The 57,671-nt window shown below is 36.1% G+C and carries 53 protein-coding genes and 1 tRNA gene (2 of these 54 running past the window's edge); 28 read left to right on the forward strand and 26 right to left on the reverse strand.

Annotation, left to right across the window (positions count from 1 at the left end):
• The 4 genes from EWU23_RS09260 to EWU23_RS09275 all read right to left on the reverse strand — a co-directional run.
• On the reverse strand, positions 1 to 1,063 hold the 5' portion of the coding sequence (locus tag EWU23_RS09260; RefSeq protein WP_166231316.1) for a S8 family peptidase. 335 nt of this gene lie to the left of the window's left edge; the window shows 1,063 of its 1,398 coding nt (coding positions 1–1,063); it begins with the start codon at positions 1,061 to 1,063; the stop codon falls past the left edge of the window.
• A 534-nt stretch (positions 1,064 to 1,597) separates the two neighbouring features.
• On the reverse strand, positions 1,598 to 2,809 hold the full coding sequence (locus EWU23_RS09265) for a nucleotidyltransferase family protein (protein ID WP_166231319.1): 1,212 nt from the start codon (positions 2,807 to 2,809) through the stop codon (positions 1,598 to 1,600).
• Between the two features lie 86 nt (positions 2,810 to 2,895).
• Positions 2,896 to 4,791, reverse strand: a complete 1,896-nt coding sequence (locus EWU23_RS09270) for an asparagine synthase-related protein (protein WP_166231322.1) — start codon at positions 4,789 to 4,791, stop codon at positions 2,896 to 2,898.
• A 68-nt stretch (positions 4,792 to 4,859) separates the two neighbouring features.
• Complete coding sequence (locus tag EWU23_RS09275) at positions 4,860 to 5,156, reverse strand: lasso peptide biosynthesis PqqD family chaperone (RefSeq protein ID WP_166231325.1); 297 nt, start codon at positions 5,154 to 5,156, stop codon at positions 4,860 to 4,862.
• A gap of 1,215 nt (positions 5,157 to 6,371) precedes the next feature.
• Here EWU23_RS09275 and EWU23_RS09280 point away from each other — a divergent pair.
• The 10 genes from EWU23_RS09280 to EWU23_RS09310 all read left to right on the forward strand — a co-directional run bounded on the left by EWU23_RS09280 (position 6,372) and on the right by EWU23_RS09310 (position 9,983).
• Positions 6,372 to 7,289 carry a hypothetical protein gene (locus EWU23_RS09280; RefSeq protein ID WP_166231328.1) on the forward strand — a complete coding sequence of 306 codons (918 nt, stop codon included), beginning with the start codon at positions 6,372 to 6,374 and terminating at the stop codon, positions 7,287 to 7,289.
• Positions 7,273 to 7,692, forward strand: a complete 420-nt coding sequence (locus EWU23_RS09285) for a lasso peptide biosynthesis B2 protein (RefSeq protein ID WP_166231331.1) — start codon at positions 7,273 to 7,275, stop codon at positions 7,690 to 7,692. Before EWU23_RS09280 ends, EWU23_RS09285 begins: the two co-directional genes overlap by 17 nt.
• A 57-nt stretch (positions 7,693 to 7,749) precedes the next feature.
• Positions 7,750 to 7,896: a hypothetical protein gene (locus tag EWU23_RS09290; RefSeq protein ID WP_166231334.1), complete on the forward strand. Its 147-nt coding sequence runs from the start codon at positions 7,750 to 7,752 to the stop codon at positions 7,894 to 7,896.
• A gap of 16 nt (positions 7,897 to 7,912) precedes the next feature.
• Positions 7,913 to 8,068: a hypothetical protein gene (locus tag EWU23_RS09295; RefSeq protein ID WP_166231337.1), complete on the forward strand. Its 156-nt coding sequence runs from the start codon at positions 7,913 to 7,915 to the stop codon at positions 8,066 to 8,068.
• A gap of 85 nt (positions 8,069 to 8,153) precedes the next feature.
• On the forward strand, positions 8,154 to 8,288 hold the full coding sequence (locus EWU23_RS14145; RefSeq protein ID WP_262886083.1) for a hypothetical protein: 135 nt from the start codon (positions 8,154 to 8,156) through the stop codon (positions 8,286 to 8,288).
• Between the two features lie 210 nt (positions 8,289 to 8,498).
• Positions 8,499 to 8,633 (forward strand): hypothetical protein, encoded by a 135-nt coding sequence (locus EWU23_RS14150; protein WP_262886084.1) that lies wholly within the window; start codon positions 8,499 to 8,501, stop codon positions 8,631 to 8,633.
• Positions 8,634 to 8,852: 219 nt separating this feature from the next.
• A complete protein-coding gene (locus EWU23_RS09300; protein WP_166231340.1) occupies positions 8,853 to 8,990 on the forward strand; it encodes a hypothetical protein in 138 nt (45 codons plus the stop codon).
• 210 nt (positions 8,991 to 9,200) lie between these two features.
• The gene (locus EWU23_RS14155) at positions 9,201 to 9,335 is read left to right on the forward strand and encodes a hypothetical protein (protein WP_262886085.1); all 135 of its coding nucleotides are present in this window, start codon (positions 9,201 to 9,203) and stop codon (positions 9,333 to 9,335) included.
• A gap of 219 nt (positions 9,336 to 9,554) precedes the next feature.
• Complete coding sequence (locus EWU23_RS09305) at positions 9,555 to 9,692, forward strand: hypothetical protein (protein ID WP_166231343.1); 138 nt, start codon at positions 9,555 to 9,557, stop codon at positions 9,690 to 9,692.
• Positions 9,693 to 9,845: 153 nt separating this feature from the next.
• Positions 9,846 to 9,983, forward strand: a complete 138-nt coding sequence (locus EWU23_RS09310; protein WP_166231346.1) for a hypothetical protein — start codon at positions 9,846 to 9,848, stop codon at positions 9,981 to 9,983.
• A gap of 80 nt (positions 9,984 to 10,063) precedes the next feature.
• Here EWU23_RS09310 and EWU23_RS09315 read toward each other — a convergent pair whose 3' ends face one another.
• Positions 10,064 to 11,179 carry an endo-1,4-beta-xylanase gene (locus EWU23_RS09315; RefSeq protein WP_166231349.1) on the reverse strand — a complete coding sequence of 372 codons (1,116 nt, stop codon included), beginning with the start codon at positions 11,177 to 11,179 and terminating at the stop codon, positions 10,064 to 10,066.
• A 101-nt stretch (positions 11,180 to 11,280) separates the two neighbouring features.
• On the opposite strand from EWU23_RS09315, the gene EWU23_RS09320 reads away from it, so the two are divergent.
• Complete coding sequence (locus tag EWU23_RS09320) at positions 11,281 to 12,027, forward strand: DoxX family protein (RefSeq protein WP_166231352.1); 747 nt, start codon at positions 11,281 to 11,283, stop codon at positions 12,025 to 12,027.
• Between the two features lie 164 nt (positions 12,028 to 12,191).
• Entirely contained in the window at positions 12,192 to 12,458 is a 267-nt protein-coding gene (locus EWU23_RS09325; RefSeq protein WP_166231355.1) for a hypothetical protein, read from the forward strand.
• Positions 12,459 to 12,737: 279 nt separating this feature from the next.
• On the opposite strand, the gene EWU23_RS09330 is transcribed toward EWU23_RS09325, so the two are convergent.
• Complete coding sequence (locus EWU23_RS09330) at positions 12,738 to 14,843, reverse strand: glycoside hydrolase family 97 protein (protein WP_166231358.1); 2,106 nt, start codon at positions 14,841 to 14,843, stop codon at positions 12,738 to 12,740.
• A 369-nt stretch (positions 14,844 to 15,212) separates the two neighbouring features.
• Here EWU23_RS09330 and EWU23_RS09335 point away from each other — a divergent pair, with 369 nt between their 5' ends.
• The 4 genes from EWU23_RS09335 (at position 15,213) to EWU23_RS09350 (ending at position 24,783) form a co-directional block, all read left to right on the forward strand.
• A complete protein-coding gene (locus tag EWU23_RS09335; protein ID WP_166231361.1) occupies positions 15,213 to 15,698 on the forward strand; it encodes a cupin domain-containing protein in 486 nt (161 codons plus the stop codon).
• A 563-nt stretch (positions 15,699 to 16,261) separates the two neighbouring features.
• Positions 16,262 to 21,322 (forward strand): sacsin N-terminal ATP-binding-like domain-containing protein, encoded by a 5,061-nt coding sequence (locus EWU23_RS09340; protein WP_166231364.1) that lies wholly within the window; start codon positions 16,262 to 16,264, stop codon positions 21,320 to 21,322.
• Between the two features lie 2 nt (positions 21,323 to 21,324).
• Positions 21,325 to 23,580 (forward strand): PIN domain-containing protein, encoded by a 2,256-nt coding sequence (locus tag EWU23_RS09345; protein WP_166231367.1) that lies wholly within the window; start codon positions 21,325 to 21,327, stop codon positions 23,578 to 23,580.
• Between the two features lie 75 nt (positions 23,581 to 23,655).
• Positions 23,656 to 24,783, forward strand: coding sequence for a hypothetical protein (locus tag EWU23_RS09350; RefSeq protein WP_166231370.1), 1,128 nt, complete (start codon positions 23,656 to 23,658; stop codon positions 24,781 to 24,783).
• A 239-nt stretch (positions 24,784 to 25,022) separates the two neighbouring features.
• On the opposite strand, the gene EWU23_RS09355 is transcribed toward EWU23_RS09350, so the two are convergent.
• The 3 genes from EWU23_RS09355 to EWU23_RS09365 all read right to left on the reverse strand — a co-directional run bounded on the left by EWU23_RS09355 (position 25,023) and on the right by EWU23_RS09365 (position 26,693).
• Positions 25,023 to 25,703: a nucleotidyl transferase AbiEii/AbiGii toxin family protein gene (locus EWU23_RS09355; RefSeq protein ID WP_166231373.1), complete on the reverse strand. Its 681-nt coding sequence runs from the start codon at positions 25,701 to 25,703 to the stop codon at positions 25,023 to 25,025.
• Positions 25,672 to 26,214, reverse strand: a complete 543-nt coding sequence (locus EWU23_RS09360) for a hypothetical protein (RefSeq protein WP_166231376.1) — start codon at positions 26,212 to 26,214, stop codon at positions 25,672 to 25,674. Before EWU23_RS09360 ends, EWU23_RS09355 begins: the two co-directional genes overlap by 32 nt.
• Before the next feature lie 404 nt (positions 26,215 to 26,618).
• Positions 26,619 to 26,693, reverse strand: a tRNA-Val gene (locus EWU23_RS09365).
• 150 nt (positions 26,694 to 26,843) lie between these two features.
• Here EWU23_RS09365 and EWU23_RS09370 point away from each other — a divergent pair.
• The gene (locus EWU23_RS09370) at positions 26,844 to 27,659 is read left to right on the forward strand and encodes a TerC family protein (protein WP_166231379.1); all 816 of its coding nucleotides are present in this window, start codon (positions 26,844 to 26,846) and stop codon (positions 27,657 to 27,659) included.
• 980 nt (positions 27,660 to 28,639) lie between these two features.
• Here EWU23_RS09370 and EWU23_RS09375 read toward each other — a convergent pair.
• The 8 genes from EWU23_RS09375 to EWU23_RS09410 all read right to left on the reverse strand — a co-directional run bounded on the left by EWU23_RS09375 (position 28,640) and on the right by EWU23_RS09410 (position 38,329).
• A complete protein-coding gene (locus EWU23_RS09375; protein WP_166231382.1) occupies positions 28,640 to 29,059 on the reverse strand; it encodes a thioredoxin family protein in 420 nt (139 codons plus the stop codon).
• A gap of 81 nt (positions 29,060 to 29,140) precedes the next feature.
• Positions 29,141 to 30,265: a DNA polymerase III subunit beta gene (gene dnaN, locus EWU23_RS09380; RefSeq protein WP_166231385.1), complete on the reverse strand. Its 1,125-nt coding sequence runs from the start codon at positions 30,263 to 30,265 to the stop codon at positions 29,141 to 29,143.
• 94 nt (positions 30,266 to 30,359) lie between these two features.
• Positions 30,360 to 32,036 (reverse strand): gliding motility-associated ABC transporter substrate-binding protein GldG, encoded by a 1,677-nt coding sequence (gene gldG / locus EWU23_RS09385; RefSeq protein ID WP_166231388.1) that lies wholly within the window; start codon positions 32,034 to 32,036, stop codon positions 30,360 to 30,362.
• A gap of 72 nt (positions 32,037 to 32,108) precedes the next feature.
• Positions 32,109 to 34,226, reverse strand: coding sequence for a peptidylprolyl isomerase (locus tag EWU23_RS09390; RefSeq protein WP_166231391.1), 2,118 nt, complete (start codon positions 34,224 to 34,226; stop codon positions 32,109 to 32,111).
• A 123-nt stretch (positions 34,227 to 34,349) separates the two neighbouring features.
• A complete protein-coding gene (locus EWU23_RS09395; protein ID WP_166231631.1) occupies positions 34,350 to 35,477 on the reverse strand; it encodes an aspartate aminotransferase family protein in 1,128 nt (375 codons plus the stop codon).
• A 38-nt stretch (positions 35,478 to 35,515) separates the two neighbouring features.
• Positions 35,516 to 36,466 carry an N-acetyl-gamma-glutamyl-phosphate reductase gene (gene argC, locus EWU23_RS09400; protein ID WP_166231394.1) on the reverse strand — a complete coding sequence of 317 codons (951 nt, stop codon included), beginning with the start codon at positions 36,464 to 36,466 and terminating at the stop codon, positions 35,516 to 35,518.
• Between the two features lies 1 nt (position 36,467).
• The gene (gene argG, locus EWU23_RS09405; RefSeq protein WP_166231396.1) at positions 36,468 to 37,661 is read right to left on the reverse strand and encodes an argininosuccinate synthase; all 1,194 of its coding nucleotides are present in this window, start codon (positions 37,659 to 37,661) and stop codon (positions 36,468 to 36,470) included.
• Positions 37,662 to 37,663: 2 nt separating this feature from the next.
• The gene (locus EWU23_RS09410; protein WP_166231399.1) at positions 37,664 to 38,329 is read right to left on the reverse strand and encodes a GNAT family N-acetyltransferase; all 666 of its coding nucleotides are present in this window, start codon (positions 38,327 to 38,329) and stop codon (positions 37,664 to 37,666) included.
• A 225-nt stretch (positions 38,330 to 38,554) separates the two neighbouring features.
• On the opposite strand from EWU23_RS09410, the gene aat reads away from it, so the two are divergent.
• Positions 38,555 to 39,166, forward strand: coding sequence for a leucyl/phenylalanyl-tRNA--protein transferase (gene aat / locus EWU23_RS09415; RefSeq protein WP_166231401.1), 612 nt, complete (start codon positions 38,555 to 38,557; stop codon positions 39,164 to 39,166).
• A 14-nt stretch (positions 39,167 to 39,180) separates the two neighbouring features.
• On the opposite strand, the gene EWU23_RS09420 is transcribed toward aat, so the two are convergent.
• On the reverse strand, positions 39,181 to 39,627 hold the full coding sequence (locus EWU23_RS09420; protein WP_166231404.1) for a hydrogenase: 447 nt from the start codon (positions 39,625 to 39,627) through the stop codon (positions 39,181 to 39,183).
• A gap of 530 nt (positions 39,628 to 40,157) precedes the next feature.
• Between EWU23_RS09420 and proB the strand changes: the two genes are divergently transcribed.
• Positions 40,158 to 41,186, forward strand: a complete 1,029-nt coding sequence (gene proB, locus EWU23_RS09425; RefSeq protein WP_166231407.1) for a glutamate 5-kinase — start codon at positions 40,158 to 40,160, stop codon at positions 41,184 to 41,186.
• Positions 41,187 to 41,195: 9 nt separating this feature from the next.
• Here proB and EWU23_RS09430 read toward each other — a convergent pair whose 3' ends face one another.
• The 3 genes from EWU23_RS09430 to EWU23_RS09440 are packed head-to-tail and all read right to left on the reverse strand — an operon-like array spanning position 41,196 to position 42,531.
• The gene (locus tag EWU23_RS09430) at positions 41,196 to 41,813 is read right to left on the reverse strand and encodes an L-2-amino-thiazoline-4-carboxylic acid hydrolase (RefSeq protein WP_166231410.1); all 618 of its coding nucleotides are present in this window, start codon (positions 41,811 to 41,813) and stop codon (positions 41,196 to 41,198) included.
• Positions 41,814 to 41,833: 20 nt separating this feature from the next.
• Complete coding sequence (locus EWU23_RS09435) at positions 41,834 to 42,130, reverse strand: PAAR domain-containing protein (protein ID WP_166231413.1); 297 nt, start codon at positions 42,128 to 42,130, stop codon at positions 41,834 to 41,836.
• Between the two features lie 5 nt (positions 42,131 to 42,135).
• Complete coding sequence (locus EWU23_RS09440) at positions 42,136 to 42,531, reverse strand: hypothetical protein (RefSeq protein ID WP_166231416.1); 396 nt, start codon at positions 42,529 to 42,531, stop codon at positions 42,136 to 42,138.
• 346 nt (positions 42,532 to 42,877) lie between these two features.
• Between EWU23_RS09440 and EWU23_RS09445 the strand changes: the two genes are divergently transcribed.
• From EWU23_RS09445 to EWU23_RS09455, 3 genes are all read left to right on the forward strand, one after another.
• A complete protein-coding gene (locus EWU23_RS09445; RefSeq protein ID WP_166231418.1) occupies positions 42,878 to 43,261 on the forward strand; it encodes a hypothetical protein in 384 nt (127 codons plus the stop codon).
• 155 nt (positions 43,262 to 43,416) lie between these two features.
• Complete coding sequence (locus EWU23_RS09450; RefSeq protein WP_205753140.1) at positions 43,417 to 43,731, forward strand: hypothetical protein; 315 nt, start codon at positions 43,417 to 43,419, stop codon at positions 43,729 to 43,731.
• Between the two features lie 204 nt (positions 43,732 to 43,935).
• Positions 43,936 to 44,340, forward strand: coding sequence for a hypothetical protein (locus EWU23_RS09455; RefSeq protein ID WP_166231422.1), 405 nt, complete (start codon positions 43,936 to 43,938; stop codon positions 44,338 to 44,340).
• Here EWU23_RS09455 and EWU23_RS14445 read toward each other — a convergent pair.
• The 5 genes from EWU23_RS14445 to EWU23_RS09475 form a co-directional block, all read right to left on the reverse strand.
• Entirely contained in the window at positions 44,264 to 44,503 is a 240-nt protein-coding gene (locus EWU23_RS14445; RefSeq protein ID WP_449500861.1) for an HPP family protein, read from the reverse strand. The genes EWU23_RS09455 and EWU23_RS14445 overlap by 77 nt on opposite strands.
• A gap of 91 nt (positions 44,504 to 44,594) precedes the next feature.
• Positions 44,595 to 46,121: a glycosyltransferase family 39 protein gene (locus tag EWU23_RS09460; protein WP_166231424.1), complete on the reverse strand. Its 1,527-nt coding sequence runs from the start codon at positions 46,119 to 46,121 to the stop codon at positions 44,595 to 44,597.
• 241 nt (positions 46,122 to 46,362) lie between these two features.
• Positions 46,363 to 46,920 carry a cupin domain-containing protein gene (locus EWU23_RS09465; protein ID WP_166231426.1) on the reverse strand — a complete coding sequence of 186 codons (558 nt, stop codon included), beginning with the start codon at positions 46,918 to 46,920 and terminating at the stop codon, positions 46,363 to 46,365.
• Positions 46,921 to 47,114: 194 nt separating this feature from the next.
• On the reverse strand, positions 47,115 to 50,477 hold the full coding sequence (secA, locus tag EWU23_RS09470) for a preprotein translocase subunit SecA (protein WP_166231428.1): 3,363 nt from the start codon (positions 50,475 to 50,477) through the stop codon (positions 47,115 to 47,117).
• A 132-nt stretch (positions 50,478 to 50,609) separates the two neighbouring features.
• Complete coding sequence (locus tag EWU23_RS09475) at positions 50,610 to 51,089, reverse strand: hypothetical protein (protein ID WP_166231430.1); 480 nt, start codon at positions 51,087 to 51,089, stop codon at positions 50,610 to 50,612.
• Between the two features lie 269 nt (positions 51,090 to 51,358).
• Between EWU23_RS09475 and EWU23_RS09480 the strand changes: the two genes are divergently transcribed.
• The 6 genes from EWU23_RS09480 to bamA all read left to right on the forward strand — a co-directional run.
• Positions 51,359 to 52,738 (forward strand): DUF1800 domain-containing protein, encoded by a 1,380-nt coding sequence (locus EWU23_RS09480; protein ID WP_235942192.1) that lies wholly within the window; start codon positions 51,359 to 51,361, stop codon positions 52,736 to 52,738.
• A gap of 1 nt (position 52,739) precedes the next feature.
• Positions 52,740 to 54,269: a DUF1501 domain-containing protein gene (locus tag EWU23_RS09485; RefSeq protein WP_166231432.1), complete on the forward strand. Its 1,530-nt coding sequence runs from the start codon at positions 52,740 to 52,742 to the stop codon at positions 54,267 to 54,269.
• 106 nt (positions 54,270 to 54,375) lie between these two features.
• Entirely contained in the window at positions 54,376 to 55,335 is a 960-nt protein-coding gene (locus EWU23_RS09490) for an outer membrane beta-barrel protein (protein ID WP_166231434.1), read from the forward strand.
• Positions 55,314 to 56,066 carry a DUF6089 family protein gene (locus EWU23_RS09495; RefSeq protein WP_166231437.1) on the forward strand — a complete coding sequence of 251 codons (753 nt, stop codon included), beginning with the start codon at positions 55,314 to 55,316 and terminating at the stop codon, positions 56,064 to 56,066. Before EWU23_RS09490 ends, EWU23_RS09495 begins: the two co-directional genes overlap by 22 nt.
• An 80-nt stretch (positions 56,067 to 56,146) precedes the next feature.
• Positions 56,147 to 56,896, forward strand: a complete 750-nt coding sequence (locus EWU23_RS09500; protein WP_166231440.1) for an isoprenyl transferase — start codon at positions 56,147 to 56,149, stop codon at positions 56,894 to 56,896.
• Between the two features lie 8 nt (positions 56,897 to 56,904).
• Positions 56,905 to 57,671 carry the beginning of an outer membrane protein assembly factor BamA gene (bamA, locus tag EWU23_RS09505; RefSeq protein ID WP_235942193.1) on the forward strand. 1,903 nt of this gene lie beyond the right edge of the window, so the window shows 767 of its 2,670 coding nt (coding positions 1–767); it begins with the start codon at positions 56,905 to 56,907; the stop codon falls past the right edge of the window.

Below are 57,671 nucleotides of genomic sequence, written 5' to 3' on the forward strand. Positions count from 1 at the left end.
CGGCAATCACGTTGGCATTGGTATAACTAGCTGGATAAGATGGAGTGGTATCAATATTAGTTCCAGTATTTCCAGCAGCAACGATAAATAAAATCCCAGCTCTTTCTGCGCGTTGAATGGCACTTAATAATAATCTAGAATAGATACCACCACCCCAAGAATTATTACTAGCTACAACATTGATATTTTTGCTTTTTTTCAAATTTGTCAAATAATCTAAGGCCTTGATGGCATTGGTTGTAGAACCTCCAGTAGGCCCCATAAATTTGGCAGGGATAATTTTCACCTTCCAGTTCATACCAACAACCCCAATGGAATTGTTTCCCATTCCACCAATGGTTCCTGAAACATGTGTACCGTGGGCATCTATTTTGTCGCTAGGAGTTCCATCGTATACCGAATTATCATTATTAGCAAAATCCCAACCGCGGATATCATCGATCAATCCGTTTCTGTCATTATCTACCCCATCGGCAATTTCATTCGTGTTAGTCCAGATATTATCTACTAAATCTGGGTGATTATACATCACTCCTTCATCAATGAGTCCAACATATACAGTTGAGCTACCCGTATTGCTATTTGCCCAAGCTACTTGTGCATTAGTTCCATAAGTGCCATTTAAACCCCATAATTGACCAGAACTGTAATAAAAGTCATCAGGAGTGGTGCTAGTTTGTTGGTGTGTATATAGCTGATTTGGCTCGGCAATTTCAATCACGGAATTAGCTGCAGCCCGATTAATGGCTTCAATGGCATTGATATTGGTTTTTACTAAGTAGAATCCTTCATCGCCTTCATCTTTCATTTCTTGGGTGATGATTTGTTCTTGTATGGTTCCTGAAATAGCCTTTAAGGCAGTTAATTTTCCAGATGCTGAAGTCCCGCTTTTAAATTTGATTAATACCTCGTTAGCGATATTTTTTCCTGAATTATTTTGTACTAAACCTAGAGCAGATGAATTGCCATTGTTACCGTTGGGGGATAGGGCTAATTCGTCCAATTGCATCTGGCAGGAAAAGGTCATTGCTGCCAAAAGAACGATTGCAATTTTCGATTTCATTATTCGATTTTTAGTGTTAGTAAGTTACATATTTTGGTTTAGAACACAAATATTAAATTTGAACACGTGGTAAATGTAATAATTACAAGTCATTAATTTAAAATACACATTTATTTTAGCTTAATTTTTTTACAATTTATTTAAGCAATTCAGGGTAAAATTGACATTTATCATTAAAATTATGTATGGATTGGGAAATTTTAACCCATCGGATATAATTGATGAGTTAGATTTATAACTAATTATCTAAGCAGACTTATCTATAATCCACTCATTTTGCTTAGAAGTATTTATGACTCAGGTGCTATCCATAATTCAAGAATTGATTTTAAAAAATCAAGCCTCTCATGTCATGCATAAGAGGCTTAATTAGGAATTTATTAGAGCAAATTATTTTCCTTTTTGCTGTGCTGACATCCATTTCATGATGCATTCTTCGCCTATGAAGTAATGCGCACTCCGCTAAAACAGCTACCAAGAGATGGGGGAGGAAATGGAAAATTGTTTGTCTCCCTTTTAAATAGGATTATATAGCTAGTTGTTTTTTGCAAATAATTCTTTAAACATCCGAACTGGTTTAATCACAAAATAGATAAAGTGAAAACGTTTTGGAAGTGGTAAAAACAAGTAATCCTTTATGCTTGGTTTAATCAGCAGATTCACATGTCGTAATATAAGTCTCAAAGCCCTGAATTTTGAATCCAATAATAAGATTCGCTTATACATGAAATTATAAATATTGGCTAGTTTGGACTTTTTACTAAGCCACTTGTCTGGAGTAAGTAGAGTTTGCAAAAAATAGGCATGGGTTTTAGTTGAGTTATTTACATGTATAAGTTTAGGAATTTGTACGCCAATAATTTGTTTAATTAGCTTACTTGCCATTTCATAGGAATGTAAAAGACCCACTTTTTCGATATCCGCATGAATTTTAGCCCATTGGTTTTCATCCATTTTTTGTGCTGCCTGAGCAAGGTCAATCAAGTTCCTCAGAAAACTAAAAACATCCTTGCCTGCATGGTGAAACAACATAGCTAGAAAATGAGAATCATCCGACAAGCTGAGAATTTTATCATGTATCAAGATTTGTTTTTCAGGTTTAGTATAAAGAAGAGACGTTGCCTCATCTGAAAAGTCTATTTCTGAATTTCCAATACTCCAATGTAGTTCTACATGAAAACGTCTTAGATCATTTTGACAAAGATTCATATTGTATTCATTTTCCTCATTCTTTAAATTAGCATCCCAGCCATGTAATAATTCCATTTCATTTTCAGGTGTATAGCCTTCTTTTTTGAGAATAGCAATGCAGGGTCTCAAATTTTCCCAATCAATCAAAAGGTCAATGTCAGAGGAAAACCGGGAAACTAAATTTCCATAGAACTGTTGAGAATAGGCTGTTCCTTTATAGGGTATGGCTTGAATGTTAGCCTTTTGAAATAGCTGAATGACCCTTTCTGTCTCTTGGGCTAATTGCCAATTCCTTAATGTGTTTTGTTGAAGCTTATTTTTTATTTTTTCTAAATCAGTAAATTTTTCACCACTTAATAGGATGGTCTGGTAAACGATGGGCTGTACTTTATGGTATTCGGAATAAGTTCTGAAAGTAGCCCAATCGATGTTGTGAGTTTGAATGAAAGTTGAAATTTCATCCAATTCCGAAGTCTTAAAATGGCTTCTGATACTCAAAATAAGTAAGGCCATTTCTGCATCAAATTCTTTTTCGATGTCAATTATTGGAATCATTATGATAAGTTTTGCAGATCAATTATTCAGTATGTATAAATAGCCCAACTTGGACTAAATCGGAGAAAGGTTTCTTATTTCACTACCTAGTCAAATTTTTTCAAAAAGTGGGCAAATTGCATCGTTTTTAAGATTTTTTGTTGCTTTTCGAATGCTGATCCTTTTTCCAGTTTGGCATGAAATATGGGTAAATCTTCCATCAATTGTTTTGTGTTGAAATATTGATTGGCCAGGGCATTATTTTTAATAGAGTCCATGATAGGAAACATGTCTTTTTCATGGTGTAAAATCCTAGGAGTTAAGTCTGAACTTTGTAAACCTTTTTTGTTGGCAAATAAGACTTGCTCAGGGAGTTTATTCCGCATCATTTTTTTAATGAGCATCCTAAATTGGTAATGAGAATCCACAAATACATCATTGGGTATTTTAAAGAAGTAATTCATTACATCAATATCGCAAGTAGGGTCTCTTAATTCAATTCCGAAATATTGACCCCAAGCTGCACCTGATAAACTGCGTGGAGTGTATAGTTGATTTAATCTAATCTTGGCCTCGTAGGCAGTGGAGTGAATTATTTGGAAGTTGAACTGATTCTTTTCTATATCTTGAATCATATCAAATGAATCCAATACAGATTGATTCAAATACATACTTTGAATGTATTTAAACAATTCAGGATTTTTCCTAAACCAAAATCGTTTAAAGTAATTGAATACTATGGGTTTAATTACTTGACTTTTAACATATTGAAATGGCTGATTCACCAACCTTTCCATAGAATGAGGTAATAAATAATCTACTCCTGTATAAGATATGGATCCGTTGCCACCTTCTCCAGTTAATACGGTACCAAATCCATCTTGTGCACATGATGTAAAGAGGTCAATTATCCAATATAAATTGCTAGCACCATGAACAGGTCCATCTAAAATTTCGAGTCCCATTTCCATGCCTTTGAAAGGGGAAAAATCAGAGGAGCTTAGGTATTTAGGCTTAATATTTCCCGAATGTTCCACAATGGCCTTTATATTCGAATATTCATCTAATTCCCTTATTCTAGCTAGTGGATTGTTTAAGAGAAATTCTTTATAAAAGGGAATATGGCTGTATGTTGATAATGTTTGACCTTGTTTTTTTAATAATTCAGCTGCAATAACACTAACGCTGCTACTATCCAATCCTCCACTTAGCATGGAGGCTACTGGTTTATAACTGCGTAGTCGTCGTTGAACGGCTACTTGGAATATTTCTAAAAACTCATCAATATAATTTTGCGGGTTTTTATAATGGATTTCATTGACTTGAGTAAGAGGCCAATATTTTTGAATGGTTTTATTGCGGTTTGTCAGACATAAAGAATGGCCGTTCGGTAGGTAATATACGTCTTGGTGAAAAGTTACACCTGTATCTATTTTCTCTTCAAATCGCCAAATGGTCAAATAAGAAATATAATATTCCTCATTTAATCCTATCCTTTGGCCAGGCAAGTTGAGAATGGACTTGATTGAAGAACTGAATGCAAAATATTCCTCAGTTTGGTAATAGAACAAGGAGGTGTACCCCATGGTATCACGCGTAATAAACAGTTTTTTTGTGTCGTAATGGTAAGCGACTAAACTCCAATCACCTTTTAAATGGAATTGAACCTGATCACCATATTTTAAATATGCCTGTAGCATGATAAATGAATCAGACATTTCATCCTGCTTACTCAAGGATAAATCGGGAATCAATTCGTCTCTATTATCTATTCTGCCTATGGATACAAACAGCATGTTGCTTTCACTCAAAAACAGGGGAAGTATATCATACACGTCTTCAACTGTCCCATACGTTAGCACTTTAGCGAAAACAGCTTCTTTATTTTGGGTAATTTTTATGTTTTCATTGGGAAATTTTCTCAATGGTTCAAGCATTTTTTCCATGCATGAATCATCCACATTTTTTTCATCCAAATAAATTAATCCCAATAATAGACTCATATCAATAATAATAACGTGATAAAAATATTTTATCTAAAGGTTTTACCCTATGAATAAATGGGTGGAGATTAAAGCTGGATTACCAATAAGTCATGTTGCTCTAGGGTGTTTAAGAATTCAAATACATGAGTGTGACACTCATGCGCTTCTACCTGATATTTGGCAAGTAACATTTGTATTAAATCATGGACAGAGATAGGCTTTTCTATTAAATTCCAAATACTACTCCCAATCCTATTTAAATTAAGATAATTGCCATTTTTTAAATCCATGATAACAATTTCATCATGTAATACATTGCTAACGATGTGGGAACTATTTCTAGAAATAACACTTTCTAGAGTAAGATAAATAGGTGATTGCATAATAGAAATAAAATGGTATTATTTTAAGCTTATCTCCATGATATATTACCATTGAGGTAGGCTTAAAATACAGATACAAGGATATTACACTAAAATAAAGGTATAAATTTAAAAACTTTGTCTTGTCCTGAAATAGGTTGAATTGTGGTTTATTAATAAATATTGTAATTAAGCTGCATCAAAACCTCCTTGGTATTTCTTTTTTTTGATAAAAAAAGAAACAAAAAAAACGTAGAAGTAAGGTTAATCCTAAGACGAATTCTGCTTTGCAGAACCGATTGTCTCTCCGCTTACGGCTTTAATCTTTGACGTTTACGCACATGGCCTATGCGCAAGGTCAAATATCCGCCTGCCGCTTCGCTCAAGCTTTGATCCAATCTTTCGTTGGGATTAACCTTTTGAGCTATTAGGTATTATTGTTTAGAATGTAGAATACCACATCCATTTATAATTTACAATTCTCGTCTAGCTACAGCGAAAGGTGATGAACGCAGCGATAGACGAGGTTTTGACCTCAGCATAGGCGATGTACTTCGGCGTCAAAAATATAGGCGATAGCAGAGTGAATCACGGTTTCGCAAGGCGAAATTCGTCTTTGCTGGACGACAAAAAAAAGAAGTTTTTTGTTTCTTTTTTTTAAAAAAAGAAATGCCTTGATGAGTGAAATTCCTTAAAATGTATGGTTAAAAAAAGATTGTCTTGTCCTAAAATAGGTTGAATTAGGGTTTATTAATAAACACTGTAAATGTGATCCATTGGCTGTATAAATCCCTAGCGAAAGTTCGTCTAAAACTTGTTGTCTGAAACTCTCACTGTAACGATAAATCCTCTTAATTTTAAGCATAAGTATTCAGTTTATAAAGTCTACTTTTTTCAGGACGGTACACTTTTTTCAAGTCCTCAGGCAATTTCAGCAGAGATTATGATGGACAATCCAAGCAAGAATATAGATATAAGGGCCAAATCAATGGTATTGATGAAAGTTGAATAGTGGATTGAAAATCATACATCAAGCATTTTACCATATCTGACCAATCGTATATTTTCTTTAGGGAATTAACCTGTTTTAGGACTTTTTGAAACGATATTACGCGTAATTTTAATGGAATTATCTTTTTCTTTGTTTTTTATTGCAGGCTTGGGTACAATTGAAAATGGATAGTTTCAAGGAAATCAAAGATGCATTGGTTACCATTAGGAATAAGTATATAATATATGTCTTACCAATATTCATCATTTGGCTTATTGATACAATCTGATTTAGAGTTTCCTGAATTTGTAGATTGTCATTTCGAATACCCTGATTTGATTATTTCAATCGGAAAAGTCCCTTCCAAACTAAAGTTTAGCCCCTTGATAGAGGAGCCTCATGAATGCATCAATGATCGAGAATATTATTTGGAAGTAGAAAACGTGGCCAAGTACTATGCTTTTGATGGGAGAGAGCTTATTGTAGAATATAACTCAGAGGCTGATAAACGCACGATCAGGATTTATTTGTTGGCTACCGTCATGGCCGCTATTTTACATCAGAGAAACAGTATTCCGCTGCATGCCTCTTCTATTAAATGGAAGGATGGACTAGTGGTCATTTCAGGAGAATCGGGAGCGGGGAAATCAACGACTGTTTCGGGATTACTTAAATCAGGCTACTCCATATTTAGTGATGATGTGCTAGTTTTAAAGCAAGATGAAGATCAGGAAGTCGCTGCCTTAGCTTCTTATCCTCTGATCAAATTATGGGACGATGCCATTCAAAAATTACAAAGTGAATTATTTGAAAGTCGAGATTTCGTAGTCAAACCAGGCTACGAAAAATTCGGATTCTTTTTTCATGAGCATTTTGATGTAAATCCTTACTACATCAAATTAATTTTAGTTTTGAAAATCAAAGAAGTTAATCACATTGAATACAAGGAATTGCAGGGAGGAGAAGCGTTTAAAGAATTTATGGCTCAATCATATAGGCCTAATTTATTACACAGCAATGCATTGAGAGCATTAAACTATGCTATGTTGGTATCTATTTTAAAAAATGCCAAATTGGTAGTTGTTCATAGACCCCCAGTGTGCAACCCTGAAGAATTATTATCCCATATTGAAACCATCATTCAGCATGAGTATCCCGTATAAATGGAAGGAGATTGGACTATTTATAGAAGCTTGGATATATATAGCTTTAGCTAGAATGAGTATTCTCGTTCTTTCATTTGAATACTTAATGAAACTGATTGGAAAACCCATTTCTTCTCAGAATTGGGAAGAGTCCAATAAACTACTTACCACATACATTCCCATTAACCAGGCGATTGAACGAGCATCCCGATACGCTTTTTGGAGGACTAAGTGTTTTGAGCAAGCCCTGACGGCCAAATGGATGTTGGAACGGAGAGGCCAAACTACCTATTTGTATTTTGGTGTTAGAAAAGAGCAAAGTGGGAGTCTTACTGCTCATGCCTGGTTGGTATGCGATGGAGAAATAGTTACGGGTGGGAATGTAGCTTCAGAATTTCAAGTAATTAGTTGTTTTTATTGATTGATACTCAAATAGTTTGAACTATTTTTTAGATTGCATCTTTAAAACCTATCAAATATGAAAGAAAACAAAGAAATTACCTCATCTGAGAAAGGTAAAGAGACTTGGGCTAAGCCAGAGTTGGAGACAGTATCGGTTAAAGAAATCACTTTAGCTAGTTTCATCAATGTTGGTGTGGATAATTTTTTTTTAGTTAAATTCTAAGAAACGAATTAATGAATTGACCTCATCTGAGGAAGGTAAAGAGACTTGGACTAAACCTGAATTAGAAATTGTATCGTTGAAAGAGAATACCTTGGCGGCAGCTGCAGTTGGAGCAGATTTGGGTTTGTTTAGCTTAGTATTTCAAAGATCAGATACAATTAATCTATTTTGATATCATTTTATCTGTATTTTGTTCGAATGTGTAATGAAAGCATAAAATTAAATGAGCGTCATAGCTAACGTTAAAATAACAAATCATGAAAAAAATTGAATTAACTCCTCAGGTTGAAGCAAAAGAAACGTGGACTAAACCTGAATTAGAAATGGTATCAGTGAAAGAAAATACTTTAGCGGGAGCTGGGGTAGGGGTTGATATTGGCATTTTTAGCTAGTATTTCCAGTTAATAGGAATTAATTTCAATCAACTTGATCTGGGTATTACAAATTCATTTATGAATTTGTTGATTCAAGTATCAAAGGTATTTCAAAGATCAGATACAATTAATCTATTTTGATATCATTTTATCTGTATTTCTTTTGAATGTGTAATGAAATAGCATAAAATTAAATGAGCGTCATAGCTAATGTTAAAATAACAAATCATGAAAAAAAATGAATTAACTCCTCAGGTTGAAGCAAAAGAAACGTGGACTAAACCTGAATTAGAAATTGTATCGTTGAAAGAGAATACCTTAGCCGGTGGGCCGGGTCTTTTCGATTTAGCTGTTTTTAGTTAGTCTTACTTGATAGGAAGGATAGATTTCAATCTTTTTTATCCAGGCATTGCAAATTTATTTTAGTAGTATTTCACAGATCAGATACCATCTATTTTGATATAATTTTATCTGTTCTTATTTTCGAATGCGAAATGAAATGCTTAATTCCAAGCTATTGGTATGTGATAAAATAGCATAACGTTAAATGAGTTTCATTGCTAAATTTTAATATATAAAATCATGAAAGAAAAAAAGGAATTGGCTCTTCAGGTTGAAGCAAAAGAAACGTGGACTAAACCTGAATTAGAAATGGTATCTGTGAAAGAAAATACTTTAGCGGGAGCTGGGGTAGGGGTTGATATTGGCATTTTTAGCTAGTATTTCCAGTTAATAGGAATTAATTTCAATCAACTTGATCTGGGTATTACAAATTCATTTATGAATTTGTTGATTCAAGTATCAAAGGTATTTCAAAGATTAGATACAATTAATCTATTTTGATATCATTTTATCTGTATTTCTTTTGAATGTGTAATGAAATAGCATAAAATTAAATGAGCGTCATAGCTAATGTTAAAATAACAAATCATGAAAAAAATTGAATTAACTCCTCAGGGGGAAGCAAAAGAAACGTGGACTAAACCTGAATTAGAAACTGTATCAGTGAAAGAAAACACCTTAGCCGGTGGGCCGGGTCTTTTCGATTTAGCTGTTTTTAGTTAGTCTTACTTGATAGGAAGGATAGATTTTAATCTTTTTTATCCAGGCATTGCAAATTTATTTTAGTAGTATTTCACAGATCAGATACCATCTATTTTGATATAATTTTATCTGTTCTTATTTTCGAATGCGAAATGAAATGCTTAATTCCAAGCTATTGGTATGTGATAAAATAGCATAACGTTAAATGAGTTTCATTGCTAAATTTTAATATATAAAATCATGAAAGAAAAAAAGGAATTGGCTATTCAGGAGGAGATTAAAGAAACATGGACTAAACCTGAATTAGAAATGGTGTCGATTAAAGAGAATACCTTGGCTTTTGCGGGATTTGGAGCAGATTCGGGTTTTTTTAGTTAGTATTTCACAGATCAGATACCATCTATTTTGGTATCATTTTATCTGTTCTTATTTTCGAATGCGAAATGAAATGCTTAATTCCAAGCTATTGGTATGTAATAAAATAGCATAACGTTAAATGAGTTTCATTGCTAAATTTTAATATATAAAATCATGAAAGAAAAAAAGGAATTGGCTATTCAGGAGGAGATTAAAGAAACATGGACTAAACCTGAATTAGAAACGGTGTCTGTGAAAGATAATACCTTAGCTGGTGCTGTAGGAGTAACTGATGCTGGAATTTTTAGCTAGTTTTTCTTTTTAATAGTTGGAAGGGCGTTATGATTAAATTTAGTTTTTGATTTAAGAATAGTGTATAATTCTTAATTAGATTATTTCCTTTTCAATCCCTCGTACAATTCCACATAAACCGGCTTTCTTTGATAGGCCTCATCAAACAGTAAAGGATATTCCTTCGGTCTTTTGAAATAACCTCGTAACCAGGAATCCTTATCACCTACATTCCAAAAAGTAATGCCGTATTGCTGCGCTGCAGGTATGGTGGCAAACGAAGTAAACAATAACAGGAATTTGTCAGATTGTGCTTTTTGGGCAAATGCATCATAGATAAAATCTGGATTGTTTTTCGGGTTTACAGCTACATCCACTTCGGAAAAATGGATGTTTAATCCGGTGGCAGTCGACTGCTCTATCACTTGCTTGATTTCTTCGTTTTTGGATTGGATCGAAATGTGCATTTGCAATCCTAAACCATGAATGGGAATTTGACGTTTTTTGAAATCTTGAACCATATTCAAAATAGCCTCCATTTTTTTAGGTTTCCCATCTTGTCCATAATCATTATAAAAAAGTAAAGCCTTGGGGTCCGCCTCATGTGCCCATATAAAACTTTTGGCTAGGTAATCCGGTATATGATCTGACCAAATGCTTGGTCGCAAGCTACCATCATCAAAAAAGGCTTCATTCACGACATCCCAGCCGGCTATTTGTCCTTGATAATGTTTGACAATAGTTTGAATGTGCTGTTTTAATAGATTTTCCCAAGCCTGTTGGTCGCCTTGGAATTCCTTCATCCAGGGTGCTGTTTGATTATGCCAAACCAAGGTATGTCCATGCACCCGACTTTTATTTTTCTTAGCAAAAGCCACAATCTCATCGCCTTTCGCAAAATCAAAGCGATTAGCCTCTGGATGAATGAGGGCCATTTTCATATGATTTTCAGCTGTTACACTAGTAAATTCCATGCCAGCCAGCGCACGATAATTAGCGTTTTCTTCCAGTAGTCGAGGATTCACCGAAGCCCCCAAGGGATATTTGACTAGCTGTTTCAAAAATTCACCTGAATCGATTTGTTGAGCTTGGAGGAAGGTGGAAAAACTAAGTAAAAATAGGATAAAGAAAGATTTCATAGCCAAAGATTTTTCACAAGGTAACAATTTAGGTGAAGAAGCCTCCATTCTCCATTTGACATTTTCTATGTTCATCATGTCGGGAAATTAAATAAACTAAACCAAATTTTGTCAGGTCAACAGGTTGATTGCTATATTGGTAAGCGAAATGAATAACAGGAGATAAATTCTGTCAAAATATGTGGAATAGAGTAGAACATTATGTGGATGAGATAAGAGCAAACCGATGGTATGCATATTTTGCTGTTTTTTGTCGGATTAGCTTGGCTATTGCATTCGGGATTTCGGGTTGGGTAAAAATCAGTGGGGAGCGTTTTGCCGCAGGTTTACCCTCCAACCATCCCTTAGGACATTATTTCGATGCCTTACTCGATACAGGCTTTTACTATACTTTCATAGGGATGGGTCAGGTGATGGTGGCTATCTTATTGCTCATTCCTAGGTCGGCCTTATTGGGAGCTATTGCGGGTTTTCCCATTATGCTCAATATCTTCGTACTGACTTATTCTGTTCGTTTTGAAGGGACGAGGACTGTGACATTCATGTTATTGGCCAATTTGTTTCTGCTTGTTTGGGATTTTCAACGGATTAAACACATTCTTCCTTTTCAACAAACCCAAAGGGAGCTACAAGCTAATTCGGATAAACCCCGTGCCCATCCATTTCCTTACGTCTTTTTTACTTTAGTGGTATTGACCTTGGCAACGGTCATTGGGGTCAATCAAATCATGTATGACATTAGGCCAGGTAATTCCGCAGAGGAGTGTATGAATGGCTGTCGAGATGGTCCTACTCCCCAAGCATCCAAGCAATTTTGTGATTGCATCTACACCAAAGGCAAGGTATTGGGGAAATGTTTGGAGGAATTTGAGAAGGCAAAAGCAATCGAATTGGGAGCCAATGGGAGAAATCAGCTTAGGCCTTAAATTTTTATTTGCTGCTCGTTTTTACAAACTCATTCCCTTTAAATTCAGCCTTGTTTAATTTTAAATAAGTGATATTATAATTGGTATGACTGCAAACAGGAATCAATTTATATAGATTGAACAAATAATTATTATGTTTGGTATGTATTGTTAAAATTGGTATTATGAAGAACAGTAAGGTATTTAGAAAGGATGTCGGCCAAACTAATCTTTTGATTAAGGTGGGAAAAATTAGTGGAAGAAATGCTGTTCGTCGCTCCAAAGCAATGGATTTGGTTGTTACCTATATTGAAAAGGGTATTGTCTATGAAGAAAAACCTGATGGTTCCAAAACTCAAATTGATATCGTAGATTCGAAACCTACTGAAATTACTCTTAAAAAGGGAATGATTTTACATGGCAAGCAAAAAGAGAGTAAGGATATTTGCTAGTCTCAATGGATCGGGGAAAAGTAGATTATTCCTTAAATTAAGATGTGCTGAAGTAAAAGGTTATCGAGCGTTACACAAGAAGTTTAGAGCTTCTGCACCATGTATTACCCCTTGTTATAGAGCCTATTTGTTTGATAATTCAGGTAAGGAATACGAATTGATTGCCGTTTATATCAGAATGATTTGGAGATTAAGACGGATCATTTGCCTCAATGGTTTATTCAATATGTGTTGCCTTATTATGAATAAGTTTTTGATCCCATCTAGAATGTTCTTTTTTTAGGGTCTTACCGATTCAAATCGCCATACTCCACCACCCCCTTTTCCTAATCTGATTTTCAAAATTTCATTTCCATTTCCAATACCTTTTGTCATGACATAATCAGCAGCATATCGGTTGCTGTTGATACCATCGATAATACCCGTCAATGTGAATTTTTTTAATTTAAATTTTGATAGGTCAATGGATAATTCTCTCTCTTTCCAGTTGTTCAATGCCCCAATATACCATATTCCATCTTTTAATCGTGCTGTCACAATATACTCCGACGGTTTGCCATCCAGCACGATTGTTTCATCCCAAGTGGTAGGGATATTGCCAACAAATTTCATTAATTCAGGCTCTTTAAATCCTTGTGAAGGATTACCTACGAAGTATTGAAGAGGGTTGTCATAAATCAGGTACATGGCTATTTGGTGTGCACGTGTGCCCTGAGACATGGGTCTGTCGGGGATGTTTTGGAAACCATTTTCGGTTGAATTTTCTAGTAATCCAGGTTCATAATCCAAGGGGCCAGAAAACATCCTAGTAAATGGTATGGTAAGGTCATGATTTGGGGTAACCAATGGGCTCCATCCATTCCATTCAGAGCCCAAGACGCCTTCTCGAGAGATGGCATTGGGATAGGTGATTTCAAATCCTGCTGGTGCTGGGGCGGAATGAATATTCAACATCAGCTTATACTTGGCGCATGCCTCTGCTATTTTAACATAATAGTTCATGGCCTTTTGATCGTTTCTATTGATAAAGTCAATGAGTATCATGTTGACTCCTTTGGAGGAATATGTTTTAAGTGTTTCTTCCAAATTTTCATTGAGTACCATGGCATTAAACCATAAGCCAAGTCCTACGTTGTTTTCTTTGGCATAAGTCGCAATGGAATCAATATTGATATTTTTATTTAAATTTTTAAGTGTGCCATTGAGGTACCAGCCTTCATCTATCATGATGTATTCGAGTCCAAATGTCTTTGCAAAATCAATGTAATATTTGTAGGAGGCAGTATTTTTGCCTGATTGGAAGTCCACATTAAAAAGATTAATATTCGTAAGCCATTCATCCGTTATTTGTCCGGGTTTGATCCATGATAAATCTCCTTGTAATGCAGAAGGGCTGGCAAGTTTTTGAATGAGGTCTGAGGCCGGTATGGAAGCGGGATGATCTGTAATCATGAGCACGCGCCAAGGAAAAGTTCTTTTGCCTTTTGTTAGCGCTATGTAATCTGCAAATTCGCTAACACGAACTTGTTTCATATAATTGAGTGTATCCTTGGGAAATTCTTCTTTAAGTGGATAGGCTGAAAAGCTTGTTGTGAGCCTATTTTGAGAAAAATTTTGCAAGATCATACCGGGATAATCTTGTACATCCGATTCGCCGATTACGATGTATTTTCCATCCTGTGTTTGGATAAGTGCAGGGACAAATAGAAAAGTATTTTTATCGATTTCTGAGATCTTTTTGTGTTGATATGGAGTTTCAAAAGCACTTTCAGAGGGTGTTTTTTTGCCTTTTAAATAGTTTTTTACCTGTAGAATTTTTCTTTTGATAAAATTGATAAATCCTGGTCCTGCCGTTGCATCTTGTTCGTATGGGGCATAAAATAGGTTTGTATCACGAACGGGGTTCACTTCAAATGTCTCATTCAGCACCTTTAAGTCATGATTCGATTTACCTATCCAGCGAAAGGCCAATCCTTCATCATACATCCGAATTTCCAATGCAAGAGCTTGTTCAAAATTGATTAGAATGCCATTGTATTGGTCTCTAAAGACTTTACGTTTGGCTGCAATGATGGGTGAAAAGAGCGTATCTACATGAAATGCTTGAATATCCTTGATGATCAATTGGTCATAAGCTTCCCCTTCAAGATCCAATGAGATGGATGATTTCTCCACTAGCATAGTATCATGAAAACTGATGGCGTATTGAAGGGAATGGTCCTTTTTTTCTGAAAAGAGTTGAAATTTTATTTTTTTATCGGGGGATAAAAATTCTGTTATTTTATTGTCAATGGGCTGTTGACATGCGTAAATTAAAATGAGGACAATAAAAAATGGAAATAGAAAGAAAAGGGGATTATTTGCTTTTAGTTGATTGGGGATCATTATGGGTACAAGGATGAATGCTCTTTGAAATGAATAGTTTATATGGTCAAGTGTTAGGAGCTTAGGAGGTATAAATGTAAGATTTTTATCTGTTTATGGAGCAAACCCCTAATTCAATTCGTTCTAGACTCTTTTTAAAATTTGGTTCAGTTTATTAGGGGGTTAGTACAGAAAGTCCAATTAGTTTGACGACGTACAGTTTTGTTTCGACCAAAATTCGAATATCTAATGAGTAAAGACGATTCTCCATATTCGAAAGTACGAGAGGGGGTGTTTCGAGGAAATAAAAAACTTTCAAATCAGTTTAAAAGACTTATTTTCGGTAATATTGAATCTACTCCGACATTAATAAATTAGTATTAAAACCTCATGAAAAATAATTCATTACTCTTAACGGCTACATTGGTGACATTTTTTCTAACAAGTTGTATAAAATTTACTTCAAATAAGGAAAGAAAACTGGACGCCATTTTCCCCAAAGGATCTTTAGCTCCTGCAGAAAACTTTACAGGAAATGCTTGGACAAAATCTTTATTACCAATGGATAGTACATATAGTACCATAGTCGGTAATGTATATTTTGAACCTGGAGCAAGAAGTAATTGGCATACACATCCCGCTGGTCAAATTTTAATAATTACAGATGGAATAGGGTATCATCAAATAAAAGGCCAACTACGCGCAACTATTAAAAAAGGTGATATAATCACATGTCCACCCAATGTACTACATTGGCATGGAGCAAGCCAAAATGTTGGTATGATGCAAATGTATATATTACCAAAAACAGAAAAAGGACTAGTAAAATGGTTGCAAAAAGTAACCGATCAGGAATATAGCGGCGAAATCAAATAATATTAATATACCCAATGACTAAATCTAGCGAATAACTAAAAATAAGAAAACAATTAATTGGTTAAATGTAAATCGTCAGCCAAATTGGACAGGTAAAGCCTAATTTTTAGGAAGTGTTTAATTTTAAACAAACCAGCATTTCGATCGAAAACCCCTCTCGTGCTACTCACTTTGCTATCCTGCCCTAAAACACAAAAACCCCATCTTTCGACGAGGTTTTTGAAGGGTGTGGTCCCACTTGTCGTCTCGATTCGTTTACTAACGAATCTTAATCGAATCAAAATTTAACCGGTTTAATCTATTTGATATTTTTGGATTTTCTGAACGGATTAGTGTTCGTTGAAATCACTCACTTGTGCTATCTTATTTGCAGCTCGAATTCAGTATTGATCTGTTTTATTTAAAATGAATAAATGCTAAATTAAGGATAATTAGTAATTCTTAAAGAAATCTTTGAGTTTTACAATGGATAAGTCTTTAAGTATTAATTCTGTAAATAGTTAGTTTAAGAGTTGGTATGATTTTTTTGCCAAATTACTGACGTTGATAGTAAAATAAATTTTATGAATTGGGAAGAATTGTTGTCAAAAGTCTCTATTGAGTCTATTTTAGAATTGCGAGTTAAATCGAAAGATAATCAAACCAAAAATGTATTCTTTGATTTTTATGGATTTGAAGCTATTCTTCCATTAGATGAAATTGCCAATGAATATGGCTTGAAACATTCCTTATTTCATACTATTAAGGTTGGAGAATTAATAAATTTAGTTTTGATAAACATTGATCGTGCTAATCAACGATTCATTTTTAGTACAAGGGTATTCAGAACTGCACTTAACGATATTTTATCTTTTACTAAATGTAAATTGATTGTTGAGAAAAATAAAGAGGATCATCTGGGGATTCCCCCAAAATTCATAATTCAACATAGGAATCAATTAGATCGCTTACGAGGTGATTTATCTTCGAATGAACTTACATTTCTATATGAATTAATACAGAATGCCGTTGATCATTCTAATCGAAATTTCGACTATAGTGTTAGTATAACTTTTGAAGTATTTAACAATTATTTGTTGGTTAAGCACAATGGGGCTTTGTTTACTGAAAATAACTTCGAATCAATTACTGGAATTTTATACGGAGAACAACAACAAGAAAGTGATAAAGGAAGGATTGGTTACAAGGGTATTGGTTTTAAATCTGTTTTCAGATTTACCGAGAATGCTTATATACGATCTGGAAATTTCAGTTTTAGATTTTCTAAATCTGAATCTGGTAAAGAAAAGCCTTGGGAAGTATTGCCTATTTTTCAAATTGAAAAGGAAATGGTTGATAAAATTCCACAATTTGATTTTTTCAACTCACCAGTTGCATTTGCTTTTGAATTCAACAATGAAAAGAATAAAAACGATGTTATTAAATATTTAAATCTCTTAAGTCAAAATCCATATTTATTAATTTTTCTAGAGAATTTAAGTCAAATAAAAATTAAGGCTCCTAGTGTTAGTTACACAGAAAATGGATTAAATGTATTTTTATCTCCTTTAGACATCGTTTTTAGAAAAGATTTGAATGGTATTGGGAAATTTAAATCTATTGAATTATTGGTAAATAATACATTACATAGTGAATGGTTAACCTACACAAAAAACGATATTGTTATTCAAGATGAAGATGTAATTAATGAATTATTGGATGAAACGGAAACCGCTGTTCCTACAAAAATGAGAACTTTTCGATCTCCTCAAATTACAATTGCTCTTCCCAAAAGTACCATAAGTGAAGATGTAATTAATTTGTTCGCTTACCTACCGTTATCTAATACTAAATTCAAATTACCATTTTTAGTCAATGCTGATTTCATTCCAGATTTAAATAGAACTGACATAATTCATAATTTAAAATATAATAGAGAAGTTCTAAGGTTGTTAGCTGTTACAATACAAGAATTTGCTCAAGAATTGGCATTTGATAATGATTTAGAAAACCTAAATAGACTTTTGCCAGATTTTAAATTAGAATACACAAATGCAGCTAAAATTATTGTCGAAAGTCTATTCAAATTGCTGCCAAATACCTCTTTAGTTATAGGTCAAGATAGTATTAAGTTATCCAATATTATTATTGACAGGACAGGAATCCTTTCAAATTTTGGAAAGTCTGATTTTGAATATTTGATTGCTAATGATAATTATCCTGTTAATCATTTGGGTGAATATGTTAGTATAGAGAAATTAATAGAGGGTTTAAATTCTGATGCAATTTTTAATTTTTCAAAATTAAAAAAACTAGTAGGTCTTAATCATTTTGAAAATTGGTTGAAAAATGATGTAAACAACCTAAACTTCATAGAATACCTTAATAGATTCGATCAACTTGATTCCTTTAAGGAGGAAGCAATTTTTTTATCAGAAGATTTTAATCTGTACCAAGGGAATGAATTGTATTTTGATTTAGATGTAGATTCAAATTCTTTAAAGTGGTTAGATTTTGATAAAGTATTGAATAGTACTATATCAAATGAGCTGACAGATATATTGCTTCCTTTGAAAAAATATGTTCCCATTGATTTTATAAATGAAGTAATTTGTGGTGAAAAAAAGAAATATATCATTCAAGGTTTATTAAGTGGCATAATTCAGTTTGAAGAATTTTATTCATTTTTATCAAAGTATTCAAATCACCCTTCATTTCCGTCTCAGAATGTCAAGGATTTTCCGCTAAAAACAAATCAAGGAGTTTTAAATAATTGGATTAACCCAATTTATTTTAATTCTAATTCATTAAAGATATTACTATCTAGTAAGTCACTTCCTCCAGGTTCGTTCTTTCTATTAGAAGAAAATTGGAATAATTCTAACTCATATATATTGGGGAAATTATTAGGAACTCAAGAGTTTTCTGAAATTGAGCCTTTCAATTTCACTCAATCAGTTATTGTTTCTAATTACGAGAGGATAATTGAATTTTATTTAACAGAACCCTTGCCGACCGTTACTACTAGTGCTGCTTTCTGGTATTTTATACTAGCTTCTTTTGAAAATTTGTCATCAATTCAAATTGATTCTATTAAGTCAGAAATAAAACAAATACCCATATTTTCGAAGGCAAAAAAATATGACTCAATTAGAAACCTCTATTTATCATCGGAATATACAGATAATGAGTCTTTAGAGAGATTGATATTACAATTTCCAAATTCAAATATTTCATTTGTTAGTGGAGATTATCTTAAATTCCCAGCTATTGATAAAATTAAAATTAAGAAGTTGTTCAAACAGCTAGATGTTAAGGATGATTCAGCTGACTTTTTGAAACACACTCTAATTCCTAATTTGAACTTGTTAGACGATGATATGTGGTTGCCACTAACTAGATTAATTTATGAGAATAGAGATAATGATGAAATTATTACAGATTTACTTGATAATTCTGACTTCAAACTAAAGACAAAGGAGGGAAATTATAAGCAAATTAAAGATTGTTTTATCGGTACCCCTTATATTGTTGATTTGTCAATTCAAAATTATTTAGACATAATAAAGATTGAAAATCAAGTTTCTGAGGATTATACTATTAATTATTTCGACTCTTGGAGGAGGTTGTTTAATGAAAAGCTTAAAATACCTCAATTGAACATTGAATCAGAAATTATTACATTAAAATTAAAGAGTGTTGTAGAGAATTTAGATTTTTGGAAGGATTCGTCAAATTCAGTTCTTTTGTTTAAAGAGCTATTTAGGGTTTACAAGACTGGTAACTTGTCTCTACAAGGAAGTAACCTGAACTACATTAGAAATATACCTCTTCTAACCAAGGGTGGGATGTCCGATTGTGCACTTCCAAATTCACTCCATTTTTCATCTATTTATAAACCTGTCTTCGACTTTGAGTCATTGTTTGGTTTAGAAAGTGGAATTTCATTTTTATCAGATGAATATCAAATTGAAGGAGAGGAAGCTCAATTATTGTTTTTTGAGCAAATAGGCGTTTCTCAATCGTTTGAAAATCAAAGGCTTGATTTTTTTTTAAAGCAAATACCAACTTTAGATGGTCAGTTTAAGCCAGCAAATCAATTATTTAAATTTGAATTTGTTAAAATTGTTGGGCCATCAAATGTTTCAAAAGTTGATTTTTCGAAAATCATATATGAAGGAAAGACATTAGAAGAATTTCTTGGTTTCAAGACTCAGCTCAACGTATTGTCAATTTTAAATTATATTTCAGAGAAAAGACCTCCAAGAAAAGAATTCAAAGAGTTGATTAATCAATTTAATCAGGTTTACAATCCAAATAATTATAATGACAAATCACACTTAAATAATTTTATTCGATCAGGTAGTTTACTTTCTACTGCTAAAACTTACAATTTAGTGATGGACCTTTATACAATTGATGAATCAATTGATAGCGGAATTAAGGAAAGTGAATATATTTTAGATACACTTTTTAATACCCAAGACCGTGAGAGTAATGCAAATAAACTGAAGTATATAAATCGTTTCAATATTGAAAGATTGAAACTAGAGGACTTTAATCCACAATTTGAAGATCAAAAAGATGATTTCGATTTTACTCGCAGAGTAAATGAAAGATTGGTTTTTTTAGCCTTTGAAATCGACAATGAAAAATATTTAGAAATAGAGGAGGAGTTTAAAGAAAAGTTTCAAGAATGGAAAATAAGGAAATGCAGAAAAATTTCTTTAAAATACCCTGCAACGGATAGTAAAATTATAAAAGATGACAATCGGAATTTTATTATCCAAGACACTAAAACAATTTTTTATATCGGAGAATGGTCTGAACTTAGAAATTATATTCTTGTTGAATGGTTGCAAAAACAGATTTTGGATGTTAAGAAGCAATTACAATTCTTGCAAGATATGTTACTAAACTCTCCAATTGATATAATTGCTGATTTTGAAAGTAAAGGTAAAATTGTTCCAGTGGAGCTTAAAAAAAGGTTTATTTTTAATAGGCAAATTCTGCAGCCGATTCAGACTAATGAAGAAATCCCAGTTGAGGAATTAAACAATCAAGTAGCTGGTGAAATTTCTCAAATCGCTGAAGATTCTTCTAAAAAGGAAATCAAAGAAATTGTTGATATTATTCCAGATATAACTGCTGAAGATGAAGAGTTTATACTCTCTATAATTAATTTTAATTATAAGAAAGACGGCCAGATTGATGCTAATACCACAGCCAAAATTAAAACTCTAATGGAAATTAGGGCCAATTATTTATTGGAAGATATATCAGATGAAGGCAGATTTTTAAAAGCAGGCGATGATGAAGTATTGGTAAGATCTGCACAAAATGGGCTATTATATTTTGATTTATATAGTTGGGATCGATTAAGTGAGCCTAATGTACAATTAGCATTATATACAAATGGGGTTGTAAAGTTCTATAATAGTCAAGATGATTTAATTCTATATACTAAACCTCTCAATAAATTTGGTGTATTAAGGATGCCAGAAGATTACGTTTTAGAGGATTATAATTTGGATAAGAAAACATATGACAAAGGGAAATGGCATTTTGTATTAATAGTAAATGAAAATACTACTGCTGCAAAGATATATAATGATGTTATGAACCTTGAAGACTATAATTTCTAACTATGAAAAACCTTACCAAGGAAGAGCAAATTAAGTTTTATCAGGAAGAAATAATAAAAATTATTTCTGAATTTAGAGGGTATCTTGATTCCAAATGTATTCAGCTTTTCAATAAGAATGAATTGTATGTAGGTACATTTGAGTACATAGATAAAATTAGAAATCAAGTTGTTATATCATTTCCAAAAGAAAAATTACCCAAGACTAAAATTCTTTTAACTGCTAGTAAACCCAAGTCATTAAGTATCATTCAAGCTGGTTTTGAAGATTATACTTACAGTTATTACAGAAAAAATTGTGTTGCAAGTTTCTCGGAGTGTATAGGAGTTTATTATCAAGAAGTTGGAAATATTGTTAATGTTGGCTTTAGCAACTTTGATATTGAATTTGCCAATACACTGGTAAAAGGAAGTAAAATTGTCTTCGGATTAACTGATCCACCCACTAAATATTACTATAACTTAATTCAGGTTACTAAGAATGAGGCAAAATCATCTTCCGTTGATAACGTAGTCTTGGGTAATTATCATTTAGATGATTTTAATCCACTTAAAATTGATGATTCGAATTTACTCATAGATAAATTCAAAAATGAACTAAAAAATCAAGAAACAGTAATTATACAAGGACCTCCTGGTACAGGAAAAACTTATTTTATTTCTAAATTATTGAAGGAGTTTTCACGAGAAAAGAAATCTGTTCTTGTTGCTACTTTAGCTAATAGGTCATTAATAGAATTGTCTAAGCAGTATTTTGAAGAAGATTTTAATGAAAGTGTAAATGTTTATAAGTCAAACTTGACTCTTGAAGAAAGTGGAATTGTGAGAGAATTGAGGCCAATGTCTAAGAATTATCTTCCGTCTACAGGTGATGTTCTATTGACTACTTTTTATCAAATGTCTGGGTTAGCAACAGAAAACATTTCTAATCCAATCTACGATTATGTAATACTTGAAGAGGCTAGTCAATGTTTATTAGGGACTATTGCAGCAGCTAAATTAATTGGAGGGAAAGTAATTTTAGTTGGGGATCCTCAACAATTACCTCCCATTATAAATCAAGAAAATTCTGTTGGTATTTCCCACAATATTGACTTGATGGAAAAGGCATTTTCTTATTATGCCTCAACAGTTAAATGTTCCAAATTTATGTTGACCACCACATATAGATTTTCTAAAAGTGCTTGTGATCAAACTAATGTTTTTTATAAAAATAGTTTAAACTCTAAGTCCAAAATACAGGTTGGTAATTCGGTATTTTCTGACCTTCCTTCGATATATAATAAAGAAGGAGGAAGTTCTCTATACTATTACGACTCTCAATCCCCCAAAGTGTTATATGATTTTCTTTTTACTCAGATAAATTTATTAATAAGAATAAATCCAGAATTTGAATTTGCAATTTTATCCTCGACTAAAGCAGGAGTAAAACTTTTACGTGATAATCTGTTGTTTCAATTCAATCAGGATCAGGATCAGGTTTTGATAAATACTGTTGATAGTGTTCAGGGGTTAACAGTAGACTTTTGCTTCTATTTCGCATATTCAGATAAAAAGCCTACTTTTTCCTTTAACGAAAATCGATTTAATGTAGCAACTAGCAGGGCAAGGTATTGTTCTGTGATACTAATGGATGAGTTGTTCAAAGTTACTAAACCATTTAAAGGGGTGGTTGCTGAGTTTATTTCAAAATGTCTATTTGAAATGAATAATTTAGAAAATGAAAATCATAAAATTGATGTAATTGAGTCAGGTAGTGATAGTGCCTCAAAGTTGCCTGGTTTAAAAATTATAGATAAAATAGACCTTTCTCAATTCGAAAAGCCTCAAAAGGAAATTGTATTAGGTAAAGAAAATATATATGTTATTGATACGAATGTATTTGTTGATTGCCCTGATGTAATATCTAAAATTGATAAAAAACATTCTATTGTGCTTTCTGCCAAGGTTATTGATGAGCTAGATTTTCTTAAAATTTCGTTAGGTGAAGAACAAAAACGAAATGTTCAAAAAGCATTGAGATTAATTAATGAAAGCTTGGATACTCGTGGAGTTAAAATGCACACCGAAAATTTGTCCCTTTTACCCAATGATTTCAATAAAAAGTCTCCTGATAATTCAATTCTATCTGTTGCTTTGAAATTTAAGAGCGAGAATCCAATTATGTTAACCTCAGATAATGGATTACAGATAAAAGCAAAAGGACTAGGAGTGACTACAATCTCGTTGAGAGATTTTTTGAAGCAAAAGAAATATTAAACTAAGTGTCTTATTTAATTGTAATTGTGGATTGTCAATGTATACTTTTTAAATTATTCCAAAAATAATGTTTATATGGATAAAAATATACTTGTTGGAACAATTGTCGGGCTAGTGTTTGCCTCTAGTTTACATATTTGGAAATCAGACAAAATTAGCCAGACTCAAAAATGGATTTTAATACCCATGTTTCTGTTTCCTCCTCTACAATGGGTCGCCTTAATGATGGTTACTTTATATAATAATTACTCATCTAGAAATGAAGAACTTCAGGAAAATATTGAAATAAATGTAAACTCAGGAAATGATTTAGATCAAGCCATTGATAACCTTGTAGAGTTACGAGTTAAAGGAATTATATCCTTTGAAGAATTGATGAAAAATATTAGAGTCATTGAAAAAAAGAAATTAGAAAAGAACCTTTTAAAAAGTAAAGAATTTGAACAGCTGAAGTATCTGTTAGATATAGATGTTATTTCGAATGAAGAATTTGATATTAAAGTAGAACAACTGAAAGAAAAATTGAAACATGATATGGAGCAATTAATTAAATTTGACTCTGAAAATACTCCATCCATTCAGGATAGTTTATTTAATCCTGATTTTTCCACAAAAGAATCAACCTTTAAGTTCGTATATGCACTGTTTTCTATTGGAATAATTTTTGTAATTGTTTTTGGAATGAATTATTATAATTTTAATCCCATAAAAGATATTTTCTTTACTGAAGAAAAGGTAGAAACTTATCCAATATCTACCAATAATAGTACTCCTACTCCAACTATCCAATATGTACCAGAAATAGTAAAGAGTTATGTTATAATTAATTTTAAAATTAAAATCCCAAAACTAATTGAGTTTAAATCAGGAGAATATACACTAGATCGTGATTATATGGGTTATGAAAGTACGTTTGACGTAAATTGGGAAGAATCTACAATTACGTCAAAAATTTTAGAAGTTGATAATTTTGATTTTGATAAGGAAAATAAGCTATTGGACGATTATGAATCTGAAATATATGGAGAAATAAGAACTGCAGATGATATTTTTTTCACTGATGTAATAAGGAAATGTAATAATTCAGACGTTAGAGAAAAATTACTACAAAACAAAACTCAAATAATTTCGAGAAGTATTGACAAATACAATACATATTCTGAAGCCAGTTTAGCCAAAAGAAGTATTAATAATCTAAATTAAAAGTGTTTTTACCACCACTGCCCTAAAACACAAAAACCCCATCTTTCGATGAGGTTTTTGAAGGGTGTGGTCCCACTAGGGCTATTCATTTTATTTTATTGAATTTTATGGATATGTCATCGTTAAAAAAACTATTCCATTGTCGTACTTTCAAACTCACTTGTCCTTAAATTGAATAAAATCAGATGGGTGATTTTTGAGATTGCTATGTCCTCGAGTAAATAGGGTGAGCTTCAAATTTATGCTATAAGTTTTTTTAATTCCTCCATAATAAAATAGGTAGCAGGGGGTGATATTCTTTCAACATGGCAATCTATCCATTCAAAAAGATTTGGGTTTTCTAATAGATTACGAAATTCTGTAATCAGATAATTTTTTAGTACCTCATTTGAATGATTTATTTCTTCCCAAATTGTTCCCCTGTTTTCCAATACATAAATGATATCTTCAAAATCTTGACTAGTTCTCCCATCATTCTGTCCGCGATCTTTATGAGCTTCTAATTTTGTAGCAATAAAATAAGGAGCACTCAATATGTAAACTTGACACTGATCATCAATCTGATAATCTACCGCATTCTTAAATCCCTCTGGATACCAAATGTTAGAAAACCCAATGGAAGGGTCTTTAGTTGGCATAATATCAACGATAATTCCTTCAATTCGGTATCGACAAATTACTCCGGATTCTATGTCGTGAGCAAATCCAATTGATCTCAATTTTTCTTCTAGTTCAACCCGATTACCATAATTTAATATTTCTATGATAACATCCACATCGTCTGTTGGTCTGATTTCTAAAGTTGGTTGATCTGGATAAAGAGATATGGTAGCCCCTCCAACAAAAACAACTTTTTCTTTTAAACTTTCCAATGCGTTTGCAACAGCTTTAATTCTTACCGTATTCAACTGATGACTCATGTAAAATATCGTTTTTTAGTTCTTTTATGGCATATTTTATTTCCCTTACTTTTCCAACTCGGATAATGTCGACTAAGGCCAATAATTTATAATATTCTTTATCCACTTTTACAGCTTCCACTTGTTTTTTATAAAATGGTTCAATCATTTGTCCCATGGCATCTCCTTTACTATCGGGCCAAACATAATTCATTTCACTAACAAAGATTTTTTTTATTTCTGGATGTGAATGAGCAGTTGGAATTCCTCGAACAATTGGTCCAGGATGTTGAGGAAAAACATATCGAACTCCATATTCTAAGAATTCTAACAAATTCTGACGATTAATTTTTTTTTTGTTATAATCAATAAGACCAGCTAGCCGACTCCTATTCAAGGACTCGGAAATTTCTGAAATACTTATGCTTAATAAATTCGCAAGATTTACCAATTGCCAATTTTCACTATTCATTGATATGATTTTCAATAGAATAGCCACATCTTGGGGGCGCATACCATTATGTTTTCTCATGATACAAATGTATGATTAATTTCTCATTTCGCAAATCGCGAAATGAGAAATTGTAAATAATGCAATTATTGCAGCAATAGTGGACTATAATTGGGCACCTAGTAAAAAATAGATTTTGGTTTCAAGCACAGTCTACGATCGAGTGATTTTTTACAATTTCGCGAATACTTCAATGAATCAATTTAGGAAACTCGTAGTTTGTTTAGACAATGGCAATTATGTTGGTAACTGAATGAGATATTGGTACGAGTAAAATTTATTCTATTGCCAGTCTCAAATCAATAAAGCAAAGTATTCTTATATTATTTGAATTTAAAACTAAACAATTTTCTTTTCTTATTCGATCAATTTCTTCTGCCCTAAAACACAAAAACCCCATCTTTCGATGAGGTTTTTGAAGGGTGTGGTCCCACTAGGATTCGAACCTAGGACCCCCTGCTTGTAAGGCAGGTGCTCTGAACCAGCTGAGCTATAAGACCCTTTCCGTTGAATTGGTTTGCAAATATCCGTGTTTTTTCTGCTTTTTGCAAGTGCTGTTCTGAAAAAAATGTAGAAATTTTTCCAACCTTTTATTAATTGTTGGCTATCTCGCAGAAAGCCAGCATCTTTGCATTCATAAAAAATAGCACATGGATCACCTTTTTTCAATCAACGGACTACTTAGCCTATTAACTCTGACATTTTTAGAAGTCGTATTAGGTATTGACAATATCATCTTCATCTCCCTAACCGCCCATAAACTACCCGAAGACCAACAAGCCAAAGCTCGAAACCTAGGACTTATCCTTGCCATGGCTTTCCGTGTCATGCTCTTGCTAGGCCTATCTTATTTAATCTCCCTGCAAAAACCATTTTGGCACTTTAGTTCCGACTGGCTTTCTGTAGCCCCAACCGGACAAGCCATCATTCTGTTTGTAGGTGGTCTCTTCCTTCTATATAAAGCTACCAATGAAATATTCCAAAAACTGGAAGGGGAAGAGCATCATGCGGATGGAAAGCCTAAAAGTATCAAAGCCAAATTTGCTCAGGTCGTAACTCAAATCGCACTGATTGATTTAGTCTTTTCCATCGACTCGGTATTAACGGCCATCGGACTGACCAATGAAATCGTGATCATGATTACCGCAGTGATTATTTCCATCTTCATCATGATGGGCTTCTCAGGCCCTGTCGGTCGATTCGTGAACCAACACCCTTCCTTGCAGGTTTTAGGCCTTTCCTTCTTAATTATGATCGGTTTTATGCTCATCGCAGAAGCAAGCCACGACTCAGAATTCATCATCCTGGGAAATAGCATTGGCCAAATCCCGAAAGGCTATTTATACTTCGCTATTGCTTTCTCGCTATTTGTTGAATTTATCAACATTAAAATGCGTAAGAAATCTACTAAAGCGGTTGAGATTCGTGATGTGAAGAATGAGGCGGAGGAGAAAGGAATTTTATAATGTAGAATGAAGAATGTAGAATTTTTTGAATGATAATGTAGGAATTTTTGTTTGTTCCTGATTAAATTCTATCAAAGAAGTTATAAATAGGATTTACATCCAATTCTATATTTTTCATTCTACATTCTTCATTAAAAGGTTAATCCCAACGAAAGATTGGAACGTAGCTTGAGCGAAGCGGCAGGCGGATATTTGACCCTGCGCATAGGCCATGTGCGATGGAGTCAAAGATTAAAGCCGTAAGCGGAGAGACAATCGGTTCTGCGCAGCAGAATTCGTCTTAGGATTAACCGTATTTCTTCCGTTTTTTTTGTTTCTTTTTTTATGAAAAAAAAGAAAGACCGAAGAAAGTTAAGTTCCAGAAAAAGTGTTGAATTCGAAAGAGTTTAAAATACTTTTTCATTTAAAATCAACCACTTATCGTTTCATTATTTCACATGGATTTTCTTTTTTTTTAAAAAGAAATACCAAAGAAAGTTAAAGTAAGAAAATGTGATTGGTTATAAAATTGAAGAGATCATCCATTATAAGTAAAATTAATTACTAAGGCATTTCATTTTTCGAGATAAAAATAGCCTTGATATAAGTTGAAATGTAGTGTCATTTGAAACAGCAGGAAAGAGTCTTACAAAATAGCTGTAATGAATATCGTATTCTTATGGTCTTTCTTTTTTTTCATAAAAAAAGAAACAAAAAAAATGTAGAAAGGTCGGTTAATCCAACACGAATTCCGCTATGCGGAACCGATGCTCACTTTGCATACGGCTTTAATCTTTGACGCTTGCACGCAGGCTTACGCACGGGGTCAAATATCCGCCTGCCGCTTCGCTCATGCTCCGTTCCCATCTTTCGTAGGATTAACCGTTGGTGAAGCGAATTCTATTCCAACAATGTTAATGAAATAAATAAAAGGCCAGAATTCAATGAAGAACGCTGGCCTTTTTGTTTGAATAACAATGAATGATTACCTGATGAAGGTATTATTTAACCGTCTTAGCCACAGTCAATAATTCCTTGGCACCACCTCTAGGTAATCCCAATACCTTCTTTTTTACTTTACCAGCAGCATCCATGAACATCAAAGTAGGATATCCTTCTACTGGATACATGTTGGCCAACTGTGGGCCTTCTCCTGCTTCCATATCCACACCAATGGAAATGAATTTAGCATTCATGTATTCTCCCAATTCTTTGTCAGGAAATACTTTGGTTTTCAGTACCTTACAAGGTCCACACCAAGATGTATAGGCATCAAAAAAGATTAATTTATTTTCTTTCTTCGCCTTGGCTAATGCCTGCTTGAAGGTCCCATGAAAAAACTCAATTCCTTCTCCTTCTCCTGTTTTAGCAAAAGAAGTAAGTGAAATAAAAAATAGACTTGTTAATAATATAGCTTTCATTGTTTATGATTAAAATGGTGACTTCTAAACGAAATTTTGATGTTTAAATTATCTAATCACTAATAACTAAACCCTAATAACTTAATTATACGAGTTCAACATCACCGGCATTACCAATAACAGCACATCTTCGTTTTCATCTTGATCCGATGGAATGATTAAACCAGCCTTATTCGGTTCACTCAACTTAATGTCCACATACTTAGCACTTAAATTGCCCAATAATTCCGAAATCAATTTAGCATTAAAACCAATCTCCATATCTTTTCCTGCATATTCACAAGCCAATACTTCATTAGCTTCGTTGGAATAATCTAAATCTTCTGCCGAAAGCGTTAATTTATTGGCACTTAATTTCAAGCGAATTTGATGCGTCGTCTTATTGGAATAAATGGAGATACGTTTCACTGAACTCAAAAATTCCATTCTGTTGATGGTCAAAATCTCATTGTTCTCCTTTGGAATCGCATTTTCATACTCTGGGAAACGCTCGTCGATAATCCGACAAATCAAGGAGAAACTTTGGAAGGTAAAGAAAGCGTTCGATTGACTAAACTCTACTTTTACCGTGGTATCATCCATTGGAAGGGTCGATTTTAACAATGACAAGGCTTTTTTCGGTAAAATCAAGCTGCTTTGTGCCTCTGGACGAATATCCGTTCTGCGGTAACGCACTAAACGGTGACCATCCGTTGCCACAAAATTGGTATGGTCTCCCATCATTTGAATCAAAACTCCCGTCATAGCAGGGCGCATATCATCATTGGAAACGGCTAATAAGGTGTTGGCAATGGCCTCACCTAATACCGAAGAAGAAAGACTAATGGATTGGTTTTTAGCTACTTCAGGAATACGAGGGAAATCAATTGGATTTTCTCCGCTCAATTTAAAACGACCATTCTGAGTTGAAATTTCTGCCCCAAAAGTCCCTTGATCTGCTGAAATAGTCACAGGTTGCTCGGGTAAGCTACGTAAGGTTTCCAACAACAATCGAGCAGGTAAGGCTATGGATCCATTTTCTGCGCCTTCTACATCCAACGTGGTAGTCATCACCGTTTGCAAATCTGATGCCGTCAAGGTCAATTGATTGCCCTCCAATTCAACTAAAATATTCTCTAAAATAGGAATGATTGGATTGCTCGCAACAACCCCATTGATGGCTGAGATTTGTTTGAGAAGAACACTAGAAGCTACAAGAAATTTCATGTATACGATGGTTTTAAGAGTATTTGTGATAAAGGCACCTGCAGGTGCATTCAAACCTTGAAGTTAAAATAATTTAGGTATTCTACCAAAGGTTTCAAGCATTGTATTTTTTCTTTCGGTATAGTATGACCAAAAGACTGATAATTCCTGCAAAAGCAATCGGAATAGCCAAATTTATGCCTTGCCAAAAGCTTTTTTCTTCCTTGACCTTCACTTTATCCAAAGGTCGCAAACGAACATTTTTATTTCTAGCCAATAAAGCCTGTTGATCATCCAATAAGTAATGAAAGGCATTTAAAACGAAGTCTTTGTTGGCAAAGGTATGTTTCGCAAAAGTATCAAATCCCAAAGGCAAAGGTGCCTTGGTGCTAGGGTCAATTCCATTCAAAGGAATGTCGCCATCTGCCACGATGATTAAGGCACCAGCTTGGTCAGTTTTGGCCTGAAAAGGTTTCGCTAATTTTTCAGTAGGTAAAATCCGATTGGTGAAGGCTGATTGGAATTTACCTTCCAACAGGTACGAAATCACTTGTGAACCTCCTTGGTATTTAGCGGGATCAAATTCTTTGCCAGATGCCGAGAAGGGTAGGGTAGCAGGTGTTTTTTGAACTTGCGTATAAGGACTGGTTTTTAATAAAGCGGTTCTCTTTAGGCTTTGACCACTTTGTATGGTATCCAAACTAGAAACAAAACGCCCATAAATGGCATCTAGGTTTTTCGTAATGACTGAATTCGGATTTCCATTCAATAATGGAAAAGCTGGCCAAGGCATTAATTCCAAATTGGCTTGATTCCCAAAATTACCCACAGCCAATGGAATCGCTCCACACAATTGGGCATCTTTCACCAAATTGGCATTTAATCTGACCCCATATTGGAATAACAGATTCTGTAAGCCTAAGTCCTGCGGAGTGACAATCAATCCTTGCTTCTCCAAGGTATCTATCCTAACGCCATCTAAGAAGAAAATGCCTTTACCCCCCTGAACCAAAAACTGGTCTATTTTATATTGATCTTCCGTAGAAAACTTAATAGAAGGCTGTATGACGCAAATGGCATCTAAGCCATCTAAGGTTAGCGATTGCGATAAATCAACCGGATATAGGTCGTAAGATTTTTTCAACTGCGCAATCAAATCCAATTGTTTGATGGCGGGCACTTGACTGTGATCTAAAAAGAAACCAATTTTCTTTCGTTCTCGATTATCCTGAACTTGTCGAATCCCCTGCATCAATTCGTATTCAAGGCCTTCAATGGACTGGTTCAGAACTTCTTGGGGGCTGGTCAGCTTATTGCCTTTTAATAATAAAATGGCTGCTTGTCGGTCTGATTTCTCAATGACAATCCCCGGGAAAATCAATTGTTGTACTTGTTGTCCATCTTCCTGATTCACGACATTGGTAGGAGGTATGCCTAAGGAATCCAAATAAAAGATGAGCGCTTGTCTATCTTTTTCTTTAGGGTAGGTCTTATATACGTCTATTTGCTCGATATCGATGCGCTGAGGACTTTGGGCGCGCACATCATCCAACAACTCCAATAGAGCTTTTTCGAGTCTTCTAAAGCCGCCTGGAAGGTTTCGCCCACCTAAATACACTTTGATGGAAATGGGGCCATCCAAGGATTGCAAAACAGCTACCGAAGATTCACTGAGGGTAAACTTCTTTTCTTCGCTTAAATCCCAACGTAAACGTAGCTGCGGGCTAAGCACGATGAGTAAAATACCCACACCAATCAAGATTGCCCACAAGCCATTTTTTGTCAGTTTCATTTGGATCTTATTCGTTTCAAACAAGAAAAGCATTCCTTACAGAATGCTTTTCAAAGATAAAGGATATTTTGATTAATAGAATTTGTAGCGTTTATCTACAATTTTCGCATTGTCTTTAATGGCTTCATTGATGTAGTAAGAAGCACGTTGAATACCCATGGATTGGATTTGAGTTTTGTAAGTCGTATAATCCGCCAAAGCTGGAGCTGCTACTGCAGCCGTTTTTTCAGCAATAAATACGCCATTATCTCCAATGAATACTTGACTTCTCTTACCCGTTTTCAAACCAGCAATCTTACCTAAAGCTACCGCATCAGGACCAGCTGTATTCAACATACCAGTAGATAATGTTACATCAGCTACATTTTCAACCAAGGCTCCAGCACCATATTTCTGAGCGATTTGCTCTAAGCTTCCTTTGATAGTGCTCAATTTAGCGAAGATTTTCTCTCCTTTCAATTCCGCGCGAACCAAGTTGGTAATTCCCTCACGGTAATCATCCACTTTCACATTGTCCTTATCTGTTTTACCCGTTAAGTAAGCCACAATGTATTGATTATCTTGCTCAAATACTTTTTTAGAACCATCACCTACGGACGTGCCTTCATCAAATGCCCAACGAACAATTTCACGAGCATTGGTTAAGTTGTTGATGCTTGTTGCATTTTCTAACAAACGCTCAGCACGCATCATGATGATGTTTTTATCTTTTTTCAAAGCAGCTTCGAAAGCTCCCAAAGTACCATTGGCATTAGCAAAAGCATCAGCTTGAGTGTAAACACGGTCTAAAGTCGCTTGAGAAGGAGCAATGGTTTTGTTGATGGCTGCTAAACGGTAAGCTGTATTTGTTTTTGCATCAGTAATTTTTACGATATGATATCCAAATTCAGTTTCAACCACAGCTGGCATTAAACCAGCTCCGTTGAATCCGAAGATCGCTTTTTCAAAAGCCTTAGTCATGGAACCATTGTTCTTGAAATAGCCTAGGTCGCCACCATTTTGAGCGGTACCATCCATGCCATTCAATTGAGCCAAGGTTTCAAAGCTTGCACCACCCTTGATTTGAGTTAAGATGCTTTCAGCTCTTTGTTTCGCTTGTGCTTTGGCAGAATCCGATTTATTAGCAGGAGCAATTAAAATATGGCTGGCACGAACAGTGAACAAGCTATCTTTTTTAATTCCACCGTATTTGTAAATAGAATAAGTCAAACCATTTTTGAATGGTCCATAAATACCACCTACTTGGAAAGTTCCTAATTGAGATTTAACCACTTCAGGGATTTCAGAATAAGCCAATAAATAAGGAGTACGAACATCCGAGTTCAACATAGCAAATGCTGAATCGTTAGGTGCTACTGCCAAATCCTTCGCTAACTTTTTGATTTGGTTGTAAAACTCAACCGTATCTTGGGAGGTAGGAACTACTGGGAAAGTAGCGTATTGGATAGAACGAGAATTAATTCCTTTGAAACGATCTTTATGTTTCGCTAAATACTCTTCCAATTGCGCATCACTCACCTTCACGGTTGAATCTGGAATTGAGAAGAAAGGCACATATAAGAAACGAGCAGAAAACTTTGAATTTTGCGCTTGGTATTCTTTTTGTGCTTCGGCGGTATTCACGTAAGTCGACAAACGGATTAAGCTTTCATACTTAGCACGAATACGATCTTGAGCAATTGATTTCTCAAAATTAGCCCAGCCTTGTTGCTGCTGTGCCGGCATCGTTTTTAAATTTTTCAAAAACTGAATCACAAAAGTCTTATCAAATTGACCTGTTTGAGGATTGGTGAATTGCTGACGAACTGATGGGTGGATATTATTTCCTTGCACCATATCAATCAATTCTTCCGAAGAAACTTTCAATCCTAAAGCATCAAATTCATTTTTGTAGGCAATATCCAAGATGTATTGGTTCCAAACTTGATCACGGATCATGGTAGCTTCTTGCTCCCCTGGACCTTTACCTGTTTGTGCGGTATAATTAGCTGTAGCCTCTTCAACCTTCTTTTGGAATTCAGGTAATAAAATACTTTCACCTGCTATAACGCCAACTTCTTGGTTATTAGAGCCAAATAAAGACGATCTTCCTTGGAAAATATCACTACCGATGAGAAATAAAATTAAACTGATGGCGATTGCTGCTGCCGCGATTCCCGATTTCTCTCTAATTTTTGTAATTAATGCCATTGATAATGTATAATAAGTTGTTTAATGTCTTTTTTTAAGAGCCTTAGCCGTTCACAAAAGAAACGCAAAATAATCACATTTCTAATGAAAAAGCAAACCTTTATCAGAATGAGCCTCCGAAATTTAAGCTTTCAGGACTTGGGTCAAACTTTCTAAAAACTGATCGGCTACCTTTTGGTCAATGGCTAAACTCGGTAATAAACGTAAAGTGTGCTTTCCTGCGTAGCCACAGAAGATATGGTGTTCAAATAATAATGCATCACGAATAGGGCCAACGGCTTGTTCTAATTCAATACCTATCATCAAACCTTTTCCTCTAACTTCTTTAACAGCTGAGAATTGACTTAATTGATCCATCAAATACTGACCAATTTTTGCTGCATTTTCGATTAAGTTTTCGTCTTGGATGACATCTAAAACGGCATTTCCTGCGGCACAAGCCATGTGATTACCTCCAAAAGTGGTACCTAAAAGTCCATAGCTTGCCTTAATATGAGGAGCAATTAATACGCCACCCATAGGAAAACCATTTCCCATGCCTTTAGCGGTAGTCATCATATCAGGCTGAATGCCAGCATATTGATGGGAAAAGAATTTGCCAGAACGTCCATAGCCACATTGTACAGAATCCAAAATTAATTGAGCGCCAGTTTCATCACAACGTTTTCTTAAAGCCTTTAAAAATGCCGTCTCAGCTACTTGAATTCCTCCTACACCTTGGATACCCTCTACAATGACTGCCGCAGTTTCTTCTGAAATACCTGCTTCTAATCCTTCAATTTGATTGAGGGGCAAAAAGCTAACATGGGAAGTGTCATTGATAGGGGCAACAATGCTTGGATTGTCTGTCACCGCAACAGCACCCGCAGTACGGCCATGGAAGGCATTTTTAAAAGCAACCACTTTTTTCCGTCCCGTATGAAAGGAGGCCAATTTCAAGGCATTTTCATTGGATTCTGCTCCTGAATTGGTTAGGAATAATTGATAATCGGGATAGCCGGATAATTTACCCAACTTTTCGGCTAATTCTTCTTGACCAGGAATGATGACAGAATTGGAATAAAAACCAATATGCTGCAACTGTTCTGTTAATTTCGCTACGTAATAGGGATGCGAATGTCCAATGGAAATCACCGCGTGACCTCCATATAAATCCGTGTATGTTTGACCCTTTTTATCCCATAAAGTAACACCTTGTGCTTTCACAAGTTCAATAGGATAAAGTGGGTATACGTCGAATAATTTCATGATAATGCGTGTTTTTTGAATGAAAATCTAGGTAACATGGATTAAAAACCAATGGCTTTTAATCGTAGACCTTCATCTTCTTTCCAGCCCAACATGATATTCATGTTTTGCACAGCTTGTCCTGAGGCCCCTTTAATGAGATTGTCAATGATGGAAGTTATCAACAATTGGCCTTGGTGGATTTCTAGGTGCAATAAGCATTTATTGGTATTCACCACTTGCTTTAAATCAATGCTGGCTTTAGAGACGAAGACAAAGGGGGAGGACTCATAGTAGTCATGGTACAATTCCAAGGCCTCTTCTAGAGTACCCGTATAAGGAGTATATACATTGGCCATGATTCCCCGAGAGAAATTACCTCGATAAGGGACGAAATGGATCAAAGGAGCCTTTTTCCCAAAGGCTAATGTTTGACCAATTTCTGCCAGGTGTTGATGAGTGAAAGCTTTATAAATACTAATATTATTATTTCTCCAAGAAAAATGGCTTGTGTTTGACAAAGACTGTCCAGCTCCAGTACTACCTGTAATAGCTGAAACGTGTATATCTCCCGTTATTTTTCCAGCGGCAGCCAAAGGCAACAGCGCTAATTCAATGGAAGTAGCGAAGCATCCAGGATTAGCAATTTTTTGAGCTGCTTGGATTTTGGCTTTTTGGAATTCAGGAAGTCCATAGACGAAACCATCGGATTCATCCCGGTAGTCAGTACTTAAATCAATGATTTTGGTATGCCAAGGAATGTTATTTGCCTCTAAGAATTTCTTAGATTCTCCATGGCCTGAGCACAGAAATAACACATCCACAGGCTGTAAGGTATCCGTGAATTTGGCAAAAGTGCTACCTAACAAATCAGTATGCACATCAGAAACCAACTTACCCGCTTGTGAATTGGAAAGAATACAAGTCAATTCCACATCGGGATGATTGACCAAAATCCGCAATAATTCACCTCCAGTGTATCCAGCTGCACCAACAATTCCTATCTTAGCCATACTATTTTTCGTTTACCTTCCGGTGTATCATGGTTTGGTTCGAGACAATTTTAGAGAACCCTCTAACGTCATCACCTGACCAAGCTTTGTTCATTTCGCCATAAGCTCCAAATACGGATGACATTAAATCGTATTTAGATTCGATGCCAAGGATGTGGAATTGATATGGATTTAATTGTACGTGAACCGTACCTGTTACATTGCTTTGAGTATCCGCCAAGAATGTTTCAAAGTTGCGCATCACAGGCTCTAAAAACTGACCTTCGTGCAGCAAGGTTCCATACATATCACCGATGTTTTGTTTCCAATACAACTGGTGTTTGGTCAAAATATGTTTTTCTAAACTGTGGTGTGCTTTAATGATAATCAATGGAGCAGGGGCTTCAAATCCCACACGACCTTTAATGCCAATAATGGTGTCACCCACATGTATATCCCTTCCAATGGCAAACGCACTAGCTATTTCCGTCAATTCACGGATGGCGGCTACTTTTGAACTGGATTTTTTGCCGTTAATGCCTACCAATTCTCCTTGTTCAAACTCCAAGCTGATACGTTCAGGAGTGCTTTTAGTCAATTGGGTAGGCCATGCATCTTCTGGCAAATAACCATCAGATGTTAAGGTTTCTTTTCCTCCAACCGAAGTACCCCAAAGGCCTTTGTTGATGGAATAGGCGGCTTTATGCCATTCTTGAACTACACCTTTCGACTTCAAAAAGTCAATTTCTGCTTCGCGAGAAAGCTGTAAGTCACGGATAGGCGTAATAACCTCACATTCAGGAGCTAAAATGCGGAATACCACATCGAAACGCACTTGGTCATTTCCTGCGCCAGTACTTCCGTGAGCAATGGCTTTGGCACCTAATTTTTCCGCATATTTGGCTACTGCCGTAGCTTGGAATACCCGTTCTGCAGAAACAGAAAGCGGATAAGTATTGTTTTTTAATACATTACCATAGACCAAAAAGCGTATACAATCTTGGTAATAAGCGTCTACAACATCCAAAGTAACGTGTGAACTTACCCCTAAGGCGTAGGCTTTGGCTTCTATGGCTTTTAATTCTTCAGGAGAAAAACCACCCGTATCTACTAAAGCTGAGTGCACTTCCATGCCACGCTCTTCGCTTAAATATTTGACACAAAATGAGGTATCTAATCCTCCACTAAAGGCTAAAATTACTTTCGGCTTGCTCATGTTTATTTGGATTTCCCCTTTTTCTTAAAGGGCATTAATAATTTCTCTTTGATCTTTTTCAGCTTACTGAAATCAGCAATGTTTTTCAGGAATAACCATTTTTCTTCGGAATCTCCTACGGACTTCTTGGATGCATTTGGGTCGTAAATCATCCCAGTACACAAGCAAATTTTGCGTTCTGTACGGGTTAAAATATCGTAATTGACACAGGATTCACAGCCCTTCCAGAAATTATCATCCACAGGTAATTCTGAAAAAGTAGTAGGTTCATAGCCTAAATCCGAGTTGATTTTCATCACGGCCAAGGAAGTGGTGATACCGATGATTTTAGCATCCGGATACCGAGTTCTGGATAATTCAAATGCCTTAGCTTTCACGGCTTTAGCCACACCATATTGACGGTAAGAAGGATTGACAATCAATCCCGAGTTAGCAACAAACTTACCATGTTGCCACGTTTCTATATAACAAAAGCCAACAAATGCTCCTGTGATGTCATCGGTAGCAATAATCGCTTTCCCTTCCGACATTTTTTCTTGGAGGTATTCAGGTGTTCTTTTGGCAATACCCGTACCACGAGCTTTTGCCGATTCTGCCATTTCGTAGCAAATAGACTCTGCTAGGCCAAAATGGGCTTGACTAGCAACTTGAACAGTATAAGGATTCATTCAGTAAAGACGATAAAAATTAAACAATAGCATTCCTCAGGTCCCCAGGGGATCATACCCTAAAGATGTATCGTCGCCTTCGTCGGATAGGAGATGTAAGATGTACGAATAATAATTTTATCTGCATTCTTTTTGTAAACTAGGATGCTCGTCCTAAGTTTGTCCTAATTAGCTCGCAATTTCAGAAATTCAGCGGGGAAATGCGAATAATCTCCTAATTATTTCATGAAAGAGGATAAACTATTATCAGTAGAACAATTAATTTACGCTTATGCTAAAGGTGTTTTTCCCATGGCGGATGAGGGTGAAATTCATTGGTATAGCCCAGATCCAAGGGCCATTATTCCCATCGACTCTTACAAGCCTACCCAATCTTTGAGGTCTGTTATCAATAAACATCTTTTTGAAATACGCATTGATTCGCAGTTTGAGGCAGTGATGCGCTGCTGTGCTGCTCCTAGGTCAACGGATTCAGAAACATGGATTTCGGAAGAAATTATCCAATCCTATACCGACTTATTTCGCATAGGTTTTGCCCATTCAGTGGAAGCATATCAAGAGGGAAAACTTGTAGGGGGGCTGTATGGGGTAGCTTTGGGGGGCGCTTATTTTGGGGAATCTATGTTTAGTTTGGTATCAAATTCCTCGAAAGTGGCCTTTCATTATTTGATGATTTTACTTCGTGAGCAGGGGTATTCTTTATTGGATACCCAATTTATGAATGATAATGTACTCCGCTATGGAGCCATAGAAATAAGTAGAAAAGAATATAAGAACCGATTGGCCAAGGCCCTTAAACAGACTTGTCACTTTGAATTACCAGGGAAAGATTATTAAATGTTCTTTTCAAATTAGCCTTCATTCTTGGTTTGGTTTACCAATCCTTTCATGACTAAAATACATACAAGGAGCATGGCTATGGTCACAGAAATCAACCCTAAAGCAATCAAAGATTCAATAAAAGGGCCTTGTTCCGTTCCTCCTGCGATAGGTAATAATTTTCCAGCACCAGTAGCTGCTGCTAACCCTATGGTTAAAAAATTGACAAATGTCCCAAATACGGCCAGCTGAAATGATGTTTTTAACCAGAAATAGGAAAGGGATAATCGGTTCCAAATGAGACCTAAAATGACCAAAAACATTCCATTCATAACCCCTTCTAAATGAGAGGATAAACCGATTCGAGGTTTAGCGAGAATAGGAATTAATAGCCCTATGACCAATCCTAAAAAGAACAAGAAAATTCCTAAGAAAATTAACTTGTTGGCCTGTTGTTTCTTGCTTATTTCTGTTTCCATTTGTTTGATAATGAGTAGGTTGAGGATATACGCTTAAATTAATGGGCTTCTAGGAAATTTCAAAATTTTGGAATGATAATCTTCACTCCTAGATATTCTGTACCGTCCTGAAAAAAGTAGACTTTATAAACTGAATACTTATGCTTAAAATTAAGAGGATTTATCGTTACAGTGAGAGTTTCAAACAACAAGTTTTAGAGGAACTTTTGCTGGGAATTTATACAGCCAATGGATCACATTTACAGTGTTTATTAATAAACCCTAATTCAACCTATTTTAGGACAAGACAACCTTTTTTTAACCATACATTTTAAGGAATTTCACTCATCAAGGTATTTCTTTTTTTATCAAAAAAAAGAAATACCAAGGAGGTTTTGATGCAGCTTAATTACAATTTACAATGTTTATTAATAAACCACAATTCAACCTATTTCAGGACAAGACATTCCACATCCCACATTCTTCATTCTACATCCTACATTCCTAAGAATGGATTCTATTGCTTAAATTGCAGGAATATATCGCTCATTATGTCAAAACCTATTCTTGTAATTAAATTCGGATCATCTTCCATCACCCATACCAATGGGAATGTCAATGAGCAAACTTTGGAAAAAATTGCTTCACAAGTGGCTCAATTACAACCTAATTTCCACATCGTATTAGTTTCTAGTGGGGCAGTGGCGGCAGGTAAATCAGTCTTTAAAAATTACAAGGGAAGCTTGTCGGAACGTAAAGCCGCGGCAGCAGTGGGTAACCCTATCTTGATTGCCAAGTACAATGATTATTTCCAAAAATATGGTATTTCCATTGCTCAAAGCTTGTGTGAACGCCATCATTTTTCTCAAAGGGGGCAGTTTTTACAACTGAAAGAGACCTATCAAGAGCTTTGGAAAAATGGGGTTATTCCCATTGCCAATGAAAATGATGTGGTGAGTAATGTGGAATTAAAATTTTCTGACAATGATGAATTGGCTACTTTGATAGCTACGGGTTTTGGCGCCTCTAAATTATTGATTTCAACCTCGGTAGGGGGGCTTTTAGATGGTCAAGGAAAGATCATTCGACATGTCAAGGAAATTGATTCAGAGGTATTAAGTGTGGTAAGTACAGATAAATCCAGTTCTGGCTTAGGAGGAATGATTTCCAAATTAACCTTTACTCGCATGGCCACTAGGTTAGGTATCAAGGTGGTGATATTTGGTTTAGATCAAGGAGAGGGGATTGTAGATGCTTTGAATGAAAAGATTGGGACGGTATTTGAAGCACAAGAGGCATCACTTAATGCTCGACAAAAATGGTTGGCTACGGGCTCACTGATTCGGGGTAAAGCGGTCTTAGATAAGGGGGCTGCGAAGGCCATATCTCAAAGAAAAAGCTTGCTTTCTGTAGGGGTGCTCGAGTTTCTAGGAGATTTTGAAAAAGGAGAAGTCATTGAATTGCTGGATGTCAATAAAACTCCCGTGGCCATTGCACGTGCTCGTTGTTCTAAATCAGAATTGATAGCTGCAACTACTAGCCTGGAAGTGGCTCATGCTGATGATATTGTTCTTTGGTAAAAGAGATAATTATTTTTTTATTTTATACCTAAAATCACATAGCTCAGCTCCTTGGGCTATAGTTCCTTGTCGAATCATTTCTAATCCTGCCAAGCTAGTGGTCATATAATCTACTTCACATAGTATGGAGCTAAATCGAGCATAATTTCTTTTCTGAAATTGTTTACAAATGCCGCATTCCAGGATATCTATGCCATAACCCAAACCATGGGTGAAATTTTTGTCGGTAATGATACGCGCCACAAAACCATCTAGGTGGCCTGGTTTTTCCGCTACTTTTTTTAAGTTTTGAATCAATAGTTTGCCTAGCCAAGTTTGAATGAACCGCGATGGCCATGTTTTGATGAGGCGTTGAAAACTGTTTTTGGGCTGAACAAAATCATAGGCAACTTGTAAACAAACCTGACGAATCTGCTCATAGCTTTCTCCTTTTTTATCCAAGATTTGAATCATAGCCAAAAAATAGGCACTAAAAGACAGTCTTTTGTCGATGGGATTTTTTGATGTCGCTAAACTAGGATCATAGATTTCAGGATACAGTAGATCCATCTTAGCGATGATTTCATCTGCTTCTAGCTGGTAATGATTGAAAAGTGTGGGCAAAAAATAGGGATGAAAAGATTTCATAACAAAATGATTCTAAAAATTTATCCAATCATCACAGTTGGAAGTCCTAAAACAATACTACCTCCATGACTAGTATGATCCCCCACTCTAGCAGCTGGACGGCCGCCAATAAAGACAGTCTTGCTTCCATTAATTATGGTATCAGGTTCTCCAACACAGGTGGCCGTGTCTCCTAGACAAGCAGCGGGAAGGCCTCCAATCAAAACTGTTGGAGAGCCTGGTCCAATGATGGGCCCACCCACGTGAGGAATTGGAGGGATTCCTGGCGTTACCTTTGGACATACGTGAAAGTCGGTAATTCTAGCAGCTAAAGACATATCAATTAATTTATCATAACCATGGCACCTTTCACCAAGGTTTGTCCTGATGAAGACAGTTCAGCACTAGCTCCGCCTTTGGCTGTAAAACTAGCATCAGCGCTTTGCTTGATATTATTAGCTTGACAGTTTATGTCCATATTTGCGTTTAAATCCATGTTAGAAGAAGCTTTTAATTGGATATTCTGGCCAGAAATATTTATATCTCTATAACTTGAAATATGGATACCACTTTCGTCCATTTTGATGCAATTACTAAATGGATCGCTTAATTTCAATGTATTTAAATTGTCATTTAATTCGATCTGATTACCCTTAGGGGTTGAAATGATGATGCAGCCTGTTTCATCGTCAAATGAAATCATGAGTCGGTGGTCGGTAATTATATCGTGTGAATTCATGTTTCTAATTTACTATTTTTATTGAATTGGGAGGTTATTATGCTTCGCACAATGATTCTGGCTTAATGTCAGGTTATCTTCACTGATAAATGGCACAAAGCGCATATCATCTGAATATTTCTTGGTAAGTAAACACATGTAAGTACCAAAAATATTCAACAAATAAAAAGCCCTTTTGATGATTTGTAAGTCATCTATATTGTCAAAAAAAGTTACCTTAGTGGCGCAAAGCCATAAGGTTTTGGGTAGATTGGAGTGAATTTATGGCTGGTATAAACTTATGGGCAATTGGGTTGGCTCCGTGGACAGAGTAGATCAAGCCGACAAATACAAAATGACTTTGACTATGGAAACGAGATTAATGTACATCGAATTAAAATCTGGTTACGCGGACAATGGGCCAGCATGGGTTGGACTCGTTACATTCTCGCGGACAAAGGCGACAGTTTATTTCAACAATAAAGCGTTTAAAAAGAGCCATGGGACATCTTCAAATTTCTACGACATTGAGACCAGAGAGGAATATTGGATTTCTGGAGTTAAGAAAAACGGAGAAGACCGACACTGGGCAGGAAATGGAAAAATACTCATTGACCAGAAAGTAATTAACGAGTATTTAAAAATAACGGGGGACGAAAAAATTGACAAATCAAGATTTGAGATCACGGAAATTAACGAGACGCGTGACAAGAGAGACTTTGTTGAGATTGAAAATAAAATTAAAGAATAAGGAGCTGGGCGGATTGAAAAGGAAGGAATCATGGACACACAGAAAAGAGACGCAATATTAGCACAGTATATTAACCAATTACTCCGACAATTGATAAAACATTAGAAGTCCTAAGACCGAATAGGGGTCTGATTCAGATACCCTACGCCCAATTCTTGTTTTCAATGGTCGACTATTTTGGCCTTTTGTTTACAGTAGCATCTACCGACCATTACGACAAATTTGCAAAAGAGAATTTTCTTGGATTTTTGAAATCAGATTACTTTTTAGCAAAAGACCGTTGTAAAGCTTCATTACTTTGGTTTGTTCGGAATGGACTTATTCATCAAATCTTTCCAAAGGCTACCGGAATTGGTACTACGGCAGAGAATTCGCTTTTCTTTAGAGACACACAAAACGGAGGGAATCCGACATTGAACTTAAATTACTTCGATCGAGAATTGGACTCGGCTATTAAAAAGTTCATCTAGGACTTATCCTCCAATACAGAGTACATCGATCGACTACACAAGAGACTCATAGTAGAACACTACGGGTTTGACGACTCCAAAGAATTTCAAAAAGAGATGGACAAATCGTTCTCAGGTGACAAAGAAAAGATATTTTTAGACTGCCCGTAACCCAACAGCCTGACGTTAGACGAAATGTATAAAAATCCTTGAACTTTTAAATATATGGATAGTGCTATATTGGGTGCCTTAATAACTGCCACTGGGAGTATATTAGTGGCTTCTCTAGCTTTTTATCTTACAAAAAGAAACCAGTTAGAAATGGACAGGCAACAAAACAAGGTTAATCATTACAAGGTTTTATTGTCATCTCTTTCAGATTTAGCGACCGATGGAATGGACAAAGATGAGGCTAACAGAAGATTTGCCCTAGCATCAAATACTGTTGCATTAGTAGCTCCGCAAAGTGTAATTACTGCTTTAATGGAATTTCACGATGAGGTCAAATTTTCTAACCCAAACAAGTCTGTCGACAAACACGATGAATTGCTAGTTAAGTTATTATACAAATTAGAAAAATCAAGACGCTGGAAGCAGCAAAAGAACCAATTAACAAGATATTTTCATTGAGAATTTGCTTTTGGCAAAAAGCAATGATTCCGACACCTAGAAAGGCGCCTAAAAAGGACAGAAAATTTTCTTTTTGATCAATGACCGTTTCCTTGTAAATCACATATTGGGAAATCCGGTTTCCCCTTTTGATTTTTCGCTTAACTACCTTAGCCTTAGGCATAATGTATTCAATGGTTTTGTTTCTATGTACTGGGTCATATTTCAAAGTAAAAACAACGAATATTGCTTATGTTTTTTGCATGAAATACTAGCTAATATGCTGTCTGCATGGCTTCCATTACTTCGTCTTGTACCCGTTTATTTATATTGATTTTGGCATTTTTCAACACATAAATGGAGACTTTATGCTCCCTAGCTAAGGGATTTAAATGCACTCCAGCCAAATAAAGCGTATCAAATAAGGGTCTTTCTTCTGTTCGGTTAGGATCTTCATCGTCATATTCTTTCACGAGAATAACATGTTTCATGGGCTTATTGAGAGGTATCCATCGGGCATAATCAGCGTTCATGGAGTACGCCTCTATGGCCCTATTTTGAGAATAATAATTAATAGCACCTGCCTGCCCATAATTATCACACAAAATGATGGTGCTATCTAAACTCGTTTTTGGGAGAGTAGCCAGTACGGAATCCAGTTTTAGGGCCAATTGTTTCCAGCCTAGCATGTCAGCAAAATCTTGTGGTATATGATGATCCTTGCCATCTTCCCAATGAAGAAGCCCCAATTTTTCATATGGGCTAGGGTTTTGAATGATGGATTTCGGGTTGTGATTGGGGAAAACATACAAGTACATAGGGATAAAGGCTAGGCAAGGTAATGCCAAGGCGATTAGTTGAAGATATTTTTTCCAACCATGCTGAAGCACCAAGGCCACATAGACAGATCCAAAAGATAAATAAATCGGGTAAAGACCGATGGCATAATAATCTTTGGCTTTGAAATAAGTGAAGATGGCCAAAGTGAACACGAGATTCCAGAAGAAAAACCGGAATTTACTAAAAGGAGGGTAGAATAGAAGTGCCCAACAAGATGCGATGAGAACAAAAAATGAACCAACAAAAAACAACATTTGAGAACGAAGAAAATCTAGGCGATTGACATGAACTAATTGAATGGTGGATAATAGTTTCATGTGATGAATCACTGGAAATTGATGATTGTACTGCCAAATAAGATTGGGCAAAATGATCACGAATCCAAGGCAAAGAGCTAGGTAAAAACGTTTTTGAAAAAATAGTTTTCGATGCTCTGAGAGTAATATTGCAGGTAATAGACCTAAAATAAGAAAGAGGATATTGTATTTATTCAAAAAACCTATGGCCCACATCACAGATAGGTAGTATAGCCATTTGGATTGATCCGTTTGAATGAATCGGATTAATAGATAATAGCAAGTAGTCCACGCTAGAACATCAAAAGAATTAGGTTGGAAGAGCGTATTCAGGCGCAGAACAGCAGAAAGAAGGACCGAGATAGCACCTAAATACAAGGCAAAATACTTACCTCCAAGAGATTCTATGGTTTTCCATACTACGACTATGGTCAATGCACCAAAAAGGGCAGGGAAAAAATGGACCAAAAATGCATGATTGCCCAATTGTAAAATAATCCATGAAATCCAGGAAGTAAAAGGAGGCACCGACATGTATCCCCAAGCCAAATGGTGTGCTTGGTCTAGATGTAAATACTCATCTCGTTGTAAATCATAACTAGGGTCTATGAGCGAATATTGGAGAACAAATTTGATTAATATAAACAGGTAGAGGCTATATTTCATGTTATCTGATTATTCAAATGCCTGCAATATACTATTCTTACAGTATTGTTTATGCATGGATTGATTCCCTCATATTCCATGACTTAAAGTATCGTAAATGATGGATATTCAAAGCTACATTACGGCGCTTTTGGGGCAATTTTAATTACCAATTTGTTGGACAATATATGTGAAATAATAATCGTTAACGCAACGCTGTCAAGGTTCCAAACCTTGACAGCGTTAGGAAAGCGTTAATTTTTTATTTATTTACCCCACAATATTCCGCATACAAAGCCTTGATCCCAAATAGCTTGGCAATAGGCCCAACCACATTCATCAATAAATTTTGAACAGGGATGGGAATCCCCGCTACATAACTTTTACTATCTATGTATTTGGATGTCACCAATTGTTGAATCAAGCCAAACTTACCTCCCTTAACCTGATGATCAATCGTGTAATTAATTAGATTTTCAATGAAATAATCGAAATCTAATGCTGGACTAACTGTCTGTATAAATTCAACGGGCTCATCATGATTATTGAAATGGTTATGAACCATTTTTTTTGGTAAGACAATACTGTCCCCAGCTTGTAATACTTGTGATTTACCTTTATGTAAAACAGTAAGCTGACCACTCAAAACCGTAAAATGCTCATCTTGGAGCATGTGCAAATGCATGGGAACCAATTGCCCCTTGGTTTTAACGGTCATCTTGATACTCACTCGTTTCCCTTGGCTGTCTTGGGCCGTTTCTAAAAACTCATATACATCTCCTTTAATGGGGTCTGTTAAAACTTGATTTTTGAATGGCATAAGTTGATTATCTGGAATAGGTTTGCAATAGATTTAATTTATTTTAATTAGAAATTTGTTGAATTATTTAAATTAATTCAACAAATGAAGCATGGGATAGTTGAATTTCTAATTTTCATACAAGAAAAAAGTGGTTAGTCATTCAGCTCCCAATTGTGCTAAAAACTAACCACCTCTTCAACATAATTCGCTATCTACGCGATTACTACAGCCTCTCCACTTTCCACATCCTGCTCCACCGTTTTGTATTTGACATTTTCCTTGGTAGAGCCATCTCGGTATTGTACCGTAACACGTTGATTACGATCCGCAATTTTAATGGCATGACGAGGAGCAATGCGCTCTTCACTACGCGAACTTGGGTCATGGTATTCCTGCTGCTCTTCCCCTTGTCCACCAGCTAAACCTCCTAATAGGGAAGAAATAGCCTCATCCTTACTCAATTGCAATTTTGGTGCTTTTTCTTTTGGCGCTTGTTGTGCCTGGTTTGTTTGTTGTATCTCTGGAATTTCAGCTTTTAATACAAAACTAATGGTATCTACATTCACACGAGAAACAAAGCGCTGGAATAAATTAACAGCTTCAAACTTATAGATCAACAAGGGATCTTTTTGTTCAAATACGGCATTCTGAACGGATTGTTTTAAATCATCCATTTCACGTAAATGCTCTTTCCATTCTTGGTCAATTAAGGTCAAGGTGATGAATTTCTCCATCTCTTTGACTACTTCTTTACCTTGAGAATCTATGGTTTTTTGAGCATCCACAACCACGCCCGTTACCCAGTTTCCATTTGTAATTGGAACCTGAATACCTGAATATCCTTGGCGTAAAGCTTCTTGTGCAACTTGAATAACTTGCTTGGCTATACCCTCATTTTTGCTCTTATAATGATCTTCGGAAGCTAGGAACAAGCGCTCTATTTTAACCTCTGGCGACAAGCGATTAAAATCTTCTTCTGCAAACGGAGGCTCAATGCCTAATAATTCAATAACCTTTAACTCTAATTCTCCATAAGAAGGATATTGTCCTACCAAATCTTGGCATACATCAAACATAGTATTAATGATGTCCAAAGATAAACGCTCACCCAATAGGGCATTTTGACGACGTTTATAAATCGCATTTCTTTGGTAGTTCATCACATCATCGTATTCCAATAATCGCTTACGAATACCAAAGTTGTTTTCCTCTACTTTCTTTTGTGCTCTTTCAATAGACGAAGTAATCATGGAATGTTGGATTACTTCTCCTTCTTCCATGCCCAAACGATCCATCACTTTAGCAATACGGTCTGAACCAAATAGACGCATTAAGTTGTCCTCCAAAGAGACAAAGAACTGAGAAGAACCCACATCACCCTGACGACCAGCACGACCACGTAATTGTCGGTCTACACGTCTAGATTCATGTCTTTCTGTACCAATGATGGCCAAACCTCCAGCGGCTTTCGACTCAGGACTTAACTTAATGTCCGTTCCACGTCCAGCCATGTTGGTAGCAATAGTAACCTTACCTGATTGTCCTGCTTCTGCTACAATTTCGGCTTCACGAGCGTGTTGCTTGGCATTTAATACATTGTGCGGAATTTTACGAATAGTCAATAGTCGACTGATCAATTCCGAGTTTTCAACCGAGGTTGTACCCACTAATACAGGTCGGCCTAGGTTCACCAATTCTTGAATTTCTTCGGCAACGGCATTGTATTTTTCACGAACTGTACGGTAGATTTTATCTTCCGCATCTTTTCTTTGAATCACACGGTTTGTTGGTATGGAAACGACATCCAATTTATAAATGGTCCAAAACTCACCAGCCTCCGTTTCAGCTGTACCCGTCATACCACCTAATTTGTGGTACATACGGAAGTAATTTTGTAAGGTGATAGTTGCATAGGTTTGTGAAGCATCCTCCACATTCACCCCTTCTTTCGCTTCAATTGCCTGATGTAAACCATCTGAATAACGACGACCTTCCATCACACGCCCCGTTTGTTCATCCACGATTTTCACTTTACCATCCACAATGATGTATTCAGTATCTTTTTCGAATAAGGCATAAGCTTTTAATAATTGGCTGACCGTGTGAATTCGGCTAGCCTTTTCATTGTATTCTCGGATTAAATGTTCTTTTTGAGATAAACGATCCGCATCAGCAAGCTCTTTATTTTTCTCAATTTTATTTAAGTCAATGGATAAGTCGGGAAGAACGAAAAAGTTAGGATCTTCTGTGTTGCCACTCATGAATTCCAATCCTTTTTCCGTTAATTCAACTTGATTGTTTTTTTCTTCAATAGTGAACAATAGGGGTGAATCTGCCTGTGGCATCAATTTTTGATTTTCTGCCAAATAGATAGATTCTGTTTCATGAAGAATTTGCTTATTTCCCGATTCAGATAAAAACTTGATTAATGGTTTTGACTTTGGTAAACCACGAAATGCTCTGAATAAAGCCAAACCACCTTCTTTTTTGTCTCCCGTAGCAATTTGTTTTTTCGCCTCTACCAAGAAATTCTGAACCAATTGCTTTTGAGCTTCCACCAATTTCTGTACACGTGGATTAAAGGCATCAAACTCTTGCTCATCTCCCCGAGGAATGGGCCCTGAAATGATTAAGGGAGTTCGTGCATCATCAATTAATACGGAGTCAACCTCATCCACCATAGCAAAATGATGGGGTCTTTGAACTTGATCCTCCAGGCTACGAGCCATATTATCACGCAAATAATCAAAACCAAATTCATTGTTGGTACCATAAGTGATATCCGCAGCATAGGCATGTCTACGCTCTTCGGTATTAGGCTCGTGCTTGTCGATGCAATCCACGCGTAAGCCATGGAATTCAAATAAAGGGGCATTCCATTCCGAGTCACGTTTGGCCAAATAATCGTTGACCGTTACAATATGAACGCCACGTCCTGCTAAGGCATTTAAATAGGTAGGAAGCGTAGAAACCAATGTTTTACCCTCTCCCGTGCCCATTTCAGAGATTTTACCTTGATGTAACACGATACCCCCAATCAACTGTACATCGTAGTGAATCATATCCCAAGTAATGGTATTGCCAGCGGCATCCCATTGATTGGCCCAAATGGCTTGGTCTCCTTCTATTTTGACATTCGCTTTTTTGGAAGCAATAAATTTATCTTCCACGGTGGCTTGTACAACCAATTGTTTATTCTCGGTAAATCGACGAGCCGTTTCTTTCACTACCGCGAAAGCTTCTGGAAGAATATCGTTTAATACAACTTCTAGTTGTTTATTACGCTCGAGGTTTAATTTGTCTATTTCCTGAAAAAACTTTTCCTTGGCATCAATGTCTTCAGTTGTCTGACCCTGAGCATGTAATGTGCTAATTTGAGCATCAATATCAGCCAAGAATGCCTGAATGCGGGCTTTAAAATCAACCGACTTTTGACGTAACTCATCGTCTGAGATCTGACTCAAGCGCGCGTACTCTTCTTTTATTTTATCGACAATCGGCATCAAGGCTTTGATGTCTCTGTCCGACTTGGTTCCAAATATTTTGGTTACTGTTTTGCTGAAGATGGATAACATTGTATAGAATGTGTGCCTACCTAGGCCATTTTAAAATTGAATATGCAATTTACCAATTAATCTCTAAAAAACGCTAAAATAAACGCAAGCGGTGATACTAAGCCTCAAATTGCGAAATGATCAACAGAGAAGTCATGGCTTAAATGTAATCGTAAGGGTGGTGTCAGGCTTTGAAAATCGAGTGACCAAAACATCCAAGGAACCAGCTGTTTTTTTGAGCCTTTGTGGAACAGCTACTTGATCAAAAAATACGGGATCCGCGATATGTAAATCCAATTTACGACGTGTCCCATCTTTTTGCTTCACAATCAACATGTAATGAATGTCATTGGGGTTGGTAGCATCCGTATATTTTTTACGAATGGAGCCATCTAAATCTAAATCTAAGATTTCACCTTGCGTATCATACATTTTTTCAGCCCAAAGATTAGGTAAAAACATCTGGGCTAGCAAGCCCAAGGTCCCAACGATAAACACGAGTTTGGTGAAGTTTTTGCCTCCCCAGTCTATCTTTTCTCCTTGACCGGAATTGCCGCTTCCCATATTGCCAAATAAGGGCATTTTTAACTTTTTACGGGGAGCTCTTCGGGGTGGGGTATAAGCTTGTGACATAGATAAAATGATTATTCTCGCAAATCAAGTCATTTTTTTTCGTTTCTAGGTGATAAATTTCCTGACATGCATTTAAAATTTTCATGAATGAACTTAGCCACAACGGCATGTGCTCATGTTTAGTTCCCCAAGTAGTCTTGGAATAGAAAAATGACAAGTTAATTTATCAATTAATTGATAATTAGAACAGTTTGCCTTATTATTACGTGCTACTTTAAGCGTATTTACTCTCCTGTATTTCATGGTCTACATGAATTACATGTAAACACATGGATACCATGTTAACTTGGAATACCACCCACGTTTCACATTTACTTTCACGCGTATTATTCGGTTATTCCCAATCGGATCTGGAGCGAGCCATGGGTTATGGAAATTTTCATGACTTATTAGACCTCGCTATTTTAAAAGATGTCTTCATCCCTCCTCCGCCAGATACCTGGGTAGATTTAACACCCGAACAAGCCCAATTGGACAGGAATTTAGCAGGGCCTTGGTTTGTACAATTAACCAAATGGTGGTATAGTCGAATGTTCGGCGAATCACTCAGTATGCAAGAAAAAATGGTTTTGTTTTTACACAACCACTTTTCCAATGAAAGACAAAAGGTGAATTACCCTCAATATGTGTACAAACAGAATCAACTGTTCCGGACCTATGCATTTGACGATTTTAAGCAATTAGTCAAAGACATCAGCATTGATCCCTCTATGTTAATTTATTTGGATGGTAATAATAGTCGGGGAACTTCCCCCAATGAAAATTATGCCCGAGAAGTGATGGAATTGTTCACATTGGGCATTGGCAATTACACCGAAAATGATATAAAACAGGCGGCTAGAGTATTTTCTGGATGGCAAGTGAAAGGCTTAGTTGCTGTATTTGATTCTACCCGTTGGTATAAGGAAGCAACAGTCACCGTATTAGGTAAAACGGCCAAATTTGACAATAATAGTCTGATCGATCATGTTTTTAATCAAACTGCTGCCGCCGAATTCATTTGTCGGAAGATCTACAAAGAATTTGTCTATTACAAAGCGGATGAGGTATTTGTCAAAAAAATGGCAACTGTTCTACGACAGAATAACTTTGTTTTAAAGCCTCTATTAAAATTCTTATTCACTTCAGAAGAATTTTATAAACCCGAAATCATAGCGTCCAAAATTAAAAGTCCAACTGAGTTAATTGTTGGATCCGCCAAACAATTAGAATTGAAAAATCCAGATTTGCAAAATTGGTATGATATGGCCATCATACTTCAAATGCAATTGTTTCAGCCTCCAGATGTGGCTGGCTGGGAAGGTCAGCGTGATTGGATAAGTTCCACCACCTATTCATTTCGAGCAGGATTTACGGATTCGTTGTTGAGCGGTAGGAGATATAATGGAGTAACGGTTAGTGGGAAATTAGATCCCATCGCATTTGCACGATTATCATCCAATGCAGAAAAGCCCAAGGAGTTTGTGGACGAGATGGTCAAACTCTTCATTCGTTTCCCCTTAACAGAGGCACGTAAGGCATTTTTGTTGGAAGTGCTATTGGACGGCACGATTGCCGCCAATTGGTCTACTTACACTCCCAATGCAGACGCCAGAGTTAATAAGTTTTTGAAAGCAATGATGCGCTTACCAGAATATCAATTGGCATAAAATGAAAAAAGAATTAAGTCGTCAACAGTTTTTACGTCAAATGGCTCTACTTAGTGGTGGGCTTAGCTGGGGATTAGGCTCTTTCACTGGAAAAGCTTACGGTGCTATCCCATTTGCCAGTGCTGCCAGAGGTAAGGTATTAGTCATTATTCAATTGAATGGAGGAAATGATGGCTTGAATACCATTATACCCGCTGAAGACGATAATTATTTTTCGAAAAGACCCGATATTTCCATCAAGAAAGCGGATGCGCTTCCGCTGTCCAATGGCATGTACATGAATCCTGCCATGGCTAGTATGAAGTCTTTGTACGACAAAGGTCTGGTTGCCATTACACAAAGTGTGGGTTATGCTAACCCCAATCGTTCTCATTTTAGAGCTACCGACATTTGGAATACAGGTTCGGATGCTGCTACCGTATGGGATGAAGGCTGGGCTGGTCGCTTTTTGGAAATGCAATACCCCGATTATCCCATTCAACTACCGAAAGATCCCATGGCGATTCAACTCGGCTCTGTTGAATCACTATTATTTCAAACAGATGTGGGCAGGGTAGGGACTGTTTTTGAAGATCCTAATTTGTTTTATCAATTGGTTTCTGGGACTTTAGTTGATTCCGAATTGCCTCCCGCCACCTTGGCAGGCGATGAGTTAGCATTTTTAAAGCAGGTTGCTAGTTCTTCCATACAATATTCCACGGTTATCCGTGATGCGGCCAATAAAGCAAAAAATGCCTATACTTACCCCAATACAAACTTGGCAAAGCAATTAAGCATTGTGGCTCGATTAGTCGCTGGTGGCTTAGAGACACCTGTTTACTTGGCTAATATCGGGGGATTTGATACACATGCCAATCAAAAAACACAGCATGCTAATTTGTGGAAGACCATTTCGGAAGCTGTTTCTGCTTTTCAAAATGATATCACCAATCAAGGTTTAGCAGATGCCATTACGGTGATGACTTTTTCTGAATTTGGTCGGAGAGTGAATCAAAATGGAACCCAAGGAACAGACCATGGAACGGCGGCTCCCATGTTATTTATAGGAAATGCCGTGAGAGGAGGGTTGATAGGGGCGAATCCTAGTTTGACGAATTTAGATAGTAATGGAGACTTAAGGTATAATTTCGACTACCGACAAATTTATAGCACGGTTCTTAGGGATCATTTAGGTTTAGACGCGCTTAAAACACAGGAATTATTTAAACAGACATTTGAACGAGTACCAATTTTTAAGAATTCGCCCAATGCTTTGCCTGATACCTTGGGAATGGAGGTCAGTTCACCCATGCCCAATCCTGTTTTTGATTTTACGGTCATTCAATATGCCGTATATAAACCGGTACTTGATATAAAAATTACCTTGTTTGATTTGCAAGGACAAGAGATTCGAACTTTATTCAAAGGCACCCGAACTCAAGGCACCTATCAGTTGACTATGAATGCTTTAGGCTTATCTCCAGGGATATATTTGGTACATATGGCTAGCACTTCTGGGCTTTCCACACACAAAAGGATGATCGTCCAATAAAGGGCCAAATTTTAATACAAGCCATAAATTTGTATATTCGTATCACCTTATATTACAACATTTGAGGAAGTATCAACGTTTTATGATCTAACCAGTAGAAACATCCATGATCAGACTCTTCAGCTTATGTATTTTGATTACACTTTTGGCCACAGCACCTACTCAGGCCCAATTTTGGTTTTTGGGTCAAAATGCTAAAAATGCATCCCCTAAAAATCCTTTTAAGGCGCATTCATCCTTTAGTTTTGGGGCTGGCTCATCCACGTATTTAGGCGACATTTCTCCTGCCATGACGTTGATGGATGTGGGAGGAAAGGCATTACGTTGGAATGCTGGAGTACAATATACGCGTCATTTTAAAAAACATGTTAGCATTCAAGGGAGCTTTACTTACATACGCATTGCGGGAGATGATAATTATTTTGATCCAGCAGGCCGATTTGAGCCAAGTTATGGCAGAAATTTGCATTTTAGAACCGATATGCAGGAGTTATCCTTGATAGGGATTTATGAAATACTGGGCAATGAAGAGAATTTACCCAAACGTAGAACCTTGTCGCCTTATGTATATGTAGGGCTTTCAGGACTTTATTTTAATCCGACTGCGAGAGCGAAGGCCATTTATGATATTGATCCATTGAGTACGGTTCCTCCAGTTCAGCAAGGTTGGATTGATTTGAAAGACAAACAAACAGAGGGAGTAGATTATTCTAAAATTACGGGTGCAGTACCTTTTGGATTTGGTGTTCGTTACAAACTCAATCAATCCTTTGATATCGGCTTGGATTTTGGTTACCGAATTGCTTTTTCTGATTATTTGGATGATGTATCTGATAACCGAGTGAATGTTCCTGCAGTTACTTCATTGATTACAGATCGTTCTTCCGAGTGGTATGCAGCCAATACTTTAGCTGATAGAAGACCTTATTTATTGCAGGTTGCACAAGGTAATACCTCTGGTAATCCACCACTGATAGCCAAAGGTTCTGATCAGTATTTTACCACCCAGATTCGTTTGATTTACCACTTAAAAAATAAGATTGATTGTCCTCCACTACCACGATAATATCCCAAAAACGATATAAGGCCAGTTTTCTGTGTCTTCTTGTCTTCTTTTTAGCTACACCTTCGGACTTACAGGCACAAAGGTGGACTTGGGGAGCGGGTTTTGGTGCGACAGTCTACAAGGGGGAATTGGCGGATTGGGGTTATCGGCCTAGTGTGGCCGAATTAAAAGAGACTTTACCAGCAATCCACTTGTTTGTTTCGTATCAAGAACGACATGCCTTTACGTATCGCTTTCAAATGATGGTGAGTCGAATTCAAGGCAATATCGCCAATCGCCCCAATACGTTATTTCCTGTTGGAACACCTGTTACAGTAATCACACCTAATGGGAAAGTAGCAGATGCCTCTATTTTCGCTACATCCATCACCGAATTTTCAGGGATAGTAGATTATAACTTTTTGGACTATGAGGTTGATCCTCGGCATTTCAACTGGACCCCGTATTTCTATGGGGGACTGGCGGCGGTATTTGCTAGTCCAGACAAAATAGATGCCTTTTTAACACCCGCTATACCTTATGGGATTGGGGTGAAATTTCAAATCAATAAGAATTGGGGAATTCGAGGCGAATTGGGAAGTAGAAAAGTGTTTTCCGATAAAATAGACCAGATCGCAACCTATGATGGCAACATGAATAGCTTTACCTTGAATGGGGGAGATCAGTATCTTCATCTGGGTTTTTCGGTCACTTATACCATTCAATCCATCTTTTGTCCCAAAGTTTACTGATTGGTCGTAGTATTTTGAATAGGTGTTCAAATTAGCTATCTTTACCACTTTGTTTTATCCGATTAATTATTACCCTATTTGTGAAAGAATCTATTGACCTTAACAATCTTCCTGCCCATATTTCCGTTATCATGGACGGTAATGGTCGTTGGGCGAAACAGAAGGGTTTCACAGATCGAATTTTTGGTCACCGAAATGCAATTCAAGCAGTTAGGGAAACCATTGAAGGATGTGGTGAATTGGGGGTAAAATACTTGACTTTGTATGCTTTTTCCACAGAAAACTGGAATAGACCCAAAGCGGAGGTTATGGCATTAATGAGCTTGTTGGTAAGTACGATCAATGAGGAATTGCCTACCATGATGAAGAATCAGGTTCGTTTAAAGGCCATAGGAAATATAGAATCATTACCTGGAAAATCTCAAAAAGAATTAGAGGCGGCGATGGATAAAACAGCGAATAACACGGGTTTAACCTTGGTTTTAGCGCTATCTTATTCTGGAAAGTGGGACTTAGTTCAAGCAGCCAAAAAGTTGGCTGAGAAAGTAGAAAAAGGAGAATTGAAGTCCAGTGATATTGACGATTCTGTGATGGATAATCATTTGTCCACCGCTGGAATGCCTGATCCAGATTTAATGATCAGAACAGGCGGTGATCACCGAATTAGTAATTTTATGTTGTGGCAATTGGCATATGCCGAATTGTATATTTTTGAAGATTTATTTTGGCCTGATTTTAGAAAAGAACATTTGTATCGGGCTATTGTTGATTTCCAAATGCGAGAAAGACGTTTTGGAAAAACGAGTGAACAAGTTAAAAGTGAAGGCTAAGGCTTCGTATGAAAAAAAGATATTTAATGAATCGAGTTAACGCGTGCCAATTACAATGGAAATCATTGGGCTTGTTTTGCAGTTTGATGGTTTTTGTGAGTCAGGGCTTATTCGCTCAAGGCTTAGGTGGACGCTTGTTTTCCACGACGCCCAGTAGCTCTGAACCTACTTTTTCTTATTCAGTTCCTCAAGAGTACACCATCGGAGGTATTTCCATTTCGGGATCTCAATTTTACGATGGTAATTCCATGGTGAATATTTCGGGTTTGCAGGTGGGGGATAAAATTAAAGTACCAGGAGATGCCATTGCTTCAGCCATCAAAAAAATTATGGACCAAGGTATTTTGGAAGATGTAGAGATTTTTGCTGAGAAAGTAGAAGGAGAAAAAATTTGGTTACGCATTCAGTTGAAAGAAAGACCTCGCTTATTTGCCATTACGTATGACGGTATTAGAAAGGGAGAAAGAGAGACCTTGAATGAAAAAGTAAAGGCCTATAAAGGAAAAATTATTACGGAAACGCTTCGCAAAAACCTTGAATTAGTTATTCGTAAATACTATCAAGAAAAAGGGCGTTTGAATATTACCACTAAATCTGTTGTCAAAACAGATACCACCAAAGGCAATAATGCTACTTTGATCGTGACTGTCAATAAAGGCGACAAAGTGAAGGTGAATAAAATCATTCTGGATGGAATTGAACCTGCTCAGCGTTCACTTATTTTGAGAAAAATCAAGAATACCAAACAAGTTCGTTTTGGCCGTATTTTCAAGCC

The organism is Aquirufa beregesia (genome assembly GCF_011090385.1).
GTDB lineage: Bacteria > Bacteroidota > Bacteroidia > Cytophagales > Spirosomataceae > Aquirufa > Aquirufa beregesia.

Bases quoted from the DNA above. Each gene is read 5' to 3' on its own strand.
- EWU23_RS09265 (WP_166231319.1), bottom strand. From the start codon at position 2,809: ATGATTCCAATAATTGACATCGAAAAAGAATTTGATGCAGAAATGGCC.
- EWU23_RS09270 (WP_166231322.1), bottom strand. From the start codon at position 4,791: ATGAGTCTATTATTGGGATTAATTTATTTGGATGAAAAAAATGTGGAT.
- EWU23_RS09275 (WP_166231325.1), bottom strand. From the start codon at position 5,156: ATGCAATCACCTATTTATCTTACTCTAGAAAGTGTTATTTCTAGAAAT.
- EWU23_RS09280 (WP_166231328.1), top strand. From the start codon at position 6,372: ATGTCTTACCAATATTCATCATTTGGCTTATTGATACAATCTGATTTA.
- EWU23_RS09285 (WP_166231331.1), top strand. From the start codon at position 7,273: ATGAGTATCCCGTATAAATGGAAGGAGATTGGACTATTTATAGAAGCT.
- EWU23_RS09290 (WP_166231334.1), top strand. From the start codon at position 7,750: ATGAAAGAAAACAAAGAAATTACCTCATCTGAGAAAGGTAAAGAGACT.
- EWU23_RS14145 (WP_262886083.1), top strand. From the start codon at position 8,154: ATGAAAAAAATTGAATTAACTCCTCAGGTTGAAGCAAAAGAAACGTGG.
- EWU23_RS14150 (WP_262886084.1), top strand. From the start codon at position 8,499: ATGAAAAAAAATGAATTAACTCCTCAGGTTGAAGCAAAAGAAACGTGG.
- EWU23_RS09300 (WP_166231340.1), top strand. From the start codon at position 8,853: ATGAAAGAAAAAAAGGAATTGGCTCTTCAGGTTGAAGCAAAAGAAACG.
- EWU23_RS14155 (WP_262886085.1), top strand. From the start codon at position 9,201: ATGAAAAAAATTGAATTAACTCCTCAGGGGGAAGCAAAAGAAACGTGG.
- EWU23_RS09305 (WP_166231343.1), top strand. From the start codon at position 9,555: ATGAAAGAAAAAAAGGAATTGGCTATTCAGGAGGAGATTAAAGAAACA.
- EWU23_RS09310 (WP_166231346.1), top strand. From the start codon at position 9,846: ATGAAAGAAAAAAAGGAATTGGCTATTCAGGAGGAGATTAAAGAAACA.
- EWU23_RS09315 (WP_166231349.1), bottom strand. From the start codon at position 11,179: ATGATGAACATAGAAAATGTCAAATGGAGAATGGAGGCTTCTTCACCT.
- EWU23_RS09320 (WP_166231352.1), top strand. From the start codon at position 11,281: ATGTGGAATAGAGTAGAACATTATGTGGATGAGATAAGAGCAAACCGA.
- EWU23_RS09325 (WP_166231355.1), top strand. From the start codon at position 12,192: ATGAAGAACAGTAAGGTATTTAGAAAGGATGTCGGCCAAACTAATCTT.
- EWU23_RS09330 (WP_166231358.1), bottom strand. From the start codon at position 14,843: ATGATCCCCAATCAACTAAAAGCAAATAATCCCCTTTTCTTTCTATTT.
- EWU23_RS09335 (WP_166231361.1), top strand. From the start codon at position 15,213: ATGAAAAATAATTCATTACTCTTAACGGCTACATTGGTGACATTTTTT.
- EWU23_RS09340 (WP_166231364.1), top strand. From the start codon at position 16,262: ATGAATTGGGAAGAATTGTTGTCAAAAGTCTCTATTGAGTCTATTTTA.
- EWU23_RS09345 (WP_166231367.1), top strand. From the start codon at position 21,325: ATGAAAAACCTTACCAAGGAAGAGCAAATTAAGTTTTATCAGGAAGAA.
- EWU23_RS09350 (WP_166231370.1), top strand. From the start codon at position 23,656: ATGGATAAAAATATACTTGTTGGAACAATTGTCGGGCTAGTGTTTGCC.
- EWU23_RS09355 (WP_166231373.1), bottom strand. From the start codon at position 25,703: ATGAGTCATCAGTTGAATACGGTAAGAATTAAAGCTGTTGCAAACGCA.
- EWU23_RS09360 (WP_166231376.1), bottom strand. From the start codon at position 26,214: ATGAGAAAACATAATGGTATGCGCCCCCAAGATGTGGCTATTCTATTG.
- EWU23_RS09370 (WP_166231379.1), top strand. From the start codon at position 26,844: ATGGATCACCTTTTTTCAATCAACGGACTACTTAGCCTATTAACTCTG.
- EWU23_RS09375 (WP_166231382.1), bottom strand. From the start codon at position 29,059: ATGAAAGCTATATTATTAACAAGTCTATTTTTTATTTCACTTACTTCT.
- dnaN (WP_166231385.1), bottom strand. From the start codon at position 30,265: ATGAAATTTCTTGTAGCTTCTAGTGTTCTTCTCAAACAAATCTCAGCC.
- gldG (WP_166231388.1), bottom strand. From the start codon at position 32,036: ATGAAACTGACAAAAAATGGCTTGTGGGCAATCTTGATTGGTGTGGGT.
- EWU23_RS09390 (WP_166231391.1), bottom strand. From the start codon at position 34,226: ATGGCATTAATTACAAAAATTAGAGAGAAATCGGGAATCGCGGCAGCA.
- argC (WP_166231394.1), bottom strand. From the start codon at position 36,466: ATGGCTAAGATAGGAATTGTTGGTGCAGCTGGATACACTGGAGGTGAA.
- argG (WP_166231396.1), bottom strand. From the start codon at position 37,661: ATGAGCAAGCCGAAAGTAATTTTAGCCTTTAGTGGAGGATTAGATACC.
- EWU23_RS09410 (WP_166231399.1), bottom strand. From the start codon at position 38,329: ATGAATCCTTATACTGTTCAAGTTGCTAGTCAAGCCCATTTTGGCCTA.
- aat (WP_166231401.1), top strand. From the start codon at position 38,555: ATGAAAGAGGATAAACTATTATCAGTAGAACAATTAATTTACGCTTAT.
- EWU23_RS09420 (WP_166231404.1), bottom strand. From the start codon at position 39,627: ATGGAAACAGAAATAAGCAAGAAACAACAGGCCAACAAGTTAATTTTC.
- proB (WP_166231407.1), top strand. From the start codon at position 40,158: ATGTCAAAACCTATTCTTGTAATTAAATTCGGATCATCTTCCATCACC.
- EWU23_RS09430 (WP_166231410.1), bottom strand. From the start codon at position 41,813: ATGAAATCTTTTCATCCCTATTTTTTGCCCACACTTTTCAATCATTAC.
- EWU23_RS09435 (WP_166231413.1), bottom strand. From the start codon at position 42,130: ATGTCTTTAGCTGCTAGAATTACCGACTTTCACGTATGTCCAAAGGTA.
- EWU23_RS09440 (WP_166231416.1), bottom strand. From the start codon at position 42,531: ATGAATTCACACGATATAATTACCGACCACCGACTCATGATTTCATTT.
- EWU23_RS09445 (WP_166231418.1), top strand. From the start codon at position 42,878: ATGGAAACGAGATTAATGTACATCGAATTAAAATCTGGTTACGCGGAC.
- EWU23_RS09455 (WP_166231422.1), top strand. From the start codon at position 43,936: ATGGATAGTGCTATATTGGGTGCCTTAATAACTGCCACTGGGAGTATA.
- EWU23_RS14445 (WP_449500861.1), bottom strand. From the start codon at position 44,503: ATGCCTAAGGCTAAGGTAGTTAAGCGAAAAATCAAAAGGGGAAACCGG.
- EWU23_RS09460 (WP_166231424.1), bottom strand. From the start codon at position 46,121: ATGAAATATAGCCTCTACCTGTTTATATTAATCAAATTTGTTCTCCAA.
- EWU23_RS09465 (WP_166231426.1), bottom strand. From the start codon at position 46,920: ATGCCATTCAAAAATCAAGTTTTAACAGACCCCATTAAAGGAGATGTA.
- secA (WP_166231428.1), bottom strand. From the start codon at position 50,477: ATGTTATCCATCTTCAGCAAAACAGTAACCAAAATATTTGGAACCAAG.
- EWU23_RS09475 (WP_166231430.1), bottom strand. From the start codon at position 51,089: ATGTCACAAGCTTATACCCCACCCCGAAGAGCTCCCCGTAAAAAGTTA.
- EWU23_RS09480 (WP_235942192.1), top strand. From the start codon at position 51,359: ATGGATACCATGTTAACTTGGAATACCACCCACGTTTCACATTTACTT.
- EWU23_RS09485 (WP_166231432.1), top strand. From the start codon at position 52,740: ATGAAAAAAGAATTAAGTCGTCAACAGTTTTTACGTCAAATGGCTCTA.
- EWU23_RS09490 (WP_166231434.1), top strand. From the start codon at position 54,376: ATGATCAGACTCTTCAGCTTATGTATTTTGATTACACTTTTGGCCACA.